General features: G+C 70.9%; 46 protein-coding genes (2 of these 46 running past the window's edge). 24 read left to right on the top strand and 22 right to left on the bottom strand.

From position 1 onward, the window contains the following. Together OG866_RS07780 and OG866_RS07785 are read left to right on the top strand one after the other, a co-directional pair. Nucleotides 1–812, top strand: the 3' portion of a protein-coding gene (locus OG866_RS07780; protein ID WP_329332740.1) for a quinone oxidoreductase family protein. The gene continues 106 nt to the left of window position 1, outside the view; the window shows 812 of its 918 coding nt (coding positions 107–918); its start codon lies off the left edge, out of view; it ends in the stop codon at nt 810–812. Between the two features lie 71 nt (nt 813–883). Further along, on the top strand, nt 884–2,116 hold the full coding sequence (locus OG866_RS07785) for a hypothetical protein (protein ID WP_329332741.1): 1,233 nt from the start codon (nt 884–886) through the stop codon (nt 2,114–2,116). Here the strand turns inward: OG866_RS07785 and OG866_RS07790 are convergent. Further along, nucleotides 2,052–3,065 carry a bile acid:sodium symporter family protein gene (locus OG866_RS07790; protein WP_329343978.1) on the bottom strand — a complete coding sequence of 338 codons (1,014 nt, stop codon included), beginning with the start codon at nt 3,063–3,065 and terminating at the stop codon, nt 2,052–2,054. The genes OG866_RS07785 and OG866_RS07790 overlap by 65 nt on opposite strands. 164 nt (nt 3,066–3,229) lie before the next feature. Between OG866_RS07790 and OG866_RS07795 the strand changes: the two genes are divergently transcribed. Then, a complete protein-coding gene (locus tag OG866_RS07795; protein WP_329332742.1) occupies nt 3,230–4,093 on the top strand; it encodes a LysR substrate-binding domain-containing protein in 864 nt (287 codons plus the stop codon). On the opposite strand, the gene OG866_RS07800 is transcribed toward OG866_RS07795, so the two are convergent. Next, nucleotides 4,090–5,067: an Lrp/AsnC family transcriptional regulator gene (locus tag OG866_RS07800; RefSeq protein WP_329332744.1), complete on the bottom strand. Its 978-nt coding sequence runs from the start codon at nt 5,065–5,067 to the stop codon at nt 4,090–4,092. The two genes, OG866_RS07795 and OG866_RS07800, sit on opposite strands and share 4 nt — an antisense overlap. Nucleotides 5,068–5,176: 109 nt before the next feature. Between OG866_RS07800 and OG866_RS07805 the strand changes: the two genes are divergently transcribed. The 3 genes from OG866_RS07805 to OG866_RS07815 all read left to right on the top strand — a co-directional run bounded on the left by OG866_RS07805 (nt 5,177) and on the right by OG866_RS07815 (nt 9,699). Then, nucleotides 5,177–6,676, top strand: a complete 1,500-nt coding sequence (locus OG866_RS07805) for an MFS transporter (protein WP_329332746.1) — start codon at nt 5,177–5,179, stop codon at nt 6,674–6,676. A gap of 250 nt (nt 6,677–6,926) precedes the next feature. Continuing rightward, the gene (locus OG866_RS07810) at nt 6,927–8,753 is read left to right on the top strand and encodes an AMP-dependent synthetase/ligase (RefSeq protein ID WP_329332747.1); all 1,827 of its coding nucleotides are present in this window, start codon (nt 6,927–6,929) and stop codon (nt 8,751–8,753) included. Nucleotides 8,754–8,862: 109 nt separating this feature from the next. Then, the gene (locus OG866_RS07815; protein WP_329332748.1) at nt 8,863–9,699 is read left to right on the top strand and encodes an aldo/keto reductase; all 837 of its coding nucleotides are present in this window, start codon (nt 8,863–8,865) and stop codon (nt 9,697–9,699) included. Between the two features lie 48 nt (nt 9,700–9,747). On the opposite strand, the gene OG866_RS07820 is transcribed toward OG866_RS07815, so the two are convergent. The 3 genes from OG866_RS07820 to OG866_RS07830 form a co-directional block, all read right to left on the bottom strand. Continuing rightward, nucleotides 9,748–10,677 (bottom strand): DMT family transporter, encoded by a 930-nt coding sequence (locus OG866_RS07820; protein ID WP_329332750.1) that lies wholly within the window; start codon nt 10,675–10,677, stop codon nt 9,748–9,750. Nucleotides 10,678–10,783: 106 nt separating this feature from the next. Beyond that, the gene (locus OG866_RS07825; RefSeq protein WP_329332752.1) at nt 10,784–11,485 is read right to left on the bottom strand and encodes an SDR family oxidoreductase; all 702 of its coding nucleotides are present in this window, start codon (nt 11,483–11,485) and stop codon (nt 10,784–10,786) included. 84 nt (nt 11,486–11,569) lie between these two features. Further along, a complete protein-coding gene (locus OG866_RS07830) occupies nt 11,570–12,475 on the bottom strand; it encodes a class I SAM-dependent methyltransferase (RefSeq protein ID WP_329332754.1) in 906 nt (301 codons plus the stop codon). Nucleotides 12,476–12,599: 124 nt separating this feature from the next. Between OG866_RS07830 and OG866_RS07835 the strand changes: the two genes are divergently transcribed. Further along, complete coding sequence (locus OG866_RS07835) at nt 12,600–13,370, top strand: phytanoyl-CoA dioxygenase family protein (protein WP_329332756.1); 771 nt, start codon at nt 12,600–12,602, stop codon at nt 13,368–13,370. A gap of 85 nt (nt 13,371–13,455) precedes the next feature. Here the strand turns inward: OG866_RS07835 and OG866_RS07840 are convergent, their stop codons facing one another. Together OG866_RS07840 and OG866_RS07845 are read right to left on the bottom strand one after the other, a co-directional pair. Next, nucleotides 13,456–15,177 (bottom strand): glycoside hydrolase family 6 protein, encoded by a 1,722-nt coding sequence (locus tag OG866_RS07840; RefSeq protein WP_329332758.1) that lies wholly within the window; start codon nt 15,175–15,177, stop codon nt 13,456–13,458. A gap of 30 nt (nt 15,178–15,207) precedes the next feature. Continuing rightward, nucleotides 15,208–16,713, bottom strand: a complete 1,506-nt coding sequence (locus OG866_RS07845) for a cellulase family glycosylhydrolase (RefSeq protein ID WP_329332759.1) — start codon at nt 16,711–16,713, stop codon at nt 15,208–15,210. Nucleotides 16,714–16,965: 252 nt separating this feature from the next. Here OG866_RS07845 and OG866_RS07850 point away from each other — a divergent pair, with 252 nt between their 5' ends. Both OG866_RS07850 and OG866_RS07855 read left to right on the top strand, forming a co-directional pair. After that, the gene (locus OG866_RS07850; RefSeq protein WP_329332761.1) at nt 16,966–19,881 is read left to right on the top strand and encodes a glycoside hydrolase family 48 protein; all 2,916 of its coding nucleotides are present in this window, start codon (nt 16,966–16,968) and stop codon (nt 19,879–19,881) included. Between the two features lie 198 nt (nt 19,882–20,079). Next, nucleotides 20,080–22,740 (top strand): cellulose binding domain-containing protein, encoded by a 2,661-nt coding sequence (locus OG866_RS07855; RefSeq protein WP_329332762.1) that lies wholly within the window; start codon nt 20,080–20,082, stop codon nt 22,738–22,740. Between the two features lie 64 nt (nt 22,741–22,804). On the opposite strand, the gene OG866_RS07860 is transcribed toward OG866_RS07855, so the two are convergent. Both OG866_RS07860 and OG866_RS07865 read right to left on the bottom strand, forming a co-directional pair. Then, nucleotides 22,805–24,691: a rhamnogalacturonan lyase gene (locus OG866_RS07860; RefSeq protein WP_329332764.1), complete on the bottom strand. Its 1,887-nt coding sequence runs from the start codon at nt 24,689–24,691 to the stop codon at nt 22,805–22,807. A gap of 70 nt (nt 24,692–24,761) precedes the next feature. After that, entirely contained in the window at nt 24,762–25,697 is a 936-nt protein-coding gene (locus tag OG866_RS07865) for a helix-turn-helix transcriptional regulator (protein ID WP_329332766.1), read from the bottom strand. Between the two features lie 72 nt (nt 25,698–25,769). Between OG866_RS07865 and OG866_RS07870 the strand changes: the two genes are divergently transcribed. Both OG866_RS07870 and OG866_RS07875 read left to right on the top strand, forming a co-directional pair. After that, nucleotides 25,770–26,249, top strand: coding sequence for a hypothetical protein (locus tag OG866_RS07870; RefSeq protein WP_329332768.1), 480 nt, complete (start codon nt 25,770–25,772; stop codon nt 26,247–26,249). Then, on the top strand, nt 26,246–26,707 hold the full coding sequence (locus OG866_RS07875; protein WP_329332769.1) for a hypothetical protein: 462 nt from the start codon (nt 26,246–26,248) through the stop codon (nt 26,705–26,707). The genes OG866_RS07870 and OG866_RS07875 overlap by 4 nt, the downstream gene beginning before the upstream one ends. On the opposite strand, the gene OG866_RS07880 is transcribed toward OG866_RS07875, so the two are convergent. Both OG866_RS07880 and OG866_RS07885 read right to left on the bottom strand, forming a co-directional pair. After that, on the bottom strand, nt 26,691–27,434 hold the full coding sequence (locus tag OG866_RS07880; protein WP_329332770.1) for a class I SAM-dependent methyltransferase: 744 nt from the start codon (nt 27,432–27,434) through the stop codon (nt 26,691–26,693). The genes OG866_RS07875 and OG866_RS07880 overlap by 17 nt on opposite strands. A 4-nt stretch (nt 27,435–27,438) precedes the next feature. Then, the gene (locus OG866_RS07885) at nt 27,439–27,744 is read right to left on the bottom strand and encodes a 4a-hydroxytetrahydrobiopterin dehydratase (RefSeq protein ID WP_329332771.1); all 306 of its coding nucleotides are present in this window, start codon (nt 27,742–27,744) and stop codon (nt 27,439–27,441) included. A 197-nt stretch (nt 27,745–27,941) separates the two neighbouring features. Here OG866_RS07885 and OG866_RS07890 point away from each other — a divergent pair, with 197 nt between their 5' ends. Next, a complete protein-coding gene (locus OG866_RS07890) occupies nt 27,942–28,748 on the top strand; it encodes a helix-turn-helix domain-containing protein (RefSeq protein ID WP_329332773.1) in 807 nt (268 codons plus the stop codon). Here the strand turns inward: OG866_RS07890 and OG866_RS07895 are convergent. Then, on the bottom strand, nt 28,730–29,155 hold the full coding sequence (locus OG866_RS07895; RefSeq protein ID WP_329332775.1) for a hypothetical protein: 426 nt from the start codon (nt 29,153–29,155) through the stop codon (nt 28,730–28,732). The genes OG866_RS07890 and OG866_RS07895 overlap by 19 nt on opposite strands. Before the next feature lie 258 nt (nt 29,156–29,413). On the opposite strand from OG866_RS07895, the gene OG866_RS07900 reads away from it, so the two are divergent. The 6 genes from OG866_RS07900 to narI all read left to right on the top strand — a co-directional run bounded on the left by OG866_RS07900 (nt 29,414) and on the right by narI (nt 37,702). Then, on the top strand, nt 29,414–30,277 hold the full coding sequence (locus OG866_RS07900; RefSeq protein WP_329332777.1) for a helix-turn-helix domain-containing protein: 864 nt from the start codon (nt 29,414–29,416) through the stop codon (nt 30,275–30,277). 30 nt (nt 30,278–30,307) lie between these two features. Beyond that, complete coding sequence (locus tag OG866_RS07905; protein ID WP_329332779.1) at nt 30,308–31,123, top strand: SAM-dependent methyltransferase; 816 nt, start codon at nt 30,308–30,310, stop codon at nt 31,121–31,123. Nucleotides 31,124–31,201: 78 nt separating this feature from the next. Next, nucleotides 31,202–34,885 carry a nitrate reductase subunit alpha gene (locus OG866_RS07910; protein ID WP_329332781.1) on the top strand — a complete coding sequence of 1,228 codons (3,684 nt, stop codon included), beginning with the start codon at nt 31,202–31,204 and terminating at the stop codon, nt 34,883–34,885. Beyond that, on the top strand, nt 34,885–36,492 hold the full coding sequence (narH, locus tag OG866_RS07915; protein WP_329332782.1) for a nitrate reductase subunit beta: 1,608 nt from the start codon (nt 34,885–34,887) through the stop codon (nt 36,490–36,492). The genes OG866_RS07910 and narH overlap by 1 nt, the downstream gene beginning before the upstream one ends. Then, the gene (narJ, locus tag OG866_RS07920; RefSeq protein ID WP_329332784.1) at nt 36,492–36,980 is read left to right on the top strand and encodes a nitrate reductase molybdenum cofactor assembly chaperone; all 489 of its coding nucleotides are present in this window, start codon (nt 36,492–36,494) and stop codon (nt 36,978–36,980) included. Before narH ends, narJ begins: the two co-directional genes overlap by 1 nt. Further along, entirely contained in the window at nt 36,980–37,702 is a 723-nt protein-coding gene (gene narI / locus OG866_RS07925) for a respiratory nitrate reductase subunit gamma (protein WP_329332786.1), read from the top strand. The genes narJ and narI overlap by 1 nt, the downstream gene beginning before the upstream one ends. Here narI and dnaK read toward each other — a convergent pair. Further along, entirely contained in the window at nt 37,699–39,558 is a 1,860-nt protein-coding gene (dnaK, locus tag OG866_RS07930) for a molecular chaperone DnaK (protein ID WP_329332788.1), read from the bottom strand. The genes narI and dnaK overlap by 4 nt on opposite strands. A 322-nt stretch (nt 39,559–39,880) precedes the next feature. On the opposite strand from dnaK, the gene OG866_RS07935 reads away from it, so the two are divergent. Genes OG866_RS07935 through OG866_RS07945 form a run of 3 tightly spaced genes read left to right on the top strand, consistent with a single transcriptional unit; the run spans nt 39,881 to nt 45,591 of the window. Next, nucleotides 39,881–42,787 carry a hypothetical protein gene (locus tag OG866_RS07935; protein ID WP_329332789.1) on the top strand — a complete coding sequence of 969 codons (2,907 nt, stop codon included), beginning with the start codon at nt 39,881–39,883 and terminating at the stop codon, nt 42,785–42,787. 18 nt (nt 42,788–42,805) lie between these two features. Beyond that, nucleotides 42,806–44,590, top strand: a complete 1,785-nt coding sequence (locus tag OG866_RS07940) for a LodA/GoxA family CTQ-dependent oxidase (protein ID WP_329332792.1) — start codon at nt 42,806–42,808, stop codon at nt 44,588–44,590. Then, a complete protein-coding gene (locus tag OG866_RS07945; RefSeq protein ID WP_329332794.1) occupies nt 44,587–45,591 on the top strand; it encodes an NAD(P)/FAD-dependent oxidoreductase in 1,005 nt (334 codons plus the stop codon). The genes OG866_RS07940 and OG866_RS07945 overlap by 4 nt, the downstream gene beginning before the upstream one ends. Before the next feature lie 140 nt (nt 45,592–45,731). Here the strand turns inward: OG866_RS07945 and OG866_RS07950 are convergent, their stop codons facing one another. The 3 genes from OG866_RS07950 to OG866_RS07960 form a co-directional block, all read right to left on the bottom strand. Further along, complete coding sequence (locus tag OG866_RS07950; protein ID WP_329332795.1) at nt 45,732–46,160, bottom strand: OsmC family peroxiredoxin; 429 nt, start codon at nt 46,158–46,160, stop codon at nt 45,732–45,734. Between the two features lie 76 nt (nt 46,161–46,236). Next, entirely contained in the window at nt 46,237–48,303 is a 2,067-nt protein-coding gene (locus OG866_RS07955) for a phage holin family protein (RefSeq protein WP_329332797.1), read from the bottom strand. A 97-nt stretch (nt 48,304–48,400) separates the two neighbouring features. Further along, nucleotides 48,401–48,802 (bottom strand): hypothetical protein, encoded by a 402-nt coding sequence (locus OG866_RS07960; RefSeq protein ID WP_329332800.1) that lies wholly within the window; start codon nt 48,800–48,802, stop codon nt 48,401–48,403. An 83-nt stretch (nt 48,803–48,885) separates the two neighbouring features. Between OG866_RS07960 and OG866_RS07965 the strand changes: the two genes are divergently transcribed. Beyond that, on the top strand, nt 48,886–49,659 hold the full coding sequence (locus OG866_RS07965) for an MBL fold metallo-hydrolase (RefSeq protein ID WP_329332801.1): 774 nt from the start codon (nt 48,886–48,888) through the stop codon (nt 49,657–49,659). 2 nt (nt 49,660–49,661) lie between these two features. Next, a complete protein-coding gene (locus OG866_RS07970) occupies nt 49,662–50,288 on the top strand; it encodes a DedA family protein (protein ID WP_329343980.1) in 627 nt (208 codons plus the stop codon). Here the strand turns inward: OG866_RS07970 and OG866_RS07975 are convergent. The 5 genes from OG866_RS07975 to OG866_RS07995 all read right to left on the bottom strand — a co-directional run bounded on the left by OG866_RS07975 (nt 50,285) and on the right by OG866_RS07995 (nt 54,876). After that, the gene (locus OG866_RS07975) at nt 50,285–50,707 is read right to left on the bottom strand and encodes an ankyrin repeat domain-containing protein (RefSeq protein ID WP_329332802.1); all 423 of its coding nucleotides are present in this window, start codon (nt 50,705–50,707) and stop codon (nt 50,285–50,287) included. The two genes, OG866_RS07970 and OG866_RS07975, sit on opposite strands and share 4 nt — an antisense overlap. Before the next feature lie 18 nt (nt 50,708–50,725). After that, on the bottom strand, nt 50,726–51,877 hold the full coding sequence (locus OG866_RS07980) for an MBL fold metallo-hydrolase (protein WP_329332804.1): 1,152 nt from the start codon (nt 51,875–51,877) through the stop codon (nt 50,726–50,728). Continuing rightward, nucleotides 51,874–53,121: an aminotransferase class I/II-fold pyridoxal phosphate-dependent enzyme gene (locus OG866_RS07985; RefSeq protein WP_329332806.1), complete on the bottom strand. Its 1,248-nt coding sequence runs from the start codon at nt 53,119–53,121 to the stop codon at nt 51,874–51,876. Before OG866_RS07985 ends, OG866_RS07980 begins: the two co-directional genes overlap by 4 nt. A 164-nt stretch (nt 53,122–53,285) precedes the next feature. Beyond that, nucleotides 53,286–53,912, bottom strand: coding sequence for a hypothetical protein (locus OG866_RS07990; RefSeq protein WP_329332808.1), 627 nt, complete (start codon nt 53,910–53,912; stop codon nt 53,286–53,288). A gap of 169 nt (nt 53,913–54,081) precedes the next feature. After that, nucleotides 54,082–54,876: an RNA polymerase sigma factor SigF gene (locus OG866_RS07995; RefSeq protein WP_329332810.1), complete on the bottom strand. Its 795-nt coding sequence runs from the start codon at nt 54,874–54,876 to the stop codon at nt 54,082–54,084. Nucleotides 54,877–55,117: 241 nt separating this feature from the next. Here OG866_RS07995 and OG866_RS08000 point away from each other — a divergent pair, with 241 nt between their 5' ends. Next, nucleotides 55,118–56,911 (top strand): thiamine pyrophosphate-requiring protein, encoded by a 1,794-nt coding sequence (locus tag OG866_RS08000; RefSeq protein WP_329332812.1) that lies wholly within the window; start codon nt 55,118–55,120, stop codon nt 56,909–56,911. A 34-nt stretch (nt 56,912–56,945) separates the two neighbouring features. Here OG866_RS08000 and OG866_RS08005 read toward each other — a convergent pair whose 3' ends face one another. Beyond that, nucleotides 56,946–57,671 carry the 3' portion of an ABC transporter substrate-binding protein gene (locus tag OG866_RS08005; protein ID WP_329332814.1) on the bottom strand. It continues 258 nt past the right edge of the window, so 726 of the gene's 984 nt are visible here — the last part of the coding sequence; the start codon falls outside the window, past its right edge — the gene reads right to left on this strand; it ends in the stop codon at nt 56,946–56,948.

Here is a 57,671-nt window from a genome sequence, read left to right on the forward strand (position 1 = left end):
GCGTCACGCTCCCCGTGGTCCGGAAGGTCACCGAGGCCGCCGAGCCGATATCGCTGGGCGGCGAGATCGCGGGCGAGGTCATCGCCGTCGGCGACGGTGTGACGGGCTTCCGTGTCGGGGACCGGGTGACCGGGCTCTGCTTCGGACACGGTTACGCCGACTTCGCGCTGCTGCACGAGGCCATGGCCTCGCCCGTGCCGGACACCGCCTCCGCCATCGACGCGGTCGCACTGGTCCGCAGCGGCCTCGTGGCGTACGGCGCCCTGGAGGCCGCCCGCCCCGTGCCCGGCGAGGCCGCCCTCGTCACCGCCGCCGCGAGCGGAGTCGGCCATCTGGCGGTGCAGCTGGCCCGCGCCCGGGGTGCCGGGCGGGTCGTGGCGGCCGTGTCGGCCGCGGCGAAGGCGGACTTCGTACGCTCCCTGGGCGCCGACGACATCGTCCTGTACGCCGACGACGGCTGGGGCGAGCCCGTCGACTACGTCCTCGACGGCGTCGGCGGCGATCTGCTCACCCCGGCCCTCGCCGCACTCGCCCCCGGCGGCCGGCTCGTGGCGTACAGCTCGGGCGGCGGCACCGTCCAGGCGTACGACCTGCTGGTCGGCGGCACGTCCGTGATCGGCTTCCAGATGGCGCGGATCGCCCGCGGGGAACCGGAGTTGTACGAGCGGTGGCGGCGGGAGCTGTGGCGGATGTTCGGGCAAGGGGTGCTGAAGCCCGCCGTGCACGCGGAGTTCGCGCTCACGGACGCGACCGCGGCGCACGCGGCGATCGAGACGCGGAGCAACCTCGGAAAGGTCGTACTCCGCCCGTGAGGGCCCGAGACTGTCCCGCCGTCTCCGAGGCCCCATGGACCCGGTGAGCGACAGCCACTAACGTCCCGGGCGTGCCCGACGACGTACGAGCACGACAGCGGACGGGAACGGGGCTCGGTCTGGTGCTGGCCCTGGTTCTCGGAGCCGTGCTGCTCACGGCCCTGCCCGAGGACGAGGACCGGGGCGACGCGGTCGGGTGTGGGCCGCGTTCCGTCGGGTCGTGGTCGGCGGACAAGGGGCTCACCTCCGAGTTCGCCCGGTACGGCGACGACGCGACCCGTGCGGACGACTGGACCGGCGGTGACGGCACGCATTCGGTGCGGCTGCCGGACGGGCGGGTGCTGTGGCTGTTCTCGGACACGTATCTCGGGCAGGTGTACGCGCCGCCCAACCCGGTCGGCGAGTCGTACGCCTGGCGCGACACGGCGGCGCCGCTGGTGCGTAACTCGGCGGTGGTGATGCGCGGCGGGCGGCTGGAGAGCACGCTCCCGGCGCCGCTGTTCCCCGATCCCGGACCGAATCAGTGGCGGTGGCCGGTGGCGGCACGGGTGGAGCCCCGGTCGCCGGGGTCGTCGGAGCAGGTCCTGCGGGTGGTGCTGTGGGTACGGACGGCGGCTGCCGCGCCCTGGATCTACGGGACGCCCACGGCCACCGAGGTGGCCACGCTCTCACTGCCCGGGCTACGCGTGGAGTCGATCGTCAAGGTGCTGGACCAGCAGCTGGTCCCCGATCCGTCCCGGCGGGTGCTGTTCGGTACGACGCTCGTCGAGCAGGGCGGATGGACCTACGTCTTCGGCGGCGACGACGGCCAGGCGGTTTCCCGGCCCGTGTCGTCGGCGTACGCGGCCCGCGTGCCGGACGGCAGGCTCGGGGAGCCGGGGGCCTGGCAGTTCTGGGACGGTTCCGACTGGCGGGCAGGGGCGAGTCCCGCCGCGGTCCTCGGGGACGAGAGCAGACGCACGGGCGTGGGCAGCGCGTTCTCGGTGGCGCGGGTGGACGGCACGTATGTGCTGTTCACGATGGCGGCGGGGACGGCGGGACTGACGACCGTCACCTCGTACTGGGCCTGCTCCCCGAGCGGCCCCTGGCACGGTCCGACGAAGGACTTCACCCCCGCGCTGCCGGAGGGACAGGTGGCGGCCTACAACCCGCAGGTGCACTCGGCGCTGGGCGGCGGCGGACGGCTGGTGCTCAGTTACGACGTGAACTGGCTGGAGCCGTCCGCCGCGGCGACGCAGCTCAACCGGAACGTGTCCCTGTACCGACCGCGATTCGTGACGCTGCGGCTGAAGCCGGGGACGTGACGCCGGGCTCGGGGTCGTGGGAGCGGCGCTTGGCGATGACCGCGCAGACCATCAGCTGCATCTGGTGGAAGAGCATCAGCGGCAGTACGGCGAGGGAGGCGTGCGCGCCGAACAGGACGCTGGCCATGGGCAGTCCGGAGGCGAGGGACTTCTTGGAGCCGGCGAACTGGATGGCGATACGGTCCTCCCGGCCGAAGCGCAGCGCCTTGGACCCGTACCAGGTCAGCGCGAGCATCACGGCGAGCAGCACGGCCTCCACGGCGAGCAGTCCGGCGAGCCGCAGCGCGCTGACCTGATGCCAGATGCCCTGGACCATGCCCTCGCTGAACGCGGTGTAGACGACCAGGAGGATCGAGCCGCGGTCGACGAGGCCGAGGACCTTCTTGTGCCGGGCGATGAAGCCGCCGATCCAGCGGCGCAGCAACTGCCCCGCGACGAACGGCACCAGCAGCTGGAGCACGATCTGCACCAGCGAGTCGGCGGAGAAGCCGCCCGCCCCGCTGCCGAGGAGGGCGGCGGCGAGGAGGGGGGTGATGACGATGCCGACGAGGGAGGAGAAGGAGCCGGCGCAGATCGCGGCGGGCACGTTGCCGCGGGCCATGGAGGTGAAGGCGATCGAGGACTGGATCGTCGAGGGGACGAGGGTGAGGAAGAGCAGCCCCTGGTAGAGGGGCTGGGTGAGGAGCACCGGGACGAGACCGCGGGCGGCCATGCCGAGCAGCGGGAAGACCAGGAACGTACAGGCGAGGACGGTGACGTGGAGCCGCCAGTGCTTGAGGCCGTCCAGGGCCTCGCGGGTGGACAGGCGGGCGCCGTACAGGAAGAAGAGGAAGGCGATGGCTGCCGTGGAGGCGCCGGAGGCCACGTCCGCACCCGTGCCGCCGGCCGGGAAGAGGGCAGCGAGGCCCACCGTCCCGAGGAGCAGCAGGATGTACGGGTCGATCGGCATCCAACTCGGCCAACGCAGGCGTTTCACGGTGCTCCACATACTCGTCGTGCTCTCGGCGGTACCGGGGCCGTGGGGTCCCCCCTCCATCGTCCTCCTCCGTCCCTCGATCGGGAATCCGGTATACCGCTCTGACTGTCATCACGTTCCGCGATAACGTGGAGTCCATGTACGACACGTCCCAGTTGCGTACGTTCCTGGCGGTGGCGCAGACCCTGAGCTTCACTCAGGCCGCCCGTCGGCTCGGGCTGCGCCAGTCGACCGTCAGCCAGCACGTACGGCGTCTTGAGGACGCGGCCGGGCGGCAGTTGTTCTCCCGGGACACCCACTCGGTGGAGCTGACGGAGGACGGCGAGGCGATGCTCGGCTTCGCGCGCCGCATCCTGGACGTGCACGAGCAGGCGTCGGCGTTCTTCACGGGTACCCGCCTTCGCGGCCGATTGCGCTTCGGGGCATCGGAGGACTTCGTGCTGACCCGGCTGCCGGAGATCCTGGAGCGCTTCCGCTACGACCACCCCGAGGTCGACCTGGAGCTGACGGTGGAGCTCTCGGGCACGCTGCACGAGCAGTTGGCGGCTGGGAAGCTGGACCTGGTCCTGGCCAAGCGCCGGCCGGAGGACCCGCGCGGCGAACTGGTCTGGCACGACCGGCTGGTGTGGATCGGCGCGGAGCGCCTGCGCCTGGACCCGGACCGCCCGGTACCCCTGATCGTCTATCCCCCGCCCGGCATCACCCGGGCGCTCGCCCTGGAGGCGCTGGAGCGGCAGGGCCGCGAGTGGCGGATCGTGTGCACGAGCGGCAGCCTCAACGGCCTGATCGCGGCGGCCCGCGCCGGGCTCGGTGTGATGGCCCACTCCCGCGGCCTGATCCCGCCCGGCCTGGTCCGCGTCCCGGACCGCTCGGGCCTGCCCGAACTCGGCCGCGTCGACTTCGTCCTGGTCCACGGCCATCGCCGCACTACCTCCCCGGGCGCGGCGGACGCCCTGGCCGCAGCAATCCTGACAAGCGGCGACCAACTGCACCGCAGCTAGGGCCGGACGTACGTCAGCTGCTTCACGCGGCGCAGGAACGGTGTCGCCTCCACGTGTTGGACTCCCTCCAGTCGGCCGAGGGGGCCGCTGAGGTAGGCGTAGAGGGCCGCCGTGTCGCGGACGACGGCGGTGACGACGAGGTTGGAGGGGCCGGCCGTGGCGCTGGCGAAGGCGACCTCGTCGTGGGTGGCCAGGGCCTGGCCCACGGAGTGCAGGGCGCCGGGGGCGGCGGTGATCCACAGGGCGGCGGCGCGGGGGAAGCCGACGGCCTCGGAGTAGTACTCGATGTCGATGTAGACGGCTCCGGAGGCGAGCAGCGCGGCCAGGCGGCGTTTGACCGCCGACTCGGAGCGGCCGGTGGCGCGCTGGAGTTCGGGGTAGCCGGCCCGTCCGTCGCGTTCGAGGACGGCGAGGAGGGGTTCGTCGTCCGGGTCGACGGCGACCGGTCCCGGTCGGGGCTCGGGGTGGGGGCGCAGGGCGGCGATCTGCTCGTCCGTGAGCGCGCGGAACTTCTGGGACCAGCCGGTCGGGCCGCCGTAGAAGCGGTGGATCAGCTGATGGGCGCGGATGTCCACGACGCCCGGGGTGCGGGGCAGTTTGCCGAGCAGGAGTTCGTCGTGGTCGCCGGGGCTGCGGGGCCGGGTCATGCAGACGATCTCGGTGCCTCCGGAGGCGAGGCCGATCCAGTTCGTGTCGGGCCGTTTGGCGAGGGCGTCCGAGATGGCCGGGGCGCTGTCCGGCGCGCAGCGGAAGCGCATCATCCACTGGTCCTGGCCGAGCCGGTAGCCGTCCCGGACCGCCACGACCCGCAGTCCCGCCTCGGCGCTCAGCCGGCGGAAGCGGCGCGCGACGGTCTGGTCGGAGGCTCCGAGCACGGTCCCGAGCCGGCTGTAGGAGGCCCGGCCGTTGACCTCCAGCGCCGACAGCAGCTGAAGGTCCAGCCGGTCGAGCGTGAGGGATTCCATCTCCAGCATGCCTACTCCTGTCGGGTTCCGGCGTTCTCAGGACAATTTCCGCCGCGATCGGCCGCGTCGGGCCCATCGTACGGAGTCCTGCGCATCCCACCGACAAGGAGTTGAGGACATGCGTGCTTGGGGGCCGCTGACCGCGGCGTGTCTGGCCACGTTCATGCTGCTGCTGGACGTGACCATCGCGATCGTCGCGCTGCCGGACATGGCGGCGGCGCTGAACGCGTCGCTGAGCGATCTGCAATGGGTGATGGACGCCTACGCGCTGGCGCTGGCCGCGCTGCTGCTGGGGGTGGGCGCCGCCGCGGACGTGCTCGGGCGACGGCGGGTGCATGTGGCGGGGGTCGTGGTGTTCGCCGGGGCCTCGCTGCTGTGCGGCCTGGCGTCCGGCCCGGCGATGCTGGTCGGGGCGCGGGCACTTCAGGGCGTCGGCGCGGCGGCGACGCTCGCCACGGCGCTGCCGCTGCTGGCGTCGGTCTACCAGGGGCGGCAGATGTCGGTGGCGCTCGGGGTGTGGGGCGCGACCGGCGGCGCGGCGGCCGCGGTGGGTCCGGTACTGGGCGGGCTGCTGACGGACGGTCCCGGTTGGCGGTGGATCTTCTACGTCAACCTGCCGGTGAGCGTGGTCGCGGTGTGGCTGACGCTACGGGCGGTGCCGGAGTCGCGGGGGCGGGCCGGACGCCGGATCGACTGGGCGGGGACCGTGACGTTCGCGGCCTTCGCGAGCGGCGTGACGTACGGAGCGGTGCGGGCCGGGTCGCACGGCTGGGGTGCGACGGGCACCCTCGCCTCCTTCGCGGGCGCGGCCCTCGCGCTGGTCTGCTTCCTGGTCGTGGAGCGGCGGGTCGCCGATCCGCTGATCGATCCGCGGCTGTTCCTGAAGCCCGCGTTCTCCGGGGTGATGGCGGGCGCGTTCACCTTCAACGCGGCGGCGTTCGGGGTCATGGCGTACACCTCGATCTGGTTGCAGACCGTGCTGGGGATGTCTCCGGTGCGCGGCGGGCTTGTGTTCCTGTGGCTGTCGCTGGCCGCGTTCGTGGTGGCGGCGGCCGGGGGACGGCTGCTGCACGGGGTGCCGGCCCGGTTCACCGTCGGGGGCGGGCTGCTGCTGATCGGCGCCGGACAGTTCTGCATGGCGTTCCTGGACGCCGGTTCGACGTCGACGGCGCTCATCGCGGGGCTGGTGCTGGTGGGGGTGGGTACGGGCCTGGTGGCGCCCTCGGTCGCGGGGGCCGCGCTGGCCACGGTGGAACGGGAGCGCTCGGGCATGGCCAGCGGCGCGGTCAACGCCTTCCGGCAGTTCGGGTACGCGCTCGGCCTCGCCTTCTTCGGCACGGTGCTGACCTCCCGTATGGCGGACTCGCTGCCGCGCGACGCGGCTCACGCGCTGGCGGGCGGCGGGGCGGGGGCGCTGCGTGGCTCCTTCCCCGAGCACACGTTGCGGGACGCGTTCGCCTCGGGGCTGAACACCGCGGCGATGGCGGCCGGCCTGGTGGCGGTGACCGGCGGTGCGCTGGTCCTCGCGCTGCTCAGGACGCCCGGCACGGCGCGGGTGGGTGTGACGGATCCGGGCGCGACGACGCTGACAGAGGAGACGGCAACGCAGCGGAACTGATCATTCCGACAGCTCGCGCACGGGTTGCTCGGGTCGTACAGATTCGGTGGAGATTAGGGGCCCGAAACTTACTCAACCGTCAGTTTTGTGTCCGACCCTTCCCACTGTGAGCGCATTTTCCGGCGCTGACCAGCCGCTACCTGAACATCGCCGGACACCGCACCCCCTCCCGCCCCGTCGACAGGTGGGGTAGCTTTCACGGCGCTGTGCGGAGCGTCGAACCAATGTCAGAGGGAGCGGGGAGCGGGGTTTGCGCGAGTTCACCAACCCTCCGTTGGCGTTGGCACCCCCGGTGGGCGGATTGGCCGACGTGGTGTTCGACCATGCCCAGGAGGACCCGCTGTGCGTGGCGCTGGGCCGCAAGGACGAGTCCGGACAGTGGCGGGATGTGACCTCGGCCGAGTTCCGCGACGAGGTGCTCGCCCTCGCCAAGGGACTGCTCGCCCGCGGCATCCGGTTCGGTGACCGGGTCGCGATCGTCTCCCGCACCCGCTACGAGTGGACCCTCTTCGACTTCGCCCTGTGGACGATCGGCGCCCAGGTGGTGCCGGTCTACCCCACCTCGTCGGCGGAGCAGTGTTTCTGGATGCTCTACGACGCCGAGTGCACGGCCGCGATCGTGGAGCACGAGGACCACGCGATGACCATCGCCACCGTCATCGACCGGCTGCCGCAACTGCGTGAGCTGTGGCAACTGGACGCGGGCTGTGTGCAGGAGCTCTACGACGCCGGCGCGCACCTCGACGACGACGTGGTGCACCGGCACCGGCAGGCGGTCACCCCCGACTCGGTCGCCACCATCATCTACACCTCCGGCACCACCGGCCGCCCCAAGGGCTGTGTCATCTCGCACGGCAACTTCATGTACGAGGCGGACACCGTCATCCGGCGCTGGGAGCCGGTGTTCCACTCCAAGAAGGGCGACGAGGCGGCGACCCTGCTCTTCCTGCCGCTCGCGCATGTCTTCGGGCGGATGGTGCAGGTCGCCGCGATCCGGGGCAAGGTCCGCTTCGGGCACCAGCCGCAGATGAACGCCGCCGCCCTGATGCCCGACCTCGCCGCGTTCAAGCCGACGTTCTTCCTCGGGGTGCCGTACATCTTCGAGAAGGTGTTCAACGCCTCGCGCCGCAAGGCGGAGAAGGAGGGCAAGGCGGGCGCCTTCGAGAAGGCCGTCGACATCGCGGTGAAGTACGCGGACGCCATGGAGGCGAAGGCCTGGGGCATCGGGCCCGGCCCTTCGGCGGGTCTACGCGTGCAGCACCAGCTCTTCGACAAGCTCGTCTACTCCAAGATGAGGGCCGCGATGGGCGGCCGCATCAAGCAGGCGATGACGGGCGGTTCGGCCATGGACCGCCGGCTCGGCCTGTTCTTCGCCGGCGCGGGCGTGCACATCTACGAGGGGTACGGCCTCACCGAGTCGACGGCCGCCGCCACCGCCAACCCGCCCGAGCGCACCCGCTACGGCACGGTCGGCCAGCCCATCCCGGGCATGACCGTGCACATCGCGGACGACGGCGAGATCTGGCTGCACGGTGACAACGTCTTCCAGGGCTATCTCAACAACCAGAAGGCCACCGACGCGACCCTGCACGACGGCTGGCTCGCCACCGGCGACCTGGGCTCCCTCGACGAGGACGGCTACCTCACCATCACCGGCCGCAAGAAGGAGATCCTGGTGACCTCCGGCGGCAAGAGCGTCTCCCCCGCCCAGTTGGAGGAGCGCGTCCGGGACCATCCGCTGGTCTCCCAGTGCATCGTCGTCGGCAACGACCGCCCCTACATCGCCGCCCTGGTCACCCTCGACCAGGAGGCCGTCGAGCACTGGCTGGCGATGCGCGGCAAACCGCAGCTGACGGCGGCCGAACTGGTCCGGGACGCCGACCTGGAGACAGAGGTGCGACGAGCCGTGGTCGCCGCCAACACCCTGGTCTCGCAGGCCGAGTCGATCCGCACGTTCCGCATCCTGGCGCAGCCGTTCACCGAGGAGCACGGGCTGCTCACGCCGTCGCTGAAGCTGAAGCGCAAGGCGATCGAGAACGCGTACGTGGGCGAGGTCGAGGCGTTGTACAGGGCCTGAGGCGCTTTCCGGCGGATTCTGTCCTATTCCGCCGTCAGGAATGCATCACCGCTCGTGATCGTTGACGATGGGAGTACCACCTGACGACAACCGTAAGGATCAAGAGCTCGTGAGCAGCAAGGTCCCCCCGATCATCCTGAACAACGGCGTCGAGATGCCCCAGCTGGGCTTCGGCGTCTGGCAGGTGCCGGACGACGAGGCGCAGCAGGCGGTCGCGACCGCCCTGGAGGCCGGGTACCGCAGCATCGACACAGCGGCGATCTACGGCAACGAAGAGGGCACCGGCAAGGCCATCACCTCCTCCGGCATCCGCCGCGAGGACGTTTTCGTCACCACCAAGCTGTGGAACGGCGACCAGGGGTACGACTCCACCCTGCGCGCGTTCGACACCTCCCTGGAGAAGCTCGGCCTGGACTACGTGGACCTGTACCTGATCCACTGGCCGCTGCCGGCCCGGGACAAGTACGTCGACACGTACAAGGCGTTCGAGAAGCTGCACGCCGACGGCCGCGTCCGGGCGATCGGCGTCTCCAACTTCTACCCGGAGCACCTTGAGCGGCTCATCGCCGAGACCTCGGTCATCCCGGCGGTCAACCAGATCGAGCTGCACCCGCATCTCCAGCAGCACGCGGGCCGCGCGTTCCACGCGGAGCAGGGCATCGCCACCGAGGCCTGGTCCCCGCTGGGCCAGGGCAAGGGCCTGCTGGAGGTCCCGGCGATCGTCGCCATCGCCCAGAAGCACGGCCGCACCCCGGCCCAGGTGGTGCTGCGCTGGCACCTCCAGCTCGGCAACGTGGTGATCCCGAAGTCCGTGACCCCGTCCCGGATCAAGGAGAACATCGAGGTCTTCGACTTCAGCCTGGACACCGAGGACCTGGCCGCGATCAGCGCCCTCAACGAGGACCGTCGTATCGGCCCGGACCCGGCGACCTTCGACATCGGCTGAGGCCGGACGAGCTGACGGGCCCGGGCGGGACCACCACCCGGGCCTTCGTCAGGTCCGGCTACGGCTCGTCACGGTGGCGTACGCGCTGACCAGGATCAGCGCGCACCCGCCCCACTGCGCGACGGTCGGCCGCTCCCCCAGCACCACCGCGCCCAGGATCAGCGCACCGACCGGTGTGAGCAGCAGCAGGACGGCGCCGATGTGGCTCGGCAGATGCGGGGAGTTGAGGGCGACCAGCAGCCAGCCGATCATGCCGCTGCTGACCGCCGCCACCGCGAGCCAGCCCAGGGCGGTGGCGGACGGGGTGAGGTCGAGGGCGCCCCAGGCCCAGCCGCCGAGGGCGGAGAAGACGGTGGCGGCCACCACGACGACGGTGTACGTCGTCACCACATGGCCCTCGAAGCCGCCGCGGCGCAGCAGGAACAGAAAGCCCGAGTAGCTCAGGGCGGCGAGCACGGCGTGGACGGTGCCCGACGCCGGGTCGCTGCCGCTCGCGCCCTGCTCGAACAGCCCGCCGGTGAGCACCACGCCGACGCACAGCACCGGCAGCCACCCCAGGAAGCGGCGCGGCACCCGCTCACGGTCCACCGCCCACGCCAGCAGCGGCACCAGCACGACCTGCACATTGACCAGCACGGTCGACAGCCCCGCGCCCACCTCGGTGATGGCCCGCGACCACAGCAGCATGTCCCCCGCGAACAGCGCCCCGCCGGCGACGCCGTACAGCAGCTGACGCCGGGGCGGTGGACCCTCGCGGCGATACTCCGGCAGGGACAGCAGCACCAGCACCGGGACGCAGAGCAGACAGCGGTACAGGGAGGCCGTACCGGCGTCCGCGCCGGACAGTTCGATGCAGACCGGCGACAGCGACAGCACCACCGCACCGACCGTCTGCCCGGCGCGCGGGCCGCCGGGGAGGCGGACCGTGAGCGGCTGTCGACCCCGGGTGGTGTCGGTCTCGGTGTCGGTGCGTGCCATGGTGCGGAGTCCTTCCCCCGGAAACCTCGGGTACGACGGACACGGTGATCGCCCGACTACCCGCGCACCCGGGGTCCATGCATCAGGCACCGACCGGCGGCGGACCTCAGTTGGGCTGCCCGATCGGCCGTACGACGACCGTGTTGACGTCGACTCCCTCGGGCTGCCTGATGGCCCACACGACGGAGTCGGCGAGTTGGTCGGCGGTGAGGAGATGGCCGGGCGGGAGGCTGCCGTAGCTGTCCCAGAACGGGGTCTCCACCCGGCCGGGCGCGATCAGGGTGACGCCGATGCCCCACTCGGTGACCTGCCGACGGGTGTTCTCGGCGAGGCCGGTGACCGCCCACTTGGTCGCCCCGTAGATGTTGCCGGGCGTGGGCACGAACCCGGCGACGCTGCCGACCAGGACGATCCGCCCCCGGGTCTCCTTGAGGGCGTCGACGGAGGCACGGATCAGCAGCGCCGGGCCGAGGACGTTCGTCAGCACCATCTCGGTCCAGCCGGCCGGGTCCCCGTCGGCGACCGAATCATGGGTGGCCGTACCGGCGTTGGAGACCACGGTGTCCAGCCGGCCGAACTCCTTGAGGGTGCGCTCGACCGCCGACCGCACACTCGCGTAGTCGGCGGCGTCGCCGACGAGCGTCAACAGGCCCTCGGGGTTGCCGAGTTCCTCGGCGAAGCCACGCAGCCGCTCCTCGCCACGGCCGGTGACGGTCACCCGGTGCCCGGCGTCGAGCAGTTGCCGTGCGACGGCGGCACCGATGCCGCTGCCGCCGCCGGTGATGAGCGCGACCGGAGAATCGGTCATGACTACCCCCTGTTTTCGGTGAACGCCGCGCAGTAGATCACTTGGAGCGTTCTCGAAGTCAAGGAGGTACGACAGCGAGGGGCGTCAGACCGGGCGGACCGCCGTGTGGACCGTGCGGGCCGCGAGGACGAACAGGTCGGGGCGGTGGTGAAGGCCGGCCCTGTCGTCGGGGTCGACGAGCCGGTCGAGGGTGGCGCGGTCGTCGGCGTCGAGGCGCTCGCCGAGGACGTCCCGCATCCGGGTGAAGGCGGTGACGGCACACCGGCGGGCCCGGTCGGCGGTCGGGGCGGGCACGTCCAGCAGGAAACTGCGGGTGCCGGTGGGCTTCAGCCCCACGGACGTCATCAGCGTCGGCCAGTCCTCGATCTCGTCGACCGAGCCGGGCAGCGCGGCCCGCATCTCGCCGAACCACTCCTCGTGCACCGCGTCGAGCCGGGCCTGGAGCCCCGGGCGGCCGATGCCGAAGTCGCGCGGCAGATAGCGGGTGGGCAGGCTGCCCTCCAGCAGGGCCAGCGTGCCGCCGGGCGCGAGCCGCGCGGCGAACGCGGCCAGGGCCGCCTTCTGGTCACCGAGGTGGTGCAGGCTCCAGCTCGCCCACAGCAGGTCGGCCGGATATTCCAACTCGTCGAGTGCGTCGGGCAGTTCACCCACGAGGGTGCCGAACCGGTCGGCGACGCCGAGCCGCCCGGCGCGCTCGCTGGCCCGTTCCAGGAGCGGCTCGGAGCCGTCGACGGCGACGACCCGGGCGCCGGGAAAGGTGTCGGCGAGCAGACAGGAGACGACACCTGGCCCGCTGCCCGCGTCGACGACCAGCCCCGGCTCGGTCTGCGGTTTCGCGAGCCACGCCATGGCCCGCTCGTACAGGGGCGTGTACAGCTCGGCCTGGTCCTCCAGCATCGGGGCCAGCTCGGCCCAGTCGATGTCGGTGTGGTCATGGTGAGCGTGCTCGTGCCCGTGTCCGTGCTCATGCTGATGGTGGTCGTGCGCCATGGTGGTCACCCTCTCGTCCGTGTGCGGCCAGCGTGCGCCGACGCACCGGGGAGAGGCCAGAGCCGTTGCCGGGACGGCAAAAAATGGGGTGCGGCGCGTGCGTGATCGCGCTCAGGATGGCCCGATGGACGACGAGACGGTGGAGCGGTTCCTCCAGGACGGGTTCGTGAAGATCGAGGGCGCCTTCCCGCCCCGCGTCGCCGAGCACTGCGCGCGCCTGCTGTGGCGGGAGACGGGGTACGCCGCCGAGGACCCGGCGACCTGGAAGGACCCGGTGGTGTGGGTCGCCGACATGGCCCAGGGCCCGTTCGCGGCGGCGGTCAACTCACCTGTGCTGCATGAGGCGTTCGACACCCTGGCCGGCAAGGACCGCTGGCAGTCCCGCTACTCGCTGGGCAGCTTCCCCCTCCGCTTCCCGCACGAGGAGGAACCGGACGACGCGGGCTGGCACATCGAGGCGAGCTACGTCCCCGAAGGCGCCGAGCTTCCCCACACCAACCTGCGCTCGCGTGACCGCGCCCTGCTGATGCTGTTCCTGTTCTCAGAGATCACCGAGGCCGACGCCCCGACCCGCATCAGGGTCGGCTCGCATCTGGACGTACCGCGGGTGCTGGCACCGTACGGCGAGCAGGGCGCCGACTTCCTGACCCTCGGCCCGCAGGTGGCGGAGGCCTCCGCGCACCGCCCGCTGGCCCACGCCACCGGCGTCCCCGGCGACGTCTACCTCTGCCACCCCTTCCTGGTCCACGCGGCCCAACCCCACCACGGCACCCGCCCCCGCTTCATGGCACAACCCCCGCTGATGTCGGCGACGCCCCACGAGCTGGAGCGCAAGGACGCCGACTACTCACCGGTGGAACGCGCGATCCGCCGAGGTCTGTCAGGGGAGGACTGACAGACCCCGGCGGCCATCAACGCCCTCAAGGGGCGCGGGGAACTGCGCGATCAACCACACTCGACCCGCAGTCGCCAGATCACCGTTACGGCAACGGCGGGTACGCGTTCTGCATCAGCTGCTGGAACTGCGCGGAGAACCAGTGGCCGGACAGCGGCGCGTTCGGCAGAGCTCCGGACATGTGGTTGTTGTTGCGCGGGTTGCCGGTGTAGGTCGGGTCGCACATTTGGTCGAAGCCCTTGCCCTCGTCGTTCGGGATGGCCGAGCTCGCACCGTCGGACTCCCCCGGCGGCTTGATCCAGACGTAGGCGTCGATCCCGGCCGCCGGGCTGGCCTGCGGACGCTCGCCGAGGCCGGCGCCGGACTGGTTGCACCAGTTGCCGGTGTTGAGGCGCCGGTCGATACGGCTGCCGTCGACGTAGGTGTTCACATCGGTCTTGGCGCCGGGACCGGTCGGCCGGGCGCTGCCGCCCCAGCCGTTGCGGGAGGTGTCGATGAGCATGCCGACGCCCGAGGGGAAGCCCTGGCTCACGGCCTCCTGGCGGAAGGCCTGGGCGTAGGAGAGCTCGTCGACGTACCGGTTCCAGTCGACCCACTTCGACTCGCGCACCGACGTGCCGTTCACGGAGTCGTTGATGGTGTAGTACGGCTCCTTCAACGCGCTGTAGTTGGCGGTGTTGGTGATGAAGCCGTGGACGTCGTTCACCGTGGCGCCCTCGGCTGTCGCCGCCTGCTTGATCGTCTGGACGGTCGTCGAGAAGTTGTCGTCCCAGCCGAGCCAGCCGTGGTGCCCGGCGTCCACGTAGTTGTAGACGTTGGGGACGTCACCGAGCTTGTTCAGCGCGTAGCCGACACCCTTGATGTAGTTGCCGTTGGCCTTCATCGTGTCGCAGTTGGGGGTGGCGGTGTTCCGGGGCGAGACGTTGGTGACGAGGTTCGGCAGGGAGTCGAGCTCGACCGTGGTGACGATCCGCAGCGAGGCGTACTTGGAATCGGCGAGGATCGCGGCGATCGGGTCGATGTACTGCGTCTTGTACTTGTCGATGTCCGTCGGACCGAACTCACCGTTGGAGGCGAGCGCGGCACAGTCGCGGCCCGGCAGGTCGTAGATCACCAGCTGGACGGCGAGCTCGCCGCTGCCCTTCTGCTTCAGGGCCTCGTCGAGGTGCGCCCGCAGGCCCATCTTCCCGCCGGCGCCGTTGATCGCGGCGACCCGGTCCAGCCACACACCGGTGGGCTGGTTTGCGATGCGGCTGCCGCCCGGCTCGGCGGCGGCATTGGCGGACCACTCCGGGTTCACGTACACCTTGGCGCCGCTGTACGGGTTGTCGACCTTGGTGCCGGTCCCGGGGTCGGTCGGGCCGGGCGGATCCGTCGGACCGGTGCCGCCGTCGACGTTGCAGGTCACGCCGTCGAGGGTGAACGTGGCCGGAATCGCGTTGGTGCCGCTGTAGGTGCCCTGGAAGCCGAAGCTGGTCGAACCGCCGGTGGCGAGCGTGCCGTTGTAGCTCTCGTTGGCGGCGGTGACGGCCGTCCCGCTCTGGGTGACCTTCGCGTTCCAGCCGCTGGTGACCTTCTGGTTCCCGGCGTACGACCACTTGACCGCCCAACTGCTCTTGGCGGCGCTGTTGTTGGTGATCGTCACGTTGGCGGTGAAGCCGGTGCCCCAGTCGTTCTGCACCTTGTAGTCGACGGTGCAGGGAATGGCGGAGATGCCGACATCTCCGGGGACCACGGCGAGGGCCGTCCCGGAGGCCCCGGCGACCAGCGCCAGGGCAGCGAGGAGCGCGGTTCTCGTACGACTCATGAGTGCGGGTTTCCTTCTCGGTTGCGGGTGTTAACCGTTCAGGGCGCGCAGATGATCACGCAGCCCGATACCGTACGACGTGGGGGTTCCGTCGTAGTTGGAGATCAGGGAGGGACCGGAGGAGCAGTCCCAGGTGTTCCAGGTCCAACCCAGATAGGACAGACCACGGTCGTCGAACCACTTCATGACCTGGTCGACGAAGGAGTGACCGCAGGTGTTCTCGCCGATCTCCCCGGCGACCAGCGGCACTTGGGCCGCCACCGGGGCGAGCGTGGAGTTCCAGCAGCTCTCGTTGGAGCAGGTGTTGAAGTTGTACACGTGCCAGGCGGCGGCGAGATTGCCCGCCGGGTCGGCCGGCTTGTACGTGAGCCACTGGCTGAGGTCGTTCGAGTACGCGATCCCGCCGGCCAGGATCAGGTTCTTCGCGCCCGTGCCGCGCACGGCGTCGACGAGGTCCTGCATGCCGGCGACCTCGTAGCCGATGCCGGAGCAGGTGCCGCCGTCCCGCCAGCACTGCCACGCTTGGGTGGTCGTGGCCGTGGCGCGGTCCGGGTAGGGCTCGTTGAACAGGTCGAAGACGACGGTCGGATCGTCCTTGAAGGTGCCGGCCACCGACTTCCAGAAGGACGGCGTGTACTGCATGTCAGGCATCGGCTTCTGGCAGCTGGCGTGCACGTCGGAGCAGCCGGCCGAGTTCCCGGTGTACTGCCCGTAGGTCCAGTGCAGTTCGACCAGCGGGGTCATGCCGTGCGCCTTCACCTTCGCCACCAGGTCCTTGACGGCGTTGATGTAGTTGGCGCCCGAGTACGCCGAGTTGATGTTGGACAGGCCGAGCCAGCACTCCTCGTTCAGCGGAATGCGCACGGTGTTGGCGTGCCAGTCGGCGATCGCCTTGACCGAGGCGTCGTCGACCGGTCCGTCCCAGATGCCGCGGCCCTGGACGCACATGAACTCGCCGCCGGAACGGTTGACGCCGAGCAGACGACGGGTGGTGCCGTCGGCGTCCACAAGCTTGTTCCCGGAGACCTTCAGGGCCGGTGGCGCGTCGGGGTCACCGGGGTCCGTCGGGTCGGTCGGCGTGGGTGTCGGCGTGGGCGAGGGGTCCGCGTCGACATTGCAGGTGGTGCCGTTGAGCTTGAACGCCGTCGGTACGGGGTTGCTCCCCGACCAGCTGCCGACGAAGCCGGCGCTGACGCTCGCGCCGGTGGCCAGCGAGCCGTTGTAGCTCTCGTTGACCGCCGTGACCGTCGTACCGGACTGGGACCATCTGGCGTTCCAGCCCTGACTGACCTTCTGGCCGCCCGCGAAGTCGAAACCGAGGCTCCAACTGCTCACGGCGGCCGTGTTGTTGGTGATGGTCACGGCCCCCTGGAAGCCGGTGCCCCACTGGCTGGTGACGGAGTACTCCACCGTGCACGCGGGGGTGGCTCCCGACGCCGTGACCACCGGCGCGACCGCGGTGCCCAACAGGGCGATCGCGGCTGCGCCGGCAAGTAAAAGACCTGAACGAGGTCCTGAACGCGGGGGGTGTCGCATGAGCGAGTCCTTGCAGATCTGGCGCGTCGTGACGGACGCGTCGACTGATGGAATCGCTCCCACTGGTGCCACCGAAGCTAGCGCCAAGTGACGTTAAAGAACAGAGGAGTCACTTGACTTTTCCTCAACCACATTCATCGAATCTTTTCGACTCTTCAAGCACCTTGACCCCTCACACCCTCGTCCTCACTATGGGAGCGCTCCCACTGGTTCAAGCCTTGACTTCTCCGAGCCGCAAGGAGGAACCAGCACATGCTCCCCAGAAGGAGACGCCGGCCCGTCCGGCGCTTGTGGACCGCCGTCTTGGCGGCCATGGCCCTTCCGCTCACCATGCTCAGTACGGCTTCAACTCCCGCGTCCGCAGCGGCACTTGCATGCAGTGTCGACTACAAGACCAATGACTGGGGCTCCGGTTTCACCACGGACGTGACGATCACCAACCGTGGCACGGACGCCATCAGCGGTTGGACACTGACCTACGCCTACACCGGTAACCAGAAGCTCTCGAACGGCTGGAACGGGACCTGGACCCAGTCCGGCCAGAACATCTCGGTGAAGGACGCCGGTTACAACGGGACCATCGCGGCCGGCGCCGCGGTCTCCACCGGCGCGCAGTTCAGCTACAGCGGCACCAATGCCGCACCCACGTCGTACGCGATCAACGGCACCACGTGCACCGGCGCCCACCAGCCGCCGATCACGGTGCTGACCAGCCCGGCCGCGGGCGCCGTCTACACCCAGGGCGACGCCGTCCCGCTCGCGGCGACCGCCGCGGCCGCGGACAACGCGACCATCAGCAAGGTGGAGTTCTACGACAACACCACCCTGCTGGGCACCGACACGACGTCTCCCTACTCTCTTTCCGCCTCAAGTTTGACCGTGGGCAGTCATTCGCTCCTCGCGAAGGCGTACGACAGCCTGGGCGCGTCGGCGGAGTCGACCCCGGTCGGCATCACGGTCGCCTCGGGTCCCGCCGTGGTGGCCTCGACGACCCAACTCGCCGTCCAGCAGGGCAAGACGGCCACCTACGACGTCAAGCTGTCGACCCAGCCGTCCGCCAACGTGACCGTCACGACGGCACGGGCGAGCGGCAACTCGGGCCTGTCCGTGACCGGCGGGGCTTCCCTGACCTTCACCCCGTCGAACTGGAACACGGCCCAGAAGGTGACCATCACCGCCGACTCCTCCGGCACCGGCGCGGCGACCTTCGAGTCGAGCGCCACGGGCCATGCGAAGGCGGCGGTGACGGTCACCCAGATCGCGGCCACGGGCACGTACAACGCCCGCTTCCTGGATCTGTACGGCAAGATCACCAACCCGGCGAACGGCTACTTCTCGCCCGAGGGCATCCCCTATCACTCGGTGGAGACCCTGATCGTCGAGGCCCCTGACCACGGCCACGAGACGACGTCGGAGGCCTACAGTTACCTGCTCTGGCTCCAGGCCATGTACGGCAAGGTGACGGGCGACTGGACCAAGTTCAACGGCGCTTGGGACATCATGGAGAAGTACATGATCCCCACCCACGCCGACCAGCCGACCAACTCCTTCTACAACGCCTCCAAGCCGGCCACGTACGCCCCCGAGCTGGACACGCCCAACGAGTATCCGGCGAAGCTCGACTCGTCGGTCTCGGTCGGGACGGACCCGATCGCGGGCGAGCTGAAGTCGGCGTACGGCACGGACGACGTCTACGGAATGCACTGGTTGCAGGATGTCGACAACGTCTACGGCTACGGCAACTCGCCGGGCAAGTGCGAGGCGGGGCCGACCGACACCGGTCCTTCGTACATCAACACCTTCCAGCGCGGTGCGCAGGAGTCGGTGTGGGAGACGGTGCCGCAGCCGACCTGCGACCAGTTCAAGTACGGCGGTACGAACGGATACTTGGACCTGTTCACGGGTGACGCCTCCTACGCCAAGCAGTGGAAGTTCACCAACGCCCCGGACGCCGACGCACGTGCCGTGCAGGCCGCGTACTGGGCGGACGTCTGGGCGAAGCAGCAGGGCAAGGGCAGTGACGTCTCCGCGACCGTGGGCAAGGCCGCGAAGATGGGCGACTATCTGCGCTACGCGATGTACGACAAGTACTTCAAGAAGATCGGCAACTGTGTCGGTCCGTCGACCTGCCCGGCCGGCACCGGCAAGAACTCCTCGGCGTACCTGCTGTCCTGGTACTACGCGTGGGGCGGCGCCACCGACACCTCGGCGGGCTGGGCCTGGCGCATCGGCTCCAGCCATGTGCACGGCGGCTACCAGAACCCTCTGGCGGCCTACGCGCTCAGCTCGTACGCCGATCTGAAGCCCAAGTCCTCGACCGGCGCGGCGGACTGGGGCACCTCGCTCACCCGGCAGCTGGAGTTCTACCGCTGGTTGCAGTCGAACGAGGGCGCCATCGCGGGCGGTGCGACCAACAGCTGGGCGGGCCGTTACGCGACCCCGCCGGCCGGTACGTCCACCTTCTACGGCATGTACTACGACCAGCAGCCCGTCTACCACGACCCGCCGTCCAACCAGTGGTTCGGTTTCCAGGCGTGGTCGATGGAGCGGGTGGCCGAGTACTACCAGCAGACGGGGAACGCGCAGGCCAAGGCGGTCCTCGACAAGTGGGTCGACTGGGCGCTGTCCAAGACCACGATCAACCCGGACGGCACCTACCAGATCCCCTCCACCCTCCAGTGGTCGGGCCAGCCCGACACCTGGAACGCGTCAAGTCCCGGCTCCAACAGCGGACTTCACGTGACCGTCGCCGACTACACCAACGACGTCGGGGTGGCCGCCGCGTACGCCAAGACCCTGACGTACTACGCGGACCGCTCCGGTGACACGGAGGCGGCGACGACGGCGAAGGCGCTCCTGGACGGCATGTGGGGCAACTACCAGGACAGCCTGGGCGTCGCGGTGCCGGAGAGCCGGGCGGACTACAACCGGTTCGACGACACGGTCTACATCCCGTCCGGCTGGACCGGCAAGATGCCGAACGGCGACGCGATCAGCTCCTCGTCCACCTTCGAGTCCATCAGGTCCTTCTACAAGAACGACCCGGCCTGGTCGAAGATCGAGGCCTACCTGAAGGGCGGCGCGGTCCCGTCGTTCACGTACCACCGTTTCTGGGCCCAGGCGGACATCGCCCTGGCCATGGGTTCGTACGCGGAGCTGCTCGAATAGCCCCCGCCAGGCGCTCCGCCTGAGGAGCCCCGCGTACCTGGTCCCGTCACCTGACGACGGGGCCGACCGGCCGGGTGGCCCCCTCCCGCACTGGGGGCCGCCCGGCACCTCTCGGACCCGATAGAAAGCGCTTACCCCACCCGTAAGGCGATCACCCGCACGTCCCCTCCCTCCCCCAGATCCCGGAAAGGACACCCCGTGCGAAGAACCCGCATCCTCACGGCCGTCCTCGCTCTCGCGGCCGGTCTCCTCGCGGGCACCCCGCCCGCGCTCGCGGCCGACAGCACCGCCAAAGTGACGCTCGCCGCCGACACGTACACCTGGAAGAACGCCCGGATCGACGGCGGCGGCTTCGTCCCCGGCATCGTCTTCAACCGCTCCGAGAAGAACCTCGCCTACGCCCGCACCGACATCGGCGGCGCCTACCGCTGGCAGGAGTCCGGCAAGACCTGGACGCCGCTGCTGGACTCGGTCGGCTGGGACGACTGGGGGCACACCGGTGTGGTCTCCCTGGCCTCGGACTCCGTCAACCCCGACAAGGTGTACGCGGCGGTCGGCACGTACACCAACGGCTGGGACCCGAAGAACGGTGCCGTGCTGCGCTCCTCGGACCGGGGCGCCAGCTGGCAGAAGGCCGACCTGCCGTTCAAGCTGGGCGGCAACATGCCGGGCCGCGGTATGGGCGAGCGGCTCGCCGTCGACCCGAACAAGAACAGCGTGCTGTATCTGGGCGCGCCGAGCGGGAAGGGCCTGTGGCGGTCCACGGACTCCGGCGCGAGCTGGTCGCAGGTGACCAACTTCCCCAACGTCGGCAACTACGTGCAGGACGCCGGCGACACCTCCGGCTACGCCAGTGACAACCAGGGCATCGTCTGGGTGACCTTCGACGAGAAGACGGGCACCTCGGGCAACGCGACACAGTCGATCTACGTCGGGGTCGCCGACCTTCAGAACTCGGTGTACCGCTCGACGGACGGCGGCGCCACCTGGTCGCGCCTCGCCGGTCAGCCGACGGGATACCTGGCCCACAAGGGTGTGCTGGACGCGACGAACGGCTATCTCTATCTCGCCTACAGCGACAAGGGCGGCCCGTACGACGGCGGCAAGGGCCAGCTGTGGCGGTACGCGACGGCGACGGGCACCTGGACGAACATCAGCCCGGTCGCGGAGGCGGACACCTACTACGGCTTCAGCGGCGTGACCGTCGACCGCCAGCATCCCGGCACGCTGATGGCCACGGCGTACAGCTCCTGGTGGCCCGACACACAGATCTTCCGTTCCACGGACAGCGGCGCGACGTGGACGAGGGCATGGGACTACACCTCCTACCCCACCCGCTCCAACCGCTACACGATGGACGTCTCCTCCTCCCCCTGGCTGACCTGGGGCGCGAACCCCTCTCCGCCCGAACAGGCCCCGAAACTGGGGTGGATGACGGAGTCGCTGGAGATCGACCCGTTCAACTCCAACCGGATGATGTACGGGACGGGTGCGACGATCTACGGCACGGAGAACCTCACCAACTGGGACTCCGGGAGCCAGTTCACCATCAAGCCGATGGTGCAGGGCCTGGAGGAGACGGCGGTCCTCGACCTCGCCGCTCCCCCGTCCGGCGGCGCCCAGCTCTTCAGCGCCCTGGGCGACATCGGCGGTTTCCGGCACACGGACCTCACCAAGGTGCCGGCGATGATGTACACCCAGCCGAACTTCACCACGACGACCAGCCTGGACTTCGCCGAGACGAACCCGAACACGGTGGTCCGGGTCGGCAATCTCGACTCGGGTCCGCACATCGCGTTCTCGACGGACAACGGCGCCAACTGGTTCGCCGGGAAGGACCCTTCGGGCGTCAGCGACGGCGGCACGGTCGCGGCGGCGTCGGACGGCAGCCGGTTCGTATGGAGCCCGGGCGGCACGGGCGTGCAGTACACGACGGGCTTCGGCTCGTCGTGGTCGGCGTCCTCCGGAATCCCGGCGGGCGCGATCGTCGAGTCCGACCGGGTCGACCCGAAGACCTTCTACGGCTTCAAGTCCGGGAAGTTCTACGTCAGTTCAGACGGTGGCGCGACCTTCACGGCATCGGCGGCTACCGGACTGCCGAGCGGAGACAGCGTGCGCTTCAAGGCGCTGCCCGGCACGAAGGGTGACGTGTGGCTGGCGGGCGGCGCGAGTGACGGCGCGTACGGCCTGTGGCACTCGACGAACGGCGGTACGAGCTTCACCAAGCTCTCCAACGTCGACCAGGCCGACACGATCGGCTTCGGAAAGGCGGCGACCGGGGCCTCGTACCAGACGCTCTACACCAGCGCGAAGATCGCCGGTGTGCGCGGCATCTTCCGCTCGACGGACAAGGGTGCGACCTGGACCCGCATCAACGACGACGCCCACCAGTGGGGTTGGACGGGCGGGGCCATCACCGGTGACCCGCGTGTCTACGGCCGGGTCTACATCTCGACGAACGGCCGGGGCGTCATCTACGGCGACAGCTCCGACACCGGCGACGGCGGTGGCGGCACCGACCCGACCCCCACCCCGACCGGCGCCTGCGCGGTGACCTACAAGATCACCAACCAGTGGTCGGGCGGCTTCCAGGCGGACGTCCAGCTCAGCAACACCGGCACCAGCGCCTGGTCCGGCTGGTCCCTCGCCTGGACCTTCCCCAACGCCCAGACGATCGGCCAGCTCTGGAACGCCGACTACACCCAGTCGGGTTCGGCGGTGACAGCGAAGAACGTCGGCTGGAACGGCAACGTGGCGGCGGGCTCGTCCGTGAGTTTCGGCTTCACGGGGAGCTGGTCGGGGACGAACGGGAAACCGGCCGCGTTCAAGGTGGGTGATCAGACCTGCACGGTGAGCTGAGAGCCGTCTGACGACGAGGCCCCGCCCGGGAAGTGCTCCGGGCGGGGCCTCCACGCGTCGTCCCTCAGGGGGTGTAGACCGTCGGCCTGGGTGCCGTGGCCATGCCGTTGCCGATGAAGAAGCTCGGGTGCGGGGGCTGGTTGTAGGCGGTGTTCTGCCAGGCCAGGCCCGTGCGGTACATCGTGTCGTGGAGGAGGGTGGTGATCTTTGTCGTTGTCTCGTACGGGGTCGAGTAGACGCGCAGCGCCGTGTTGTCCGTCGTCGGCCAGACGACCTCCTCGCGCCAGTCGCCGAAGATGTCGCCGGACAGGGACGGGGTCGCCTTGGTGCTGTTGTTGGAGTGGACCGAGGCGCCGGTCAGGAGGCGGGTGTCGGAGGAGGTGCCGTACTTGTCGATGTGGGTGCCGTCGAGGAGTTCACGGGTGGTGTCGCCGTCCCACCAGGACAGGAAGTTGAAGGAGGAGGGCTCCCGGCCCTTGGTCGCGCCCGCTTCGTCACGGATGGAGGAGTCGGAGGCCGACCAGACCTCGGCGCCGTCGTTGCCCGCCCAGATGTCGCCCGCCACGCCGCGGCCGTTGTCGCAGCACGCGGCCAGGCTCCAGTTGACCGTGCCGTTCGCCGGGTTGATGTAGAGCTCCGCCGGCTGGGAGGACGACTCCGAGACCTTGAAGTACTCCAGGCCCGCGTGCGAGGGGTCGAGGTCGCCCAGGTGCTGCGCGTCGCCGTGTCCCGTCTTCGTGGTCCACAGGCCGTTGCCGTTGTCGTCCACCGCCATCGCGCCGTAGACGATCTCGTCCTTGCCGTCGTTGTCGACGTCCCCGACGGACAGACTGTGCGAGCCCTGACCGTCGTATCCCTTGCCGGAGTTGGTGGAGGAGTTGGTGTCGAAGGTCCAGCGGCGGGTGAAGGCGCCGCCTCGCCAGTCCCAGGCCGCGATGACCGTACGGGTGTAGTAGCCGCGGGCCATGATCAGGGAGGGGCGGGCACCGTCCAGGTAGGCCGTACCGGCCAGGAAGCGGTCCACCCGGTTGCCGTACGAGTCACCCCACGACGACACCGTGCCGCGCGCCGGGACGTAGTCGACCGTCCCCATCGCCTTGCCGGTCTGGCCGTTGAACATGGTCAGGTACTCGGGGCCCGACAGGACATAGCCGCTGGAGTTGCGGTAGTCGGCCGAGGAGCTGCCGATGACCGCGCCCGTGCCGTCGACCGTGCCGTCCGCCGTCTTCATGGCGACCTCGGCCTTGCCGTCGCCGTCGTAGTCGTATGCCTGGAACTGCGTGTAGTGCGCGCCGGAGCGGATGTTGCGGCCCAGGTCGATGCGCCACAGCCGGGTGCCGTCGAGCTTGATCCCGTCGACGATCGTGTTGCCGGTGTAGCCGGACTGGGAGTTGTCCTTGGCGTTCGTCGGCTGCCACTTCAGTACGAAGTCCAGCGCCCCGTCGCCGTCGAGGTCGGCCACGGAGGCGTCGTTGGCCTCGTAGGTGTAGGCGACGCCGTCGGGGGTCGTGCCGCCCGCCGGTGGGCTGATCGGGACGTCCTTGTAGCCGGTGCGGAACTGGATCGCGTGCACCGAGTCGGCCTGCTCCACGCCGCCGACGATCGCGCGGACCGTGTAGTCGGCCTGGGAGGGGGCGCCGGAGTGGAAGTAGTTCGTGGAGCCGGTGATCGGCGTCGAGTTGACCTTCGTACCGGCCCGGTAGACGTTGAAGGAGACGTCGGTGGGGTCGGTGCCGAGCCAGCGCCAGCTGACCAGGTTGCCGGCGTCGGTGTGGACGCTGACGACGCCCCGGTCCAGCTTCTCCACCTGCCGGGCGGTCGCGGCCTCCGCCGTGCCGGGGGTGGCGAGTTGGGTGAGCCCGGCGGCGACGAGTGCGACGGTGGCGCCCAGTGCGGAGAGAACGGCCCTTCGTCTGCGGTGCTTGTGCGGATGCGGGTGCGGGTGCTGCACGAGACGTACCTCCCGGGAGGACGGACAGGTTCCACTCCTCCGTCGCCGCCGCGCACCGGAAGGTTGCCGCTCACACCCCGGCGTACCGCGCCCCCAACTCCCTTACGGTCGCCGCCAGTCGCTCGCGCAGCTCGGGCGGTTCCAGCACCTCGACGCCGGCGCCCATGGACAGAAACTCGCCCAGGGCGCGGTCGACGGACTCGATCGGCACCCGCGCCGAGGTCCAGCCGTCGGGCTGTTCCGGGCCGTACGCACTCGCTCTCGGGTGCGTGACCCCCGGCGCCAGCCGCACCACCGCCTCCTCCCGGTACAGACGTTCATGGAAGTCGCGCTGGTACGCCGCCCAGTACGCGGCCAGGTCGAAGTCGTCCGGGCGGCTGAACTCCTCGTCGGACGTGACGAGTTCGAGGACCTGGTCGACCCGGAAGGTGCGCGGCCCCGGCCCCGCGACCACATACCAGCGGCCCGCCTTCAGCACCAGCCCGTACGGCTCAAGGCGCCGCTCCACATCGGTCGGCCGGGCCCAGCGGCGGTACCGCACATGCAGCACCCGGCCGTTCCAGACCGCGTCCGCGACCGCCGGCAGATACGGGGTGGCGTCGGCCTCCGCGTACCAGCCGGGCGCGTCGAGATGGAAGCGGCCGCTGATCCGGTCGGCGTGGACGCGCAGCTCCGCCGGCAGCGCGGCACGCACCTTCAGCTGGGCGGCCGCCAGCACGGACCCCAGCCCCAGCTCGGCGGCCGGACCGGGGGCGCCCGCGAGGAAGAGGGCCTCCGCCTCGTCGGCGGTCAGGCCGGTCAGCCGGGTGCGGTAGCCGTCCAGCAGACGGTAGCCCCCGGCGTGGCCCGCGTCGCCGTACAGCGGGACACCGGCCGCGCCCAGCGCCTCCACGTCCCGGTACACCGTGCGCACCGAGACCTCCAGCTCCTCGGCGAGCTGGGCGGCGGTCATCCGGCCCCGGGTCTGGAGCAGCAGCAGGATCGAGACGAGTCGGCTGGACTTCACTGACACAGGATCCCAGAGATCCACCGACTTCACTGACAGAAGGTGTCAGTGAAGTCACCCTACCGTCCCGCCATGGGCTTCACCGAGAAACTGCTGACCGTGCCGCCACCGATCGAGATCGCGGGCCGGCACATCAAGCGCTACCACGTCACCACCGACCCGGCCGGCATCGCGCCCGACGTCGAGAAGGCGGCGTACGAGATCCTCCCGGAGCTGCTGCCGGAGCCGGACGGCACTGCGCCCGCGACCTTCGTCGTGCTGCACCGGGGCGGGGACACGGGCGCCTATCTCAACGCCTACAGCTGGGTCTGGGACAACGTGCTCCACTTCCGCGGCGCGGCGGCCGGTCAACCGGCGCTGTCGTGCCCGGACCTCGACCCGACCCACTTCATCAAGCCTGAACTGCCCTGGATCGGCTGCATCTGGGAGCTGCCGCCGATCCTGCACGAGCGGGACGCCTGGGTGCGGCATCTGCTCGCGCCCGAAGTCCCGGACCTCGACGCCTACTTGGCCGACTCCCTGGCCGAGGGAACCACAGGAGACCGCTCATGAGCAGCCCGCACGACTTCGACTTCTTCCACGGCGACTGGCAGGTGCTCAACCGCCGCCGCACCGACTTCCTGGACCCGGACAGCGGCTGGGAGGAGTTCCCCGCCACCAACCGCTGCTGGCCCCTGTTCGACGGCGCCGCGAACATCGACGAGATCGACATGCCGCATCTGGCCGCGAAGGGGGCGACCTTGCGGCTCTTCGACCGGGAGAGCGGGCAGTGGTCGCTCAACTGGGCGTCCAGCCGCACCGGGACCCTCTTCCCGCCCGTGTTCGGTCAATTCACGGACGGGCGAGGCGAGTTCTACGGCGACGACACGCACGACGGTAAGGACGTACGGGTGCGGTTCGTGTGGTCCGACGTGTCGGACACCGGCGCCCGCTGGGAGCAGGCGTTCTCGCTCGACGGCGGGGACACCTGGCTGGCCAACTGGGTCATGGAGTTCACCCGGGCTTCCTGAACGCGCGCAGCGCGAAGACGGGGTCGGCGCGGGGCCGGTCCTGGTCCGGCAGGGCCGCCATCCGCGCGGCGAGCTCCTCGGTGCGCGGGTCACCCGGCGGCAGCATGGTGAACCAGCCGCGCCGCAGGTCGGCGGCGGTGCCCCGGGGGCTGCGGCCCTGGCCGACGCCGGTGAAACGGGCCCGCCCGGCGGCGACCAGGCCCTGCGCAGCGGCGTACGACTCCACCCGGCGGGCGCCGTCCGGGGCGGGCCGGCGCGGGCGCGGGGCGAGGACCGCGTCGACGTCGCTGCCGACGTCGTGAGCGGCGGCCTTGTCGACGGTGGTGACGTACACCCCGCCGGGCCGCAGCACCCGGGCGCACTCGGCGACGATGCTGCGGGTGTCCTCGGGGTCGTGGATGAGGTGCAGCAGCCACACGCTGGTCACCGCGTCGAACACCCCGTCGGGGAAGGGCAGTCGGCGGCTGTCGCCGAGCACGATCGCCCCGGGCAGCCGCGCCGCCGCCACACGGGCCATGCCGTATGTCAGGTCGGCGCCCGTCACCCGCAGCGCGGGCCGGGCCGTCGCGAACCTGCGGGTGACGATGCCGGTGCCGCAGGCCACGTCGAGGAGGCGGCGGGCGTCCGGCGGGACCAGGCCGAGCACCGCGTCCGCGGCCGCGGCGGCCCGGGGTTCGCCGCCGCGGGTGATGTCGTAGGCGTCGGCTTCCTTGTCGTAGTCCAGCACGCGGTCACTGGGCTCCGTGGCCGGGGGCGAGCGCCGCCACCCGCTGGGCGAGCTCGAGGTCCTTCTCGGTCACGGCGCCGCCGACACTGTGGGTGTTCACGCTCAGGGCGACCGTGTTGTAGCCGAGGGTGAGATCGGAGTGGTGGTCGAGCTCCTCCTGGACCTGGGCGATGTGGACGACCATCGCGGTCGCCGCGAAGTGCGAGGACAGCTGGTAGGAGCAGGTGAGGTGGTCACCGTCGAGCGACCAGCCCGGCAGTTCCGCTAGCCGGTCCTCGATCTCCTTCTGCGACAGCGGTTGCACGGCCATGACGCCGCTCCTTCCTGGACTGCGGGTGAGCCGGGGGTACTGGGGGTGTGCTGAGGGTGAGCTGGGAGGGGTTCTGGGGGTGTTCTCTCAGCGTGCCACAGGGAGACCGTGGAAGCCCTGGTCAGCAGGGGCCGACGCGGCCGGCCGGCCCGGATTTCTCTTCGCGGGCGTCCACCGGCTTCGTCTACGGTCGTCGTATGACCACCACCACTGCCACCGACGGGGGCGTCGGCCCGCTGCTGCGGGCCTGGCGGGAGCAGCGCCGGGTCAGCCAGCTGGAGCTGGCGCTGCGGGCCGACTCCTCCGCGCGGCACATCAGCTTCATCGAGACGGGGCGTTCCCGGCCGAGCGAGGAGATGGTGCTGCGGCTGGCCGAGCATCTGGACGTCCCGGTGCGGGAGCGCAACGCGCTGCTGCTGGCGGCCGGTTACGCCCCGCACTACCCGGAGACCCCGCTGGACGCCCCGGCGCTCGACGCGCTGCGGGACGGGATCGAGCGGCTCATCCAGGGCTATGAGCCGTACCCGGCACTGGTGTTGGACGCCATGTACAACGTGGTCGCCGCCAACCACGGCATCCTGACCCTGCTCGACGGCATCCCGGAGACCCTGCTCGAACCCCCGCTCAACGCGATGCGGCTGACCCTGCACCCGGAGGGCATGGCACCCCGTATCCGCAACCTGCGGGCGTGGCGCGGGCATCTCCTGGAGCAGATGGAACGGCAGATCGCCCTGCGCCGTTCGGAGCCGCTGCGGGCGCTGTACGAGGAGGTGGCGGCGTATCCGCTCGCCCACGAGGACGAGGACGGCGGCGAAGAGCTGGAGGCGGCGGCGTACTTCGCGCTCCCGATGCGGATCGAGCACGAGGGCCGGGTGCTGTCGTTCATCTCGTCCATCTCCACCTTCAACACCCCCATGGACGTGACCGTCGCCGAGCTGGCCATCGAGACGTTCCTCCCGGCCGACCCGGCGACGGTCAAGTACCTTCAGGGGCTCATGTCCTGACGTGCCTTCAGGGTGATGTGCTGGAGCGCCGCGAACCCGGCGACGGTGAGGGCCTGGAGGACGGTCCACAGCGCTCCCGCGGTGCTCGGCGACAGCCACAGCGCCAGGGCGGCACAACTCAGCACCGCCCAGGCGAGGTTGGCCTCGACAACGGCTCGGACCGGCAGTGCGGCCGGGCGGGGCCGGGCGGCGAGCCACCCGACACCGGCCGCGTACACCACGAGGAACGCGCCGAGTTCGAGCAGCAGCGCCGAACCGACGCCGAGGAGGCGCCCGAGCGGCCCGGAGGCGGCGAGATAGGCGAGGCCGTTGACGCCGGTCACCACCGCGTCCAGGGCGAGGAAGCGGCGCAGCGCGGTCTGCGGGTCGGTGGTGCGGGCGAGGGCGGACAGCTGGGCTGCGGACATGACGAATCAGCCTCCGTCGAGGTCGAGTTGGAGCACGGAAGAGGGTGGGGCCGGGTTCCGGACCGGAGTGCGCCGCCCCGGAACCCGGTGACTCCACGATCCCGCGCCGCCCCGGTCCGGTCGATTACCCGCGGGGTAAGGGCACAGTCGGCTTCCCCACCGCCCCGCGTGGCGAGCGCCTCACCACCGATCACGTGAGACTGACAGCGGAACATGACACACTGCCCCGGATACTTCGGCGCGTAGGGGAGGCGTGGCGTGAGTGAGCGGCGGCCCGCGCCCACGGTCGGCCAGGTGGTGCTCGGCAAGCGGCTTCAGGAGCTGCGGGAGGCGGCCGGGCTCAAACGCGAGGAGGCCGCGAAGGTCCTGCGCGTGGCTCCGGCGACCGTGCGGCGCATGGAAATGGCCGAGGTCGCGCTGAAGATCCCGTACGTGCAGCTGCTGCTGTCGACGTACGGCGTCTCCGAGGAGGAGGCGGACGCGTTCGTCGCGCTGGCCGAGGAGGCGAACCAGCCGGGCTGGTGGCAGCGGTTCCACGACGTGCTGCCGGACTGGTTCAGCCTGTATGTGAGCCTGGAGGGCGCGGCCCGCATCATCCGCTCCTACGAGCCGCACTTCGTGCCGGGGCTGCTCCAGACCGAGGCGTACGCGCGCGCCGTCATGGAGGCGGGCACGATCGCGCAGGCCGGCCCGGACACCGTCGAGCGCCATGTGTCCCTGCGGATGGCCCGCCAGCAGCTCCTGGAGCGCCCCGACCCGCCCCACCTGTGGGTGATCATGGACGAGACGGTGCTGGCCCGGCCCGTCGGCCAGGGCGGCGCGGTGATGCGGGAGCAGTTGGACAAGCTGCTGGAGTTCGCCGAGCGCGACCGGATCACGTTGCAGATCGCCGAGTTCGCCGCGGGCCCGCACCCGGGGACGTACGCCCCCTTCTCCCTCTTCCGGTTCGCCGAGCCCGAACTGCCGGACATGGCGTTCACCGAGTATCTGACCGGCGCCCTGTATCTGGACTCCCGCAAGGAGGTCTCCCTGCATCTGGAGGTCCTGGACCACATGACGGCGCGCGCCGCGTCGGCCGAACGCACCAAGAAGATCCTGCGGGAGTGCCGCGCGACCTGTTGAACCTACTGAGGACCGAGGAGAAGACACCTCATGACCGGATCCGAAGCCGCGCCCACCATCATGGACACCACCCGGCCGCATCCGGCCCGTGTGTACGACTGGTGGCTGGGCGGCAAGGACAACTACCCGGTGGACGAGGAGCTGGCCCGCAGGATCCTCGCCACGGACGGCGCGGTCGTGCGCGGGGCGCGCGCCAACCGCCGGTTCATGCACCGGGCGGTACGGACGGCGGCCGCGGCGGGCATCCGTCAGTTCCTCGACATCGGCACGGGCATCCCCACCGAGCCCAACCTCCACCAGGTGGCCCAGGAGGTCGCTCCGGACGCGCGGGTCGTGTACGTCGACAACGACCCGATCGTCCTCCGGCACGCCCAGGCCCTGCTGCACAGCACCGCCGAGGGCGCCACGAACTACGTGCACGCCGATGTCCGCGACCCCGACACCATCCTGCGGACGGCCGCCGAGACCCTGGACTTCGCTCGGCCGGCCGCCCTGTCGCTGGTGGCGCTCACCCACTATCTGAGCGAGGAGCCGGACCAGGACGACGTGTACGGCCTGCTGGAACGGTACGTCGCCGAACTCGCCCCCGGCAGCTATGTGATCCTCTCCCAGGTCACCCCCGATCTGAGCCCGGAGGCCATCGGGAGGGCCGCCGAGCACTTCCGGGCGAGCGGTACGCCGTTCTATCCGCGCTCGCTGCCCGAGTTCTCGCGCTTCTTCGCCGGTCTGGAGCTGCTGGGCCCCGGGGTGATCCCGGTGACGGGCTGGCGGCCGGAGCCCGTCGACGTCGAGGCCCAGTCGGAGGGCATCGTGCCGGTGTACGCGGGGGTCGCCCGCAAGCCCTGACCCGTACGGGTGCCGTGAACAGGTGCGTTCCCGCCCTCGCCCCTAGCTTCGAAAGCACGGGCAAGCAAGGGAGCGCATGTGACCGACACCCAGACCCCGCCCACCGAGCCGGGCGCGGCGCTGCTGAAGGCGGGGCGCTTCTTCCGGCCCGGCACTCCCGCACCCGACCTGCACAGCATCGAACTGACCGGCGGTCGCGAGGCGGACGCCTTCTACCGGGACCGGTGGAGCCACGACAAGGTCGTGAACTCCACGCACGGCGTGAACTGCACGGGCTCCTGCCGGTGGAAGGTGTACGTCAAGGACGGCATCATCACCTGGGAGACCCAGCAGACCGACTACCCGAGCGTCGGTCCCGACCGGCCCGAGTACGAGCCGCGCGGCTGTCCCCGGGGCGCCGCGTTCTCCTGGTACACGTACTCCCCCACCCGGGTGCGCTACCCGTACGTCCGCGGTGTGCTGCTCGACCTCTACCGTGAGGCACTCGCGAGAACCGGCGACCCCGTTGTCGCCTGGGCGGACATCCAGAACGACCCCGAGCGCCGCCGCCGCTACCAGCAGGCCCGCGGCAAGGGCGGACTGGTCCGGGCGACCTGGGACGAGGCGGTGGAGATCGTCGCCGCCGCGCACGTCCACACGATCAAGACGTACGGTCCCGACCGCGTCGCCGGCTTCTCCCCGATCCCGGCGATGTCGATGGTGTCGCACGCGGCGGGCGCCCGTTTCCATTCGCTGATCGGCGCCCCGATGCTGTCGTTCTACGACTGGTACGCCGACCTGCCCGTGGCCTCCCCGCAGGTCTTCGGCGACCAGACGGACGTCCCCGAGTCCGGCGACTGGTGGGACGCCGCGTATCTGATGATGTGGGGCTCGAACGTCCCGGTGACCCGGACCCCGGACGCGCACTGGATGGCGGAGGCCCGCTACCGGGGCCAGAAGGTGGTCGTGGTCGCGCCCGACTACGCCGACAACGCCAAGTTCGCCGACGAATGGCTGCACCCGCACCCCGGCACGGACGGCGCGCTGGCCCTCGCCATGGGGCACGTGATCCTCAAGGAGTTCTTCGTCGACCGTGAGACACCGTTCTTCACGGACTACGTCAGGCAGTTCACCGACCTGCCGTTCCTGGTCACGCTCACCGAGAAGGACGGCGCCCACGTCCCCTCCAAGTTCCTGCGCGCCGCCGACCTCGGTCAGTCGGGCGAGGGCGCGGAGTGGAAGACGGTCGTGCTGGACGCGGCGAGCGGCCGGGCGGTCGTCCCCAACGGCTCCCTGGGCTTCCGCTGGACCGAGTCCGGCAAGGGCCGCTGGAACCTCGAACTGGGCGCGGTCGAGCCGACGTTGACCCTGCACGGACAGAACATCGCGAGCGGCGTCGAGGTCCTGCTCCCCCGCTTCGACACCGAGGGCGGCGAGCACGGCCAGGGCCGCGGCGACGTCGTACGCCGTGGCGTGCCGGCGACGCGCCTCGGCGGTCCGGACGGGCCGCTGGTGACGACGGTGTACGACCTGCTGCTCGCCCAGTACGGCATCCGACGCCCCGGCCTGCCGGGCAGCTGGCCCGCCTCCTACGAGGACGCCGAGGCGCCCGGCACACCGGCCTGGCAGGAGGTGCACACCTCCGTCCCGGCCGCCAAGTGCGTCAAGATCGCCCGGGAGTTCGCGCGGAGCGCCGAGCGTTCCAAGGGCCGCTGCATGATCCTGATGGGCGCCGGCACCAACCACTGGTTCCACTCCGAGACCATCTACCGCGCCTTCCTGGCCCTGCTCCAGCTCACCGGCTGCCAGGGCCGCAACGGCGGCGGCTGGGCGCATTACGTCGGCCAGGAGAAGTGCCGCCCCGCCACCGGCTGGGCGACGCTGGCCGCCGCCTCCGACTGGTCGCGGCCACCGCGGCAGATGATCGGTACCGCGTACTGGTTCCTCAACACCGACCAGTGGCGCTACGACCACTTCACCGCGGACGTGCTGGCGTCACCGCTCGGCGAGGGCCGCTTCAAGGGCATGACGGGCGCCGACTGCCTCGCCCTGTCGGCGCGTTCGGGCTGGATGCCGTCGTACCCGACCTTCGACCGCAATCCCCTGGAGCTGGGCGAGACCTTCGGCGACCCGGTGGCCAAGGCGGTGGCCGAACTCCGGGCGGGCACCCTGAACTTCGCCTGCGAGGACCCGGACGCCCCGGAGAACTGGCCGCGCGTGCTGACGCTGTGGCGGGCCAACCTGCTCGGCTCGTCGGCGAAGGGCGCCGAGTACTTCACCCGGCATCTGCTGGGCACGCACTCGTCGTTGAGCGCGAAGGAGGCCGAGTCGCACGAGCGGCCCCGGGACGTGACATGGCGGGAGGAGGCCCCCGAGGGCAAGCTCGACCTGCTGCTGTCCCTGGACTTCCGGCAGACCTCGTCGACACTGCTGTCGGACGTCGTCCTGCCCGCGGCGACCTGGTACGAGAAGCACGACCTGTCGTCCACCGACATGCACCCCTACGTGCACTCCTTCACCCCGGCCGTGGACCCGCCCTGGCAGGCCCGCACCGACTTCGACACCTTCAAGGCGCTGGCCGACCGGCTCAGCGAGATGGCGGTCCTGCATCTGGGCACCCGCAAGGACCTGGTGGCGACGCCGTTGCAGCACGACACCCCCGGCGAGACCGCCCAGCCCGGCGGGGTGGTCCTGGACTGGAAGCGCGGCGAGTGCGAGCCGGTCCCCGGAAGGACGATGCCGAACCTCACGGTCGTCGAACGCGACTACACCGCGATCGGCGCCAAGTTCCGGGCCCTCGGCCCCCTGGTCGAGAAGCTGGGCCTGCCCTGCAAGGGAATCGCCCTCAAGCCGGACGAAGAAGTGCGGCACCTGGCCGAGTTGAACGGCACCGGCTACCAGGGCCGCCCCTCGATCGACACCGCCGTGAAGGCCGCCAACACCATCCTCGCCCTGTCCGGCACCACCAACGGCCGCCTCGCCACCCAGGGCTTCCACACCCTGGAGGAGCGCACCGGGCAGGAGATGGCCCACCTCGCCGCCGAGCACGAGGGCAAGCGGATCACCTACGCCGACACCCAGGCGGCACCCGTCCCGGTCATCACCTCGCCGGAGTGGTCGGGCAGCGAGGCCGGTGGCCGCAGATACACGGCGTTCACACTCAACACCGAACACCTCAAGCCCTGGCACACCCTCACCGGCCGCCAGCACTTCTTCCTGGACCACGACTGGATCCACGAGCTCGGTGAGGCGCTCCCGGTCTACCGGCCGCCCCTCGACATGAACAAACTGTTCGGCGAACCACAGCTCGGCCCGGACGGACAACGGGAGGTGACGGTCCGATACCTCACCCCGCACAACAAGTGGTCCATCCACTCCGAGTACCAGGACAACCTGTTCATGCTCGCCCTCTCCCGCGGCGGCCAGTCCATCTGGATGTCCCCGCAGGACGCCGACGCGATCGGTGTGAAGGACGACGACTGGATCGAGGCGGTCAACCGCAACGGCGTGGTCGTGGCCCGCGCGGTCGTCTCGCACCGGATGCCGGCCGGCACGGTCTATATGCACCACGCGCAGGAACGCACGGTCAACGTGCCGAAGACCGAGGCCACCGGCAAACGCGGCGGCATCCACAACTCGCTCACCCGGCTGATCCTCAAGCCGTCCCATCTCATCGGCGGCTACGCCCAGTTGAGCTGGGCGTTCAACTACCTGGGCCCGACGGGCAACCAGCGCGACGAGGTGACGGTCATCCGCCGCCGCAGCCAGGAGGTGCAGTACTGATGCGAGTGATGGCTCAGATCGCGATGGTCATGAACCTCGACAAGTGCATCGGCTGCCACACCTGCTCGGTCACCTGCAAGCAGGCATGGACCAACCGGCAGGGCATGGAGTACGTCTGGTTCAACAACGTGGAGACCCGCCCCGGGCAGGGCTATCCGCGCCGCTACGAGGACCAGGAGAAGTGGCACGGCGGCTGGGAGCTGAACAAACGGGGCGCGCTGAAGCTCAAGGCGGGCGGCCGGTTCCAGAAGCTCCTCGGCATCTTCTCCAACCCCAAGCTCCCGGAGATCAAGGACTACTACGAGCCCTGGACCTACGACTACAAGAACCTCACCGACGCGCCGCTCGGCGACGACTTCCCGGTGGCCCGGCCGGTGTCGCAGATCGACGGCAAGCCGATGAAGATCGAGTGGTCGTCGAACTGGGACGACAACCTCGCCGGCGCCCCCGCCTACGGGGACCTCGACCCGATGGTCGAGCGCACCCGCCAACAGGCGGCGGACAAGGTGAAGTTCGAGTTCGAGCAGACCTTCATGTTCTATCTGCCGCGCATCTGCGAGCACTGCCTCAACCCGTCCTGCGTCGCCTCGTGTCCGTCGGGCGCGATGTACAAGCGGGCGGAGGACGGCATCGTCCTGGTCGACCAGGACCACTGCCGGGGCTGGCGGATGTGCGTGACCGGATGCCCGTACAAGAAGGTCTACTTCAACCACCGCACCGGCAAGGCCGAGAAGTGCACCATGTGCTACCCGCGCGTCGAGGTGGGCCTGCCGACGGTCTGCTCGGAGACCTGCGTGGGCCGCCTCCGCTATCTCGGCGTGATCCTCTACGACGCCGACAAGGTGACGGAAGCGGCCTCCACTCCCGACGAAACGGGCCTGTACGAGGCCCAGTTGGGCGTCTTTCTCGACCCGGACGATCCGGCCGTGCAGCGGGCCGCCGAGGAGGCGGGAATCTCGTACGACTGGATGGAGGCGGCCCGCCGCTCCCCCGTGCGCGCGCTGATCAGCACGTACAAGGTGGCGCTCCCGCTGCATCCCGAGTACCGCACCATGCCGATGGTCTGGTACATCCCGCCGCTCTCCCCGGTCGTGGACGCGCTCACCGAGACCGGGCACGACGGTGAGGACGCCCAGAACCTCTTCGGCGCGATCGACACGCTCCGCATCCCGCTGGAGTACCTCGCGGAGATCTTCACCGCGGGCGACACCGCGCCCGTGCGGGCGTGTCTGGAGAAGCTCGCCGCGATGCGCGCCCACATGCGGGCGATCAACCTCGGCGAGGACCCGGACCCGGCCGTCACCGAGGCGGTCGGTATGAAGCCCGAGGAGATCCAGGAGATGTACCGGCTGCTGGCCATCGCCAAGTACGACGACCGGTACGTGATCCCGACCGCCGCCGTCGGTGACGCCCGGCGCCTTGAGGAGTCGGCGCTCCCGGAGGGGTGCAGTCTCGAGTACGAGGGCGGTCCGGGCATGGGCGGCGACGGGCCGTTCGGCCAGGACTCCGGGCAGCGCAAGCTGCTGCCGGTGGTGTCCGTGGAGAACTTCCACGGCCTGCGCAAACGCCAGACGTCCGACGACCCCGCCGACGTCGAGGAGGTCTGATGCCGTCGTACGCCGTGCTGTACCAGGCAGCAGCGCTCTGTCTGACCTACCCCGACGACGACTTCCGGGCCCGGCTGCCGCTGCTGCGTGAAGCGGCGCCGCAGTTGCGGGAGTTCACGGACCACGCGGCGCTGACCGCGCCGCAGGAGCTGGCCGCGCACTACGTCCAGGTCTTCGACTTCAAGAACCGGCACAGTCTGTATCTGAGCTGGTGGCAGGACGGGGACACGCGGCGGCGTGGGATGTCGCTGGTCCGCTTCAAGGACGTCTACCGGGCCGCCGGCCTGGAGTTCACCGGTGAGGAGCTGCCCGACTTCCTGCCCGCGGTGCTTGAGTTCGCGGCGCGCACCGGGAACACCGACCTGCTCACCGAACACCGGGACGGCCTGGAGCAGTTGCGCTCCCGGCTCACCGCGTTCGGGACCCCGTACGCGTCCGTCCTGGACGCCGTATGCGCCACACTGCCCAACTGCACCGGGGTGCGCTGATGACCACACTCCTCTGGGGCGTGCTGCCGTACGTCGCCGTCGCCCTGCTCGTCGCCGGACTCGTCTGGCGCTACCGCTACGACAAGTTCGGCTGGACGACCCGCAGTTCGCAGGTCTACGAGTCGAAGCTGCTGAACATCGCCTCCCCGGCGTTCCACTACGGCATCCTCTTCGTGCTGGCCGGGCACATCGTCGGGCTGTTCATCCCGATGTCGTGGACGGACAAACTGGGGATCAGCGAGCACACGTACCACCTGTTCTCGCTCTACGGCGGCACCGCGGCCGGCGTCCTCACGGTCGCCGGGGTCGTGCTGCTGGTCTACCGGCGCCGGACGCGGGCGCCCGTCTTCCGTGCGACCACCGCCAACGACAAGCTCATGTACCTGGTGCTGCTCGGCGCGATCGCGATGGGCATGATCGCCAAGCTGACCCACGCCTCCGGCGACGGCTACAACTACCGTGAGTCCATCGCCCCTTGGGCGCGCAGCCTGTTCACCCTCCAGCCGGACCTCGACCGGATGCACGGGGTGCCGCTGCTGTACCGGATCCACGCGGTGATCGGGATGGCGCTGATCGCGTTCGTGCCGTACAGCAGGCTGGTCCATATGTTCAGCGCGCCGGTGCAGTATCTGTTCCGGCCCTACGTCGTCTACCGGGCACGCGACCCCAGGAGGCTGGGGCCGCGTCCGGAGCGGCGGGGCTGGGAGCGCGCGAAGTCCTAAGCCGCCCCGCCCTTCTGTTCCCGGTCCTCGTCGACGATCTCCGCGTCCACCACGCCCTCCTCCTCGGGGGGCGTGGTGGTCTGCTGTTCGGTGGGCTCCGACTGCTGCGCCTGCGCGTACATCGCCTGCCCCACCCGCTGGCTCACGGTGGCGAGGTTCTCGACGCCGTTGCGCAGGGCGTTCGTGTCGGCGTTCTGTTCCAGGAGCGTCTTGAGTTCCGTGATGGCCGACTCCACGTCCGCCTTGGTCTCGGCGGGGACACGTTCGTCGTTCTCCCGGAGGAACTTCTCGGTCTGGTAGACGAGTTGCTCGGCCTGGTTGCGGGTCTCGGCGGCCTCCCGGCGCCCCCGGTCCTCCTCCGCGTACTGTTCGGCGTCCCGCATCATGCGGTCGATGTCGTCCTTGGGCAGCGCCGAGCCGCCGGTGACGGTCATCTTCTGCTCGCGGCCGGTCGCGAGGTCCTTCGCGGAGACGTGCATGATCCCGTTGGCGTCGATGTCGAAGGCGACCTCGATCTGCGGGACGCCACGGGGCGCCGGCGGCAGGCCGGTGAGGTCGAAGACACCGAGCTTCTTGTTGTAGGCCGCGATCTCGCGTTCGCCCTGGTAGACCTGGATGCCGACCGAGGGCTGGTTGTCGGTGGCGGTGGTGAAGATCTCCGAACGCCGGGTCGGGATCGTGGTGTTGCGCTCGATGAGCTTGGTCATGATGCCGCCCTTGGTCTCGATGCCCAGGGACAGCGGGGTGACGTCGAGGAGGAGGACGTCCTTGACGTCGCCGCGGACGACACCCGCCTGAAGAGCGGCGCCGAGGGCGACGACCTCGTCCGGGTTGACGCCCTTGTGCGGGTCCTTGCCGGTGAGTTCCTTGACGAGGTCGGTGACGGCGGGCATCCGGGTCGAGCCCCCGACGAGGATGACGTGGTCGACCGCGGCGAGCTTGATGCCGGCGTCCTTGACGGCCTGGTGGAAGGGGGTCTTGCAGCGGTCGAGCAAGTCGGCGGTGAGCTCCTGGAACTGAGCGCGCGTCAGCTTCTCGTCGAGGTGCAGCGGACCTTCGGCGGAGGCGGTGATGTACGGGAGGTTGATCGTGGTCTCCGACGAGCTGGACAGCTCGATCTTGGCCTTCTCGGCGCCCTCGCGCAGCCGTTGCAGGGCCATCTTGTCCTTGCCGAGGTCGATGCCGTACTGCCCCTGGAACGTCTTCACCAGGTGCTCGACGACCCGCTGGTCCCAGTCGTCGCCGCCGAGATGCGTGTCGCCGTTGGTCGCCTTGACCTCGATGACACCGTCGCCGATCTCCAGCAGCGACACGTCGAAGGTGCCGCCGCCGAGGTCGAAGACGAGGACCGTCTGCTCCTCGCCCCGGTCCAGGCCGTAGGCGAGGGCGGCGGCGGTCGGCTCGTTGATGATCCGCAGCACCTTCAGGCCCGCGATCTCGCCGGCCTCCTTGGTGGCCTGCCGCTGGGCGTCATCGAAGTACGCCGGGACCGTGATCACCGCGTCGGTGACGTCCTCGCCGAGATAGGACTCGGCGTCCCGCTTCAGCTTCTGGAGCACCCGCGCCGACAGCTCCTGCGCCCGGTAGCGGGTGCCGTCGACCGAACCCTGCTCCGGGAACCGCCAGCCGCCGTCGCCCATGTACCGCTTCACGGACCGGGCCGTCCGCTCCACGTTCGTCACGGCCTGCCGCTTGGCGACCTCCCCGACGAGCACTTCCCCGTTCTTCGCGAAGGCCACGACCGACGGTGTGGTCCTGGCCCCCTCCGCATTGGCGACGACCGTGGGGTCGCCGCCCTCCAGGACGGCCACCACGGAGTTCGTGGTCCCCAGATCGATCCCGACCGCGCGTCCCATCACTGTCCCCTTCCGCCAGGGCACTTCCCGGACTCCAGCACAAAACTTGAGTGGGCTGTTGTCAATGCCGCGTCCCCCGGGTACCCCGAAATCAGCGGCGCCGCGCGTACGCCCGCTACGGAGACGGCCCGATGTGACCCTCCGCAGCCAGGTGAAGTTGTGCGGTACTGCCCGTATCCGCCTTGTTCCCTCCCCACGGCAGCCCTGAGCATGACGGGCACAGTCCTCGCACTCGCGCCGCGAGGAACACGGGGATTTCGGGGGATCTCAGAGGATCTCCGCGAATCCCGGGGGATCTCAGAGGATCTCGGGGGAGAGTGCCATGGAAGAGCTGTTCCGGTTCCTGATGACCAGGCCCGCTCAGCGGATGGACGCGACGAAGATCGTGCCGCTACGGCTCTCGCAGAGCTACGGCGCCCAGTTGCGCAAGGCGCTCCAGAGCGAGCAGCCCAGGGACGCCGTCCGCCGCGTGGCCCTGGCCCAGCGCAAGGCCGATCCGCTGCGCTCACCGGCCGACCTCGCACTCGGGGCACGGTGGCCACACTTCGCGACGGCGCTGGCGAACACCGAGCACACCAAGCTGCGCGACCTGCGCGCACTGGTGCTGGACAGCTTCGACGCCGAGGCCGAGGAAGTACGGGCGGGCGAGGCCTTCGCCCACGACCTCGAACGTCTCGGCGACCTGGTCGCGACGAGTGTCGTCCTCGGGCGCGAGGGCGGCCTGCGGATCGCGGACGCGGCCGTGCTGCTGCGTGCCGCCGCGATCCTGGAGCGGGTGGCCGACCGGGACCGCGCCCTGGAAGGTGCGGGCGCCGTGGCCGAGGCGCTGGAGCGCACCCTGCTCCTTCCCGAGGACGTCTTCCCCCTGCCCGCCCCCACCGAGCAGGGCACCGACCGCCGGCCGCCCCGGGAGACGGACGACGACGACCCGACGGACGCGCTCACCGCGGAACGCGACCGCCTCCTCAACGCCTACGAGACCCTCACCCGGCTGACACCGGAGCATCTGGCCCTGCCCACGGCCGGCGACCGAGCGGCCCCCCGCCCGGGCGCCGCCGCGCTCCCCCCGGTACCGGCCGCGGAACCCCGGGACGGGGACCCGGACGACCTGGCGCCCGCGCACGGCGGCGGGAGCGCGGACGTCCACACGGCCGGTCTGCCACTGCACCTCAAGTCCACGGTCTGGAAGGCGCTCCCGGCCGCGGTGCGGGACGTCCTCGACGAGCGCGGCCTCGATCTCACCCGGGTCGGCGTCCCCACCGCCGCCGACCGCCTCTCGCTCGAACTGCGCGAGCCGGAACTGCGGTTGGCCCGCTCCCTCCAGCTCGCCGACACCCGGATGGTGAAGCCCGGCGACACCTATCTGGAGCCGTGGGCCGCGGCCGTGGGACACCTTGAGCGGGGCGGCATGGCCGCCGTGACCGTGCCGACGACGTACGGAACGGTCGCCCCGGCCGGTATCGGCGACCTGTTGACGGTACGTCAGAATCTGAAACGGTACGAGGCCGGGGAGCTCGCGCACGTCGAGAACGTGCTCAAGGGCGAGTTCAAGGAGCGGGTCCACAAACGGGCCCGGACCACGGAGGAGACGGTCACGGTCGAGACCGAGACCCGGCGCGAGGAGGAACGCGACCAACAGAGCACCGAGCGCTTCGAGTTGAAGACCGAGGCGAGCACGGTCCAGAAGGAGGACGCGAGCCTCAAGGTCGGTCTCTCACTCACCGGGAAGTACGGTCCCGTGGTCGAGTTCAAGGCGTCCACCGACTTCTCGCTGGAGAAGTCGAAGGAGGAGTCCACCAAGGTCGCCACCGGCTACAGCAAGGACGTGACCCAGCGCGCGACCTCGAAGATCTTCGAGCGCCGCCGTGAGGAACGCGTCGTGAAGACCGTCGAGGTCTTCGAGGAGACCAACACTCACGGCATCGACAACAAGGCCGGGGACGGGCCGGTCGTCGGGCAGTACCAGTGGGTGGACAAGGTGTACGAGGCGCAGGTCTTCAACTACGGCAAGCGCGTGCTGTACGACATCATGCTCCCCGAGCCGGCCGCGTTCCTGCTGCACGCCACCACCAACGCGCCCAAGGCCGGTGCGGACCTGGTGAAGCCGGCCCCCTTCACGCTCCGGCCCACTGACCTCAGCGAGTGGAACTACAGCCTCTTCGTCCAGCAGTACCAGGTGGTCGGGGTGACGGCACCGCCCGCGCCGTTCGTCGCCGTCGCCCGGGCGCTGGAGGGCAAGGGCAAGGAGGACGACGGCGCCACCAAGGCCGCCGAGATCCCGGTCCCCGACGGCTACCAGGTCTTGGCCGCCCATGTCAGCGTCTGGTTCAACGCCTGGAGCGGCGGCCTGGTCGACGTGGCCCTCGGCAACAACCTGCACCGCTTCGAGGACAACGACGACTGGTGGGCGGCGACCGCCGACGAGACGGGGGCGCTCCCGCTGGCCCTGAAGACCTGGAAGGCCGAGGCCTTCGTGGTGGCCGTGGAGATCCAGTGCCGCCGCACCGAACGCGCCCTGGAGGACTGGAAACTGAAGACCCACGGGGCGATCCTCCAGGCGTATCTGAAGCTGCTGCGCGACTACGAGGACCGGCTGGCCGCCCTCCAGGTGCAGGCGGCCCAGCAGTTCCAGGGGAGCAACCCGGCACAGAACGCCCTGCTGATCCGGGGTGAGGTGAAGAAGGGCGCGATCGAGACGTTCACGGCCCAGCACTACGACCTGTTCGGGGCGATCGCCCTGAGCCCGGAGGGCTATCCGCAGCCGGACCTGCCGGAGGCGGCGGCCGAGGGACGCTACATCCGCTTCTTCGAGCAGGCATTCGAGTGGGAGCAGATGATGTTCCTGTTCTACCCCTACTTCTGGGGCCGGAAGGCGAACTGGACCCGGCGGCTGCTGATCCAGGACACCGACCCCGACCTCGCCGACTTCCTGCGGGCAGGTGCCGCCCGGGTCGTGGTGTCGGTGCGGCCCGGATTCGAGCAGGCGGTCGCGCACTTCCTGGAGTCCGGGGAGGTGTGGGACGGCGGGGATCTGCCGCCGATCGCCAGCCCGCTGTACGTGAACATCATCGAGGAGATCCGCGAACGCGACCGGGCGCCGGGCGCCGAGGTCCCGCAGGGCGAGCCCTGGGACGTACGGGTGCCGACCACCCTCGTGGTCCTGCGGGACGAGGCCTCCCTGCCGTCCTGGCGCAAGGACGAGAACGGCGACTGGGTTCCGGCCGACTGACACGGGGGGGGTGCGGCCGTGGCCGCTCGCAGGCGCTACAAGATCCACCCGGCGATCGGCATCGCCCGCCTGGGCGACGCCCCGACGTTCTTCATCGGCCCGGAGACCCCGGGCCTGCCGCCCACCGGCCAGCCGCCGGGCACCACGGTCCCGCCGTACAAGGACGGCGGCCGGATCAAACCGCAGGCGGCACGCTTCCGCGTCTTCGAGTACGTCGAGAAGGGCGGCCGGTACGAGGTGAGCCGCGAGGTGTCCATGGCGGACGCCGGAGTGACCATCACCTGGTCCGTGCACCTCGCCAACCGCAAGGCGTCCTTCTTCGAGTTCGACGGCATGGCCGGGGAGGACCGCTCCCCGGCCCCCCGCCGCAACGCCGGCCACCCCCCGCGCACCCTCGACATCGACCCGGGGCGCCGGGAGATCACCGGTCGCGGCGCGCGCCCGGTGCACTTCACCAGCCGGGGTCTCGGCAGCGAGCGCTGGCCGTCACCCGCACCGGTGCCACCGATCGACACCCTGGGCAGGCTGCTCACGGACGCCGAAGGTCGGCTCCTCGTCCTCGGCGGCCGGGGCGTCTCCACGAGCCGGCCCGGCGCCTCACCGGTCGACGACTACAGCAACAACGACGGCTGGTTCGACGACGTCTCCGACGGCCCGGTCACCGCGGTCCTCACCATCAAAGGCGTCCGATTCCCGGTCACCCCGGCCTGGGTGATCTGCGCTCCCCCCGACTTCGCCCCGGCCCTGACCGGCGTCGTCACGCTGTACGACCTGCTGTACGACATGGCGGCCAGACACCTGACCCTGCCGTCCGACGAGGCGGTCTACCGCACGGGCGCCCTCCAGCCGCTCGCGGCGGTCAACGCGGAGTTCAAGCGGGCCGGAAGACCCGTCCTGAGCAGGTACGAGCCGGACTTCACGACGGAGATCCACCCGCTCCTCTCCCGGGCCACGGCCACCGGCTTCCTGCTGAAGAGCGCCGTCGGCAAGCATCAGACCCTGGACGACTGGGCCGAGCTGACGGACCCGTCGCCGGCCCACGCGGCCGCGCGGGCGGCGATCCTCGGCTGGCTCCGGCCACCGGACGCCCGCGCCACCGACACCTGGCCGTACATGCCGAAACTCCTGGGCGACGAGCCGTATCCGCTGGCCGCCGGCGTCCACCACCAGCACATCCGGCTCACCGTCACGCCCACCCAGTACGCGCTGATGAGCCGCTGGGCCGACGGCCACTTCACCCGCCCGACGGGCACCTTCCCACCCGGACGTCCGGCGCCCTCCATCACCCCCGAGGGGCTGGACCGGGCGGCGCTGGAGAGCTGTGCGGGCGGTGCCTTCTTCCCGGGCATCGAGGTGGGCTGGCAGATCCGCCACCCCTCGCTGTACGAGGCCCCCTTCCGGATCCGGCACGGCGCCCCCACCACCTACCGCGGCGACCGAGGGGCGATACGGGCGGGGCACTTCACCCGTCAGCTGGCGCTGCCGTGGCAGGCGGACTTCCTGCGCTGCAAGACCGAGTCCTCCGTGGCCAACTCCCCGTTCCCGCCGAGCATGCTGTGGGGGTGGTGGCCCGCGCAGCGCCCCGAGTGGGTGTTCGACTTCGGCGTACGGCCGCCCGCGCAGGTCCCCTGGCACCGGGCCACGCGGAGCCGGATCGAGGTCCCTTGGCCGGTGGGCTTCTCCGGGGAACCGTCCACGCCCTCGTACGAGGAGATGCTCGCCAACTGGTGGAAGTTCGGCTTCGTGGTCGAGGTCCGCGGGGGCCTCTTCGGAGAGTCCGACCGGGCTCCCGACGTGCCATGACGGACGTCGTCGTGATCGGCGGAGGACCGGCCGGGGCGGTGTGCGCCACGCTGCTGGCGCGCGCCGGGGCACGGGTGCTGCTCGTCGACCGGGGACCGCGCCCGGGCGGCGGCGTCGAACTGGTCTCGGGCCGCGCGCTGCGCCTGCTCGCCGCCCACGACATCGGGGTCGGCGCGGAACGGACGATCACGGAGACGATCTCCCTCTGGGGCGACCGTACCCCCACGTCATGGCCCGCCCTGTACAACCCCTGGGGAAGTCCGGCGGCCGTGGAACGCGCCTGGTTCGACGCCCACCTGCGCCGTCAGGCACAGGCGGCGGGCGCGGTGCTCGTACACGGCACGGTGCGTGGCCTCCACCGTGCTCCGCCCTCCTGGCATGTCACGGTGACCTGTCATGGCGTACGACGGGACCTCACCGCCGGTTTCCTGGTCCTGGCGACCGGACGGCACGGCAACGCCCTGCGGCTGCGCCGACGAACGCCCTCCGGCCCGGCCCACGTGGCCCTCACCGCACGGGTCGCGCCGACGGATCCCGGGCAGTCCGCGCTGCTTCTGGAGGCGGTGCCGGGCGCCTGGTGGTACGGCCTGCCGGGCCCGCGCGGTGACCTGTTCCTGGCCCGCTGCGGTCCGCTGCCCCGCTCCTGCCCCCGCCCGGAGCGGCTGTGGGCCGCCGAACTTCCCCGCACCGGCCTGCTGTCCACCGCCCGCCGCCCCACGGCCGACTCACCGGCCCTCACGGTCCGCGCCCTCTCCCCCGGCGTCACGGACCCTCCCACGGGCCCCGACTGGCTGGCGGTGGGAGACGCCTCCGTCACCTTCGACCCCCTCAGCGGCCAGGGCATCGAGTTCGCCACGGCCTCCGCGGTCACCGCCGCCGGAGCCCTGACCGGAACCGGCGGCACGCTCGCGACCTACGCCGACTGGGTCCGCGCGACCGCGGCCGACCATGAACTGGCCCGTGCCCATCACTTCACGGCCCTGCGCGCGGAAGGGAGTTAGGCATGGCCCGCGGAATGCTTCTCGTGTGGTGCTGCACCTGATCCGCGCGGTCTCCGCCGCGATCGGCCTCAGTGAGGAGCGCCACCCGGCCCGCCGACGCGTGGGTGCCGGAGAGGGGTCCGGCACCCACGCGACACAGCTCAGGCCAGCTTCGCCGACAGAGTGATCGGTACGGCCTTGAGGGCCTGGCTGACGGGGCAGTGGACCTTGGCCTCCTCGGCCGCGGCGACGAACGCCTCCTCGCCGATGCCCGGCACGCTGCCCTCGACGGTGAGGCGGATGCCCGTGATGCCCTCTCCCGGCTGGAAGGTGACGTCGGCGGAGGTGGTGAGCTTGGTGGCCGGGGTGCCGGCGCCGGCCAGGGCGTGCGAGAACGCCATGGAGAAGCAGCTGGAGTGGGCGGCCGCGATCAGCTCTTCGGGACTGGTCTTGCCGTTCGCCTCCTGGGCGCGGGAAGCCCACGTCACCGGCTGCTGGGCGATGGCGCCGGAGGAGTCGAAGGAGACGACTCCGTTGCCCTCTAGCAGGTTGCCTTCCCAGACGGTGTGTGCGGAGCGCGTGGTAGCCACGGTTCTTCCTTTCAGACATGGGCCCAAGTAGGGGTTCCGTGTCCCATCCGATCACATTCGGGCGCACCGCACCCGCCTATGCCGCCCGCTGTTCGTCCTGACGTTGCGGCAGCGGCACCTGGGGACCGTCGGATTCACGCAGCCAGCGGCGCAGGACGCGGTGGACGTGTTCGGCGCCGACGAGTTCCTCATCGTCGTCGACCGGTGCGGACAGGGCGACCGGCGACAGCAGGAACGGCCTCCCCTGTGCCCCGCCGAGCCCGCCGTGCGAGCCGATCTGCTCCTCGAAGGCGAGGACCTCGCCGTCGCCCGGGTCGTACCAGGAGTTGACCATGATGTCGGCGGTGTGCGCGAAGCCGTGCGTACGGCGCACGGCGTCGGCGGCGCCCGGCCCGAACGCGGCCAACGGGCCCGGGTTGTCGTCCAGTTCGTCGACCGGGATCTCCGTGCCGAACGGCCCGAGCACCACCCCGCCGTGCTCCTCGCTGCGCACCAGGAGGAACCCGATGCCGGGATGGTTGGCGAGCGTGGTCAGCAGGGCGGGGTGGCGGGCGTCGATCTCCTCCTTGCTCATCCGGTGCGGCACGTCCGGGAAGGAGATCAGGCCGAGGTTGCCGGACGCCAGCACGAGCGGCTCCGAGCTGCGGCGCGACGGCCGGTACTCCTCCCGGCCCTCCTCGACCGGTCGGCGCAGGGCGGCGCGGACGGCCGCGCGGGCCTCGGCGCCGCTGTGGGTGCGCTGCGCCTTGCGCGGCACGGGCAGTCCGCAGCCGGCCCGCACCAGGTCGCCGAGGGTGAGGCCGTAGCGGGTCTGGAAGGTCTCACCGGGGCTCTGTCCGTGGTCGGACAGGACGACGACGCGGTACGGGCGCGGGGCGTGTTCGGCGACGTTCTCGATCAACGCCAGGGACCGGTCGAGGCGTTCGAGGACCTTCTCGGCGTCCCGGCTCATCGGCCCGGAGTGGTGGGCGACCTCGTCGTAGGCGACCAGGTCGGCGTAGACGGCGGTGCGTCCGGCGAGCATGTCGCCCATCACCGCGGCGACGACGACATCGCGTTCCACGACGGTGGCGAAGGCCCGGATGAAGGGGTAGAGGCCCCCGCGCCGGACGCGCGGCCGGACCCGGCGGACCCGGCCCCGGGTCGACTGGCCGATCTCCCGTCCCACTTCCGCGACGAAGGACAGCGCGGTGCGCACGGCGTTGGCCGGGTCGGAGAAGTACGCGAAGTAGCCCGCGCGGGACCGGGTCTCCCGGCTGCGCCTGCGGGTGGCGATGGACAGCACGAGCGCCTGTTCGTCGGCGCCCCCGCTGAAGAGGTTGCCGCGGCTGGCGCCGTCGGCGCCGAGCAGCCCGCCGTCCCCGGTGCGTTCGACCGCCCGGCGCTGGAGTTCGGCGGCGCTGGTGGGGCGGTTGCAGACCATCACCACCCGGCTGTCCTTCTCGTACCAGCGGAACGCCGGCACGTCCTCGTTGCTGCCGTGCAGGATGCCGAGCTGGCTGGCGCCGGTCTGGCTGGACCAGTCGGTGCGCCACGGGGTGAGCCGGTGGGTGCCGCTGTCCAGCCAGCGGGCGAGGGTGGGCATGACGCCGGTGCCGACGGCGACCCGCAGGACGTCGTGGCCCACGCCGTCCAGCTGGAGGAAGACCATGCCCGGCGCGGACGGGGCGATCGGGCCGCCCCTGCGGCGGCGGTCGGCGAGCCGGTAGAGCCGCCGCCGGTAGGCGTCGTCGTCCCGCACGGCGAGGGCCGCGCCGGTCGCGGAGGCGACGGCCGACATCACGGCGGCGACCACGACCGCGGTCTCCCACGCGGCGGCGCCCCGCTCGGTCGGGTTCAGGCGCAGCGCCAGCAGGAGCAGGAAGCCGTTGAGGACGAAGACCAGGAGCCCGAGCACCAGGGCGGGCACCAGCAGCAGGAGCCGTACGAGGAGCGGCCAGACCAGGGCCGACAGGACACCGAAGGCACCGGCGCCGAGGGCCGCGGTGACGGCGATGTCGGTGGCGCTGTCGCCGTCCGCGGACCTGAGCTGGAAGTCGGGCAGGATGCCCGCGAGGACGAGCATGGTGATCGTGGAGACCGCCCACACCCCGACGCTCCGCCCTGCCTGACTGGCGATCCGCCGCCAACGCCCGCCTCGCACGCCCCGTACACCTCACGTCCCCGGCCCGTCGTCGGCGCGGGCCTGGCCCCACCCTGTCACAACGGGCGGGAGTTCCCCCGGTGAAGCCGGGTGGCCGCTAGCGGCCGTCGTACCCGGCCGTCGGCATCGAGAGACGGCGGTGGATGCTGGCCTTCATCTGGGCGTCGTACGACGGTTCCGCCGATCCCACGGTCTCCACCCGCACCCCGCGGCGGGCGCACTCGGTGAGGAAGTCCTCCACGGAGGACAGGGCGCTCTCCAGGACCCGGCGGCTGGGCGCGACGAAGAGGTCGAGGCCGGGGCGGACGCCGTCCCACAGCACACAGTGGTCGGGACGCAGGCCCCGCACGAGGAGTTCCCTGCTGATGATGTAGCCCTGCTCGGCGGCCCAGCGGGCGCACATCGCGTGCTGACTGCGGGCGTCCACCAGGAAGGGGTCGGCCTCCAGCTCCTCCAGCGGCGTCAGACTCGCGATCGCCGTGACGCGAACCGGTCCCATGGCGTCCCCCTCACCTCCGGGTTTCGCCGCCGACCCTACTCCTGCCCGTAGGCTTCGGGGAGTCGCGCGAAGGAGGCAAAGAGGTGCCGGTGGAGATCACCTGGTGGGGTCACGCGACCTGCACGGTCGAGGACTCGGACGTCCGTGTGCTCACCGACCCGCTGTTCGCCCGCCGCCTCGCCCATCTGCGCCGCCGTCGGGGCGCGGTGCCACCGCCCGGCGCCTGGCGCGCGGACGTGGCGCTCGTCTCCCATCTGCACGCCGATCATCTGCACATTCCGTCGTTGGAGCGGCTGTCCCCGGGCACGCGCCTGCTCGTGCCCCGGGGCGCGCCCCGTGCCGTGCCCGGGCTCCGCCGGCTCGCCCATCTCCAGGTCAGTGAGGTGGCGCCGGGCGACGAGACGGTGATCGGGGACCTGGTCGTACGGACGGTGCCGGCCCGGCACGACGGACGACGGCTGCCCGTGGGACCGCACCGCTCCCCCGCGCTCGGCTATGTCGTCGAGGGGGAGGCCCGCACCTACTTCGCCGGGGACACCGGTCTGTTCGACGACATGGCGAAGGAGGTCGGGCCGGTCGACGTGGCGCTGCTGCCGGTCGGCGGCTGGGGGCCGTACCTCGGTGAGGGACATCTGGACGCGGGGCGGGCCGCCGAGGCGCTGGGCCGGCTGGGCCCGGTCAGCGCGGTGCCGGTGCACTACGGCACGTACTGGCCGATCGGGATGGACGCCGTGCGCCCCCATGAATTCCATGCCCCCGGCGCGGAGTTCGTGCGGCTCGCGGCCGAGCGTGCGCCGGGCGTGTCGGTGCATCGGCTCGCGCACGGGGAGAGTGTGCGCCCGGAGGTGGCCCGGTGACGGTGGCATGGCTGGCGGCGGCCGCCAGAACCGTGCCGCCCGAGTCGACGCAGCAGGCGCTCGGGTATCCGTCGCTGTTCCTGCTGGTGCTGATCGGGGCGCTGGTGCCGGTGGTGCCCACGGGGGCGCTGGTCAGTTCGGCTGCCGTGGTGGCGTTCCATCAGACGGCGCCGTTCTCGATGGCCTTGGTGTTCGTGACCGCCTCGCTGGCCGCGTTCCTCGGGGACATCGCGCTGTACTGGCTGGGGCGGCGCGGGATGCGGTCGAAGAACGGGTCGCGGTGGCTGGAGGCGATCCGGTCCCGGGCGCCCGAGGACCGGCTGACGCAGGCGCAGGAGAAGCTGGCCGAGCACGGGGTGGCGGTGCTGGTGCTGTCCCGGATGGTGCCGGCGGGCCGGATCCCGGTGATGCTGGCCTGTCTGATGGCGAAGTGGCCCCTGCGGCGGTTCGCGCGCGGGAACCTTCCGGCCTGCCTGGCGTGGGCGGTGACGTATCAGCTGATCGGGATCCTCGGCGGCTCCTTGTTCAGCGAGCCCTGGGAGGGCGTGGTGGCGGCGATCGTGCTGACGGTCGCGGTCAGCACGGCGCCGAGCGTGTGGCGCCGGGTACGCAGGACCGCGAAGGCTTAGCGCCGGTTCGCTCCGGCCGTGAGGAGGAGGTCGGCGGTCGCCGGGTGCGGGCCGTTGTGTGCCCACTCCAGCGGGGACCAGCCGGTTCCGCGGTCCTCACGGAGGTTGGGGTCGGCGCCGTGCGCCAGCAGTTCCCGTACCGCCTCGGTGTGCCCCCAGCAGGCGGCGGCGCAGAGCGGTGTGCCCTCGGAGCCGTCTCCCCCGCTCTCCGTGTCCGGGTGGGCCCCGGCCCGCAGGAGAAGGCGGGCGACCCCGGCTTCTCCCTGCACGGACGCGAGATAGAGGGGAGTGGACCCGTCGCCGTACGGTCGCCGGGGGTCCGCTCCCCGTCTCAGCAGCGCCGCCACGCGCGCGACGTCACCTGCGAGGGTCGCCTCGAAGAGCCGGCGCGAGAGCTTCTTCCGTCGTCGTCGGTTCATGGTGGGTGAGGCTAGCGATCATGAGGGCGGGGCGGCCATCGCATTGCGATGCGTCGAGGTGCGGCCCAACACCCTGGATCCGCCCACCGGCAGATCCCACAGGTCCCCCCGTTCGAGTCCCGCCTTCTCCCAGGCGGCCCGCACCCTGGTGAGCGGCTCCAGTACCGGCTCCGCCGACAGGACGAACGTGCCCCAGTGCATGGGGGCCATGCGTCTCGCCCCCAGATCCTGGGCCGCCCGGACCGCTTCCTCCGGATCGCAGTGGACGTCGCTGAGCCACCAGCGGGGGTCGTAGGCGCCGATGGGGAGGAGGGTCAGGTCGATGCCGGGGTAGCGTCGGCCGATGCGGGAGAACCAGTGGCCGTAACCGGTGTCTCCGGCGAAGTGGACGCGCCCGCCGTCCGGAGCCGTGAGGATCCAACCGCCCCACAGGCTGCGGCAGGTGTCGGTGAGGGTGCGCTTGGACCAGTGGTGGGCGGGGACGAAGTCGAAGCGGACGCCGTTCAGTTCGGCCGCCTCCCACCAGTCGAGCTCGGTGACCTGGGTGAACCGGCGGCGCCTGAACCAGGCGGCGAGGCCCGCGGGGACGAACACCGGGGTGTCGCGCGGGAGTCGGCGCAGGGTGGGGGCGTCCAGGTGGTCGTAGTGGTTGTGGCTGATGACGACGGCGTCGACGCGCGGCAGCGCGCTCCAGGCGATCCCGACCGGGGTGATCCGGGCCGGGGTGCCGAGGATACGACGCGACCAGACGGGGTCGGTGAGGACGGTCAGGCCGCCGATCTGCACCACCCAACTGGCGTGACCCGCCCAGGAGACGGCGATGGTGCGGGCGTCGACGCGGGGCGGCGGCCCCGGCTCGAAGGGCAGCCGGGGGATGTCGGCGAGGCCCTCGCGGCCGGGCCGCACGGAGCCCTCGCGGGCGAAGCGGGCCATGGCCTTGAGGCCGGGCAGGGGGGCGGTGAGCCGGTCGTGGAAGGTGCGCGGCCAGACCCGGCGCTCGCCGAGGGGGCGGGGTTCGGCGAGCGGCGGGAAGGGCGGCGCGGACGGTGCCGCGAGGGGTGACGCGGTAGCCGGATCGTCGGTCTCCCGGGTGCTCGTGCTCGTGCTCGAACCGGGCCTGCTGGAACCGGTCCTGCTCGAACCGGCCGTACTCGTGGACTGCTGCGTCATCGAGGAGGCTCCCATCGCTGAGCGTCGTCGCGGAGATCGTCGAATACCGACTGCAAAGTGATCAACGCACGGTGCACGTGTGGCAGTTCCAACGGTGTGGTCGAACTGAGGCATTCCTCGAGTTCCTCGTCCGTCCCGGCGAGCAGCGCGCCGGTCGACAGCCGGACCCGCAGGGCGCCCAGGTCGTCGCCGAAGCGGTGGCCGCCGGGGGCCGGCATGCCGAGCCGGGCGGTGAGGAACTCCTCCAGGTCCTGTGCGTCGCCGACGCCGTGCGCGCCGAGGGCGGTGCGCAGCGGGCCGAGGTCGGCGTAGAGGTGGCGGCCGGCCTGCGGGGGCCGGGCCAGGGCGCCGGCCGAGACGACGGCGGTGTGCGCGGCGGCGGCCACGCGCGCGTGCAGGCGTACGGCGGCGGCGAGACGGTCGGTCACCGGCTCGGGTTCGGCGAGCGCGTAGCAGGCCGCGGCGGCGACGGGGGCGGCCACGCGGGCGCCCAGCGCGGTCAGCACGTCGAGGACACGCGCGCGTAGGCCGTCGCCGACCTCCCCCTCGGGGAAGCGGGCGATCGCGGCGGGCCAGCCCGGTGGGAGCAGGGCGCCGGCCAGGTCGGTGACGACGGTGACGCGGTCGGGCAGCATCTCGGCCGGACTCAGCCACATGGTGTCGTGCGGGGCGTGCACGGTGTCGCGCCAGGTCTCGTCGCTGACCAGGTGCAGGCCCTCGCCCGCGGCGGCCTCCACGGCCTCGTGCAGCATCTCGGGCGGCGCCACGGTGGCGGTCGGGTCGTCGGCCACGGACAGCACGAGAAGCCGCGGGTCACCGCCCTCGTCCCGCACCCGGCGCACGGTCTCCAGCAGGGCGTACGGGTCCGGGACCCCGCCGCCCTCCGCCGGTGTCGCCACATGGAACACCGGTCTTCCCAACAGGCGCGCGTACGGCGCCCACCAGGCCGCGCACGGCCGCGGCACCAGGACGTCGCCGCCGAGGGCCGCGGTGAGCGCGAGCAGCAGGGAGGGAGCGCCGGGGGCGGCCACGACGCGATCGGGCCCGGCGGAGAGTCCACGCCGGGCCCAGTAGCCGCGCGTGGCGTCCGAGAGGGCGGTGCCGCCGCCGACGGGTTCGCTGCCGCCCCTGGCCGCCGCGGCGGCGAGCACCTCCGACAGTTCGGGCAGTACCGGCAGCCCGTCGTTCGGCAACGGCGGCCCGTAGCGGACCGGCCCGTGGCCTTCGGGGTCCGTGCGCCGCATCCGTACCTCCGGGTGGCTGCTGTGTCGCGGGGCCGTCGGGTGTCCGGTCCTTTCGCCGGCCCCGGCGGGGGCGTGCGCCCCCACGTTCCGCGTACCCAGGGTGGCGTGTGCCGATAGGGGGCCGCTCGCGTTGCGCCGGTCACAAGGCGGCCGGCCGGGCCGCGTCAGGACTGCGCGCGGGGCGACCGGCGCCGCACCCGGTACACGGCGCCGCCGAGCGCGCCCGCGATGAGCACACCGCCCGCGACCAGCGCTGGTACGGAGTCGGTGAAGGCCCCGCCGGCACCGGCGTGCACGCCTTGCTGGACCGGCGCACTGGGAGTCGGGCACGGCTCGACACGGGGCTCGGTGCAGCCCTGCCGGCCACCGCCACCGTCACCGCTGCCGCTGCCGCCGGCCACGTCGAACGTCGCGCTCCACGGCTTGCCCTGCGCCCCGGCCGCCCCCGGACACGTCCCGTCCACGGTCCATGCCGAGTCGTCCCCGTAGTCCCCCGCGGATCCCATCCGCGCGGTCCCCCGATAGGCGGCCCCGGTCACGGCACCGTCGTTCCCGGGCACCCGCTGCAACTGCACGGTCCCTTCGTCGAAGGCCTGCGAGGTGGCCTCGATGGTGGCGGGCGCGGCAGCGGTGACCGGGTCACACGAAACCGAGATGGTGACACTGCCGCCGGGTTCGACGCTGCCTGGGCTGACCTCAGCGGCCGGGTCCGCGAGAGCGGCCGATCCCCCGACGCCCACCACGGCACCGGCCAGAACGGCAACGGACAGGGCACGGACGGTGCGGCGCATGAACGAAACTCCTTAGACCGCGGACAGGTCACTACACCCATCACAGCCCGCACACGCGAAGGACGCGCGCGTTCAACGCCGACCGAGTGAAGCCCCTCAAGGGGCGCGGGGAACTGCGCGACCAGCCGCAACGAACCCGCACCCGGCACCGGACCCGCACCCCTACGGTCTACGCCGCGTCCCGCAGAACCTGCTCCCGCACCTTCCCGCAGCACCGGCTGATCAGCCGCGACACATGCATCTGCGAGATCCCCAGCTGCTCGGCGATCCGGCTCTGCGTCATGTCCCCGAAGAACCTCATGTACAAGATCGCCCGCTCCCGCTCAGGCAGCGCGGCGAGGCGCGGTGCGACCGACTCCCGGTCCACCACCGTGTCCAGCGCCGGATCCGCCGATCCCAGCGCGTCACTCAGCGAGTACCCGTCCTCGCTGCCGGGCAGCTCCGCGTCCAGCGACAGCGCGGTGAAGCTCTCCAGCGCCTCCAGGCCGACCAGCACGTCCTCCTCGCTCATCCGGGCGTGCTCGGCGATCTCCGCGACGGTGGGGCGGCGGCCGGGGATGGTCTGGGAGAGGTCCTGGCTCGCGAACCGCACCCGGTTCCTCAGGTCCTGCACCCGGCGGGGCACGTGCAGCGTCCACATGTGGTCGCGGAAGTGCCGCTTGATCTCGCCGGTGATGGTGGGCACGGCGTAGCTCTCGAAGGCGTTGCCGCGCTCGGGGTCGTAGCGGTCGACGGCCTTGACCAGGCCGAGGGCCGCGACCTGGCGCAGGTCGTCGAGGCTCTCGCCGCGGCTGCGGAACCGTCCCGCGAGCCGGTCGGCCATGGGCAGCCAGGCCTCGATGATCTCTCCGCGCAAGGTGTCGCGCTCGGGCCCCTCGGGCAGCTCGGCCAGTCGACGGAAGGCGGCCGCGGTGTCGGGGGCGTCGTCGTGCGGATGGTGCTTCGCGCTCGTACGCGTGGACATGATGCGTCGCAACTCCCTTGGTGGTCCGCTGGGTTGCACGGGCACCGTGGGAGGGCGGCCCGGACAGGCACAGCCGTGGCGGCGCGAGGGCCGCTCCCACGGACGTGCCTCCTGTCCGAAGCACTGACAGTGCGCCTGCCCCCGGCCCCTGTCCGCAAACCCGGGCGCAGGTTTTCCCGGCGCCGCCGGGGTGACTCGGAAGGCGCTGCCTGTGCATTTCCGACGTCCGGGAGGTTCCTCCATGAGCACCAAGGTCTCCGATCACATCCTTCAGCGCCTGCGTGAATGGGGTGTGGAGCAGGTGTTCGGCTATCCCGGCGACGGCATCAACGGCCTGCTCGCCGCGTGGGGCCGGGCCGAGAACCAGCCGCGGTTCGTGCAGTCGCGGCACGAGGAGATGTCGGCGTTCGAGGCGGTCGGTTACGCCAAGTTCAGCGGTCGCGTCGGTGTGTGCGCGGCGACGTCCGGGCCCGGCGCGATCCATCTCCTCAACGGTCTGTACGACGCCAAGCTGGACCATGTGCCGGTGCTGGCGATCGTCGGCCAGACGCACCGCACCGCGATGGGCGGCTCGTATCAGCAGGAGGTCGACCTGCACACCCTGTTCAAGGACGTCGCCTCGGACTTCGTGGAGACGGTGACGGTCCCCGAGCAGTTGCCGAACGTGCTGGACCGGGCGCTGCGCACCGCGTACGCCCGCCGCTCCCCCACGGCGATCATCGTGCCGGGTGATGTGCAGGAGCTCGACTACTCGCCGCCCACGCACGAGTTCAAGATGGTGCCGTCCAGTCTGGACCTCAGTTCGTGGACCGCGGTGCCGTCCGATGAGTCCCTGAACCGGGCCGCCGAGATCCTCAACTCCGGTGACAAGGTGGGGATTCTGATCGGTCAGGGCGCGGCGGGGGCGCGCGCGGAGGTGGAGCGGATCGCCGAGCTGCTCGGCGCGGGCGTGGCGAAGGCGCTGCTCGGCAAGGACGCGCTGAGCGACGAACTCCCTTACGTCACCGGCTCGATCGGTCTGCTGGGCACGCGTCCGTCGTACGAGCTGATGCGGGACTGCGACACCCTGCTGACCATCGGATCGTCGTTCCCCTACACGCAGTTCATGCCGGAGTTCGGCAAGGCGCGCGGGGTGCAGATCGACATCGACCCGCACATGGTCGGGATGCGCTATCCGTACGAGGTGAATCTCGTCGGCGACGCGAAGGCGACGCTGGAGCGGCTGATCCCGATGATCGACGGGGACCGTGGGCGTGAGTGGTACGACACGGTGTGCGACAACGTACGGCGCTGGCGCGAGGTGATGGGGCGGCGGGCGGAGCAGTCGGCCGACCCGATCAACCCGGAGTACGTGGCCGCCGCCCTGGACCCGCTGCTGCCCGAGAACGCGATCGTCTCCTCGGACTCGGGTTCGGCGGCCAACTGGTACGCCCGCCATCTGACGATGCGGCCCGGCATGCGCGGATCGCTGTCCGGCACGCTGGCGACGATGGGCTGCGGAGTGCCGTACGCGATCGGTGCGAAGTTCGCGCATCCGGACCGGCCGGCAATCGCGCTGGTCGGGGACGGGGCGATGCAGATGAACGGGATGGCGGAGCTGATCACGGCGGCGAAGTACAAGGATCTGTGGGAGGACCCGCGGCTGGTGGTCGCGGTGTGGAACAACCACGACCTCAACCAGGTGACGTGGGAGATGCGGGCCATGGAGGGCGCCCCGTCCTTCCTGCCCTCGCAGGAGCTCCCGGACGTCCAGTACGCCGCGTTCGCCCGCTCGCTCGGCCTGACCGGCATCCGGGTGGAGAAGCCCGAGGACGTCGAGGCGGGCTGGCGTGCGGGGCTTGAGGCGGACGGGCCCGCGGTGATCGAGTTCCTCACCGACCCCGCCGTACCGCCGATCCCGCCGCACGCCACCTGGGACCAGATGGAGGCCACGGCCGCGTCGATCCTCAAGGGCGACGCGGACCGCGGCTCGATGATCAAGCAGGGGCTGAAGGCGAAGGTGCAGGAGTTCCTGCCGGGGCGGGGCAAGAAGTGAGGCCTGGCCCCGGCTGAGTGAGCCCTGCCCTCGGCTAGGAGAACAGCGCCTGGATGTCGGGCTTCTTGTCGCCGAAGAGGCCGTCCTGTTCGCCGAGGGAGGCCAGCTTCTCCAAGGAGGCCGTGTCGACCTCGGCGGGCCAGGCCGGCAGGGTGAGCGTGTCCAGCAGATCCGCGCCGATCTTGGTGTACGTCGTGAGGATCTGCCGTGCCTCGTCCGGGTGTTGGGAGGCGTAGGTCAGCGACTCGGTCATCGCCTCGGTGAACTTCTTCACCAACTCGGGGTTCCGCTGGGTGATCTGGGTGGAGGTGAAGTACGTCGCCACGGTCAGCTTGGGGTCGGTCTCGGCGAACGGGGACGCCACGATCCGCGCGCCCTGCTGTTCGGCGAGGGACTTCGCCGGGTCACCCATCCAGGCGGCGTCGACGCGTCCGCCGTCGAGGGCGGCGGGCATCTGGTCGAAGGGGATCTCGACGAACTTGACCTTGTCGGGGTCGCCGCCCGCCTTGCGCACGGACTCGCGGACCGTCGTACTGCCGATGTTCTGGAGGGTGTTGACCGCGACCGTGCGCCCGGCCAGGTCCTTCGCCGACTTGACGGGGCTGTCCTTCTTGACCAGGACACCCGTGACGTCGGCGCCCACCTTGCCGTTGGAGGCGGCCCCGTTGACCACGGACTTGACGGGGACGCCCTTGGTCTGGGCGATCATCAGCGACGTGGTGTTGCTGAACCCGAACTGGAACTGTCCGCTCACCACGCC

Origin of the sequence: Streptomyces sp. NBC_00663, from assembly GCF_036226885.1 — a bacterium.
Taxonomy (GTDB): Bacteria; Actinomycetota; Actinomycetes; order Streptomycetales; family Streptomycetaceae; genus Streptomyces.

Excerpts from the sequence above, each read along its gene's own strand:
- OG866_RS07875 (WP_329332769.1), top strand. The coding sequence starts at position 26,246 with ATGAGCAGCCCGCACGACTTCGACTTCTTCCACGGCGACTGGCAGGTG.
- OG866_RS07805 (WP_329332746.1), top strand. The coding sequence starts at position 5,177 with ATGCGTGCTTGGGGGCCGCTGACCGCGGCGTGTCTGGCCACGTTCATG.
- OG866_RS07845 (WP_329332759.1), bottom strand. The coding sequence starts at position 16,713 with ATGCGACACCCCCCGCGTTCAGGACCTCGTTCAGGTCTTTTACTTGCC.
- OG866_RS08000 (WP_329332812.1), top strand. The coding sequence starts at position 55,118 with ATGAGCACCAAGGTCTCCGATCACATCCTTCAGCGCCTGCGTGAATGG.
- OG866_RS07975 (WP_329332802.1), bottom strand. The coding sequence starts at position 50,707 with ATGAACCGACGACGACGGAAGAAGCTCTCGCGCCGGCTCTTCGAGGCG.
- OG866_RS07895 (WP_329332775.1), bottom strand. The coding sequence starts at position 29,155 with ATGTCCGCAGCCCAGCTGTCCGCCCTCGCCCGCACCACCGACCCGCAG.
- OG866_RS07885 (WP_329332771.1), bottom strand. The coding sequence starts at position 27,744 with ATGGCCGTGCAACCGCTGTCGCAGAAGGAGATCGAGGACCGGCTAGCG.
- OG866_RS07790 (WP_329343978.1), bottom strand. The coding sequence starts at position 3,065 with ATGCCGATCGACCCGTACATCCTGCTGCTCCTCGGGACGGTGGGCCTC.
- OG866_RS07870 (WP_329332768.1), top strand. The coding sequence starts at position 25,770 with ATGGGCTTCACCGAGAAACTGCTGACCGTGCCGCCACCGATCGAGATC.
- OG866_RS07945 (WP_329332794.1), top strand. The coding sequence starts at position 44,587 with ATGACGGACGTCGTCGTGATCGGCGGAGGACCGGCCGGGGCGGTGTGC.
- narI (WP_329332786.1), top strand. The coding sequence starts at position 36,980 with ATGACCACACTCCTCTGGGGCGTGCTGCCGTACGTCGCCGTCGCCCTG.
- OG866_RS07830 (WP_329332754.1), bottom strand. The coding sequence starts at position 12,475 with ATGGCGCACGACCACCATCAGCATGAGCACGGACACGGGCACGAGCAC.
- dnaK (WP_329332788.1), bottom strand. The coding sequence starts at position 39,558 with ATGGGACGCGCGGTCGGGATCGATCTGGGGACCACGAACTCCGTGGTG.
- OG866_RS07850 (WP_329332761.1), top strand. The coding sequence starts at position 16,966 with ATGCTCCCCAGAAGGAGACGCCGGCCCGTCCGGCGCTTGTGGACCGCC.
- OG866_RS07985 (WP_329332806.1), bottom strand. The coding sequence starts at position 53,121 with ATGCGGCGCACGGACCCCGAAGGCCACGGGCCGGTCCGCTACGGGCCG.
- OG866_RS07960 (WP_329332800.1), bottom strand. The coding sequence starts at position 48,802 with ATGGGACCGGTTCGCGTCACGGCGATCGCGAGTCTGACGCCGCTGGAG.
- OG866_RS07820 (WP_329332750.1), bottom strand. The coding sequence starts at position 10,677 with ATGGCACGCACCGACACCGAGACCGACACCACCCGGGGTCGACAGCCG.
- narJ (WP_329332784.1), top strand. The coding sequence starts at position 36,492 with ATGCCGTCGTACGCCGTGCTGTACCAGGCAGCAGCGCTCTGTCTGACC.
- OG866_RS07825 (WP_329332752.1), bottom strand. The coding sequence starts at position 11,485 with ATGACCGATTCTCCGGTCGCGCTCATCACCGGCGGCGGCAGCGGCATC.
- OG866_RS07795 (WP_329332742.1), top strand. The coding sequence starts at position 3,230 with ATGTACGACACGTCCCAGTTGCGTACGTTCCTGGCGGTGGCGCAGACC.
- OG866_RS07800 (WP_329332744.1), bottom strand. The coding sequence starts at position 5,067 with ATGCTGGAGATGGAATCCCTCACGCTCGACCGGCTGGACCTTCAGCTG.
- OG866_RS07980 (WP_329332804.1), bottom strand. The coding sequence starts at position 51,877 with ATGACGCAGCAGTCCACGAGTACGGCCGGTTCGAGCAGGACCGGTTCC.
- OG866_RS07835 (WP_329332756.1), top strand. The coding sequence starts at position 12,600 with ATGGACGACGAGACGGTGGAGCGGTTCCTCCAGGACGGGTTCGTGAAG.
- OG866_RS07935 (WP_329332789.1), top strand. The coding sequence starts at position 39,881 with ATGGAAGAGCTGTTCCGGTTCCTGATGACCAGGCCCGCTCAGCGGATG.
- OG866_RS07995 (WP_329332810.1), bottom strand. The coding sequence starts at position 54,876 with ATGTCCACGCGTACGAGCGCGAAGCACCATCCGCACGACGACGCCCCC.
- narH (WP_329332782.1), top strand. The coding sequence starts at position 34,885 with ATGCGAGTGATGGCTCAGATCGCGATGGTCATGAACCTCGACAAGTGC.
- OG866_RS07840 (WP_329332758.1), bottom strand. The coding sequence starts at position 15,177 with ATGAGTCGTACGAGAACCGCGCTCCTCGCTGCCCTGGCGCTGGTCGCC.
- OG866_RS07890 (WP_329332773.1), top strand. The coding sequence starts at position 27,942 with ATGACCACCACCACTGCCACCGACGGGGGCGTCGGCCCGCTGCTGCGG.
- OG866_RS07905 (WP_329332779.1), top strand. The coding sequence starts at position 30,308 with ATGACCGGATCCGAAGCCGCGCCCACCATCATGGACACCACCCGGCCG.
- OG866_RS07990 (WP_329332808.1), bottom strand. The coding sequence starts at position 53,912 with ATGCGCCGCACCGTCCGTGCCCTGTCCGTTGCCGTTCTGGCCGGTGCC.